Origin of the sequence: Rothia sp. ND6WE1A (assembly GCF_001683935.1) — a bacterium.
Classification (GTDB): Bacteria; Actinomycetota; Actinomycetes; order Actinomycetales; family Micrococcaceae; genus Rothia; species Rothia amarae.
In genome coordinates this window covers 57672-115342 of sequence record NZ_LXTU01000002.1, presented here as the reverse complement: position 1 = coordinate 115342, position 57671 = coordinate 57672, and the positions used below count along the sequence as shown (strand labels likewise).

Genomic DNA, 57671 nt, shown 5'->3' with positions numbered 1-57671 from the left:
TCACCGGATGCTGTAACATCTGACTCCAGCTGAATTCCAATCAGTAAACCCGCACCGCTGGTGCTTGCTACCCCTACTACTTTCTCAATGTGCGCTCGCACGCTGTTACCCAGATGCTGAGCTGATGCCAGTAGATTCTCTTCTTCAATCACAGAGAGAGTCGCCAATGCTGCAGCGCATGCCAGCGGGTTACCGCCAAAGGTAGTTCCGTGCATCCCTGCTTGCAAAATCGAAAGATTTTCTGCACCGTTCACTAGCAAAGCGCCGATAGGGAACCCGCCCCCAAGGCCCTTAGCCAGGGTGATCGCATCGGGCATAGACTGCGCGTCAAGTTCGCGGGTACATTCCAACCAACGGCCAGTGCGGCCCATCCCCGTTTGTACCTCGTCCACAATGAGGAACGCGTTCTTCTGACGGGTAAGTTCGCGCGCTTTCTACAGGTAGCCACCGGGAAGCGGCAACACTCCGGCTTCTCCTTGAATAGGCTCTACAAATAATGCTGCAACATCATCCGTGAGGTTTTCTTCTAAAGCCGCAATCGTTGCAGGAATATGTTTGATTCCTCCGGGCAACGGTTCAAAAGGCTCCCGATAAGCAGGCTTCCACGTCAGCGACAACGCACCGACCGTTCGTCCATGGAATCCATGGTCGAGTGCAAGAATAGTCTTTTTTCCGTGCTGGTTGGCAAAACGACGGGCGAGTTTATAGGCGGCTTCGTTCGCTTCAGTTCCCGAGTTGCAGAAAAAAGCTTGAACGGGTTCAGCGGAATTAAAAAGCTCAGAGAGCTTGCTACCCAGAGCAATCTGCTGAGGCGTGGTAAAGAGATTAGAAATATGAGCTAGTCGCTTGCCTGTTCGTTGACGGCTTTCACCCACCTAGGGTGGGCATACCCCAAGGCGTTGACGGCAATTCCCGCCAGCAAATCAAGATAGCGTTTGCCGTTGACATCCTCAAGAAGACAACCTTTTCTTTTTCAACCACCAACCCCGGATCACCAAAGACCCCCAGCAGATCTTGGGGGTACTGATCCATTAATGATTTTTCCATATCAGTCATAGCGATATTCCTCGAATCGACGCAGATTCAATCCCAGGTGTATGCCGGTGCATTCCACCTACCCCATAGGGACTCATAGATCCCATGGATTCGGAACCCAACAAATGAGGTTTCAAGCTCTTGCCCGCGCCGCTTACTCCTGATGCGGCTACGATAAAGACGTCGTCCGCCTCCAGTAGCTACCCCTGAAACCCCGGCAGCAACGCAAGAATACTTGCGGTGGGATAGCAACCTGGCACTGCAATGCGCTTCGTGTTTTCTAGATTTTCCCGTTGCTTCTGACCGCTAGGAAAGGTGAACTCAGGCAACCCGTAGGGCCATGATCCTGCGTATTCAGTGCCGTAGTACTGCTTCCAGTCAACAGCATTGATGAGTCGGTGGTCGGCCCCTGCATCGATGACCAGGGTATCTTCACTGAGTTCTGCGGCTAGTTCTCCCGATGCACCGTGCGGTAGGGCGAGAAAGACGACGTCGTGCCCCCGTAAAGCGTCCGCAGTAGTTTCCTGCAACACCATCGTCGAATACTTTCGCAGGTGCGGTGCTATTTCTCCCAGTCGTTGACCTGCTTGGCTGTTGGCGCACATGGTTTTTACGTCCACCTCGGGGTGGGAGGTGAGCAAACGAAGAACTTCGCCGCCTGCGTCCCCGGTGGCATCTGAGACTGCAACTGAATGTGTCATGGAGCCGCCATAACGCGTATTTATACGAATATAAACATATTTATTCATATAATTTGGAATTTATAGCAATGTTTCTTTTTCTTTCGTGCATACTCAAACTCCCAGGGGGCTGGAGTAGTCTAGAACACATGCATACTCCACAGACTCAAAACGTTGCCCTTGTCCAAGAAACTGGAGACCCGAGCGTCCTGCGCCCATCGCAAGCTCCTGTGCCCCCTCCTGGCGCCCACGAACTGTTAGTCAAAACGCGCGCTACCGGGGTCAACTTTATAGAAACCTACCAACGAGCCGGCGTCTATTCAGTAAAGCTCCCTTTCATACCTGGCGGAGAGGCATGCGGAATCGTAGAAGCGGTGGGTGATCAAGTGAGCGAATTTTCTGTAGGCGATCGAATCACCACCGCTTCAGCTACCCAAACCTACGGGGAATTCTTTACCGTACCCGAAGAATTTGCCGCTGCCGTTCCAGACGAGATTTCAGATGAGATTGCTGCAGCGCTCCCCCTACAAGGCATGACTGCTCACTATCTCACCCGCTCAACCTTCGCCGTCAACCCCGAACACACCGTTCTCCTCCACGCAGGAGCAGGCGGGGTAGGAGGAATAGCGATTCAACTACTCAAGTCAATCGGCGCTACGGTTATTACTACCGTCTCCACCGAAGAAAAGAAACGTATCGCGCTCAACCACGGTGCAGATCATGTGCTCTTCTACGACAACTTTGCCGAAGAAACCCTAGAAATTACTCAGGGCAAAGGTGTGGACGTCGCCTACGACTCAGTAGGCAAAACAACATTTGACCAAACCCTCAAAACCCTCAAGACGCGTGGAACCGCCGTCCTCTTCGGGGGCGCATCCGGGCAGGTACCGCCCTTTGACCTCCAACAGCTAAATGCCTTAGGTTCGCTGTACGTTACCCGTCCCACCCTGGCTCACTACACGCTCAACCGCCCTGAATTCCTGTGGAGAATGAATGAGCTCTTTGACCGTATTCTGGCCAAAGAGCTCACTGTTACTATTGATCACATTTTTCCTCTGACTCAAGCAAGCCAAGCCCACGAATATCTTGAAGGGCGGCATACTCGTGGAAAAGTCTTGCTCATGCCTTAGATGAGACTAGTCAAGGTCTTCCTCAGCACGAGCGCGACGGTTGAGGAAGATCGCCGCAAAAACACCAGCTGCAAAAACAACGACGGCACCAATCAGCGACGCCCAGCCCATAATCTGCTGCTGAGAAACTAGAGAAGAAGTAACGGGTTTGAGGCTACCTTTTTCGCCTGTTCGCACAACTTCAACCTGGTGATCTCCGGTTTTAGCCAGAAGAGCATCGACGTCCTTGTCAAAATCGCCCTCAACCGAACTGTTTTGAGTTCCGCGGAACTGAACCGTCTCACCCGGCTGAATCTTCTTTGAATCATTCAGGTTAGAAACATAGGTAATTTCTTTGAGCTGGTCATCTGCAGGAACCGCGCCGCTATAGATAGCCACATTAGATTTGGTCTGCAGGTCAGGAGTCAAATCAACATACGTGCCGCTCATGACCCAGCTCTTGTCCTCATATCCCTTGTTCTGATTAGCTTCGGAAAGCTGGCGGATTCCCAAAACGCAGAGGAAAATTGCCACAATGGTTGCCAAAAGCACCATTGCCACAGTCAACCAGCGTCCGCGATTATCTACCTCGTTTTCATAGACATCATCTTCTGCCATCTCAAAGAAAGAATCGTTGTCTATTTCCTGAGGTTCGTGAACCATAAAAATACTCCAAAATTTAAGGTGCTTGGGGGGCTAACACTACAGTCTACAAGGGATAACTGAAAAAAGGCGGTGTTCTTCGGTTGAAGAACACCGCCCTATCCTCCTTCAAAGAAGAGAATCCAAGGATTTTTAGCCGCGCAAAACTGCTCCAAAACGTTCGGCAGCAACTGCAATAGCAGCTTCACGAGATGCCGAGGCTTCTTCGGCGGTGAGCGTGCGATCGTCGGCACGGAAACGTAGCGCAAATGCTACAGATTTCTTGCCCTCTTCGATTCCCACCCCCCGATAATCGTCAAAGACCCGAATATCTTCCAGCAAATCTCCTGCGCCTTCAGCGAGAGCAGCTGAGATTTCTGCAGCGGGAACGGTAGCGTCAACTATTAACGCTACGTCCTGGTTAGTTGCGGGGTAACCGAAGATACCGTATGCCTCCACCCGGTCGGATTTGTCGTTGAGCATACGAGTGAAATCAACTTCGAAGGCACACGTGCGCTCCGGCAAATCGTTATCCTTGAGTAGCTTGGGGTGAAGTTCCCCCGCGAATCCTAAGGTTTCACCCTCGGAGTTGCGCAATTCTGCCGTTCTACCTGGATGAAACGCCTGGTGCGTTCCCTGAACCACACTGATTTCTGTCCCTGTTGCATCTGCAATCAGCTGAACTGCATCCAATGCATCGCGCCAATCGTAGGCACGAGCCGTTGTTCCCGGCATTTCAGCGTGCTCATTTCCTGCAAACAAACCGGCAACGTAGCGCGGCTGAAAGGGAATACCAGCGTTGAGATCGGCCAAGACGTCGTCACCAGGTTTGACGCCGAGCCCTGGGATATGTGTTGAACCGGTCTGAGAACCGGGAATAAATACATGCCCTGATTCAAAAATCGCCAAGTTCTTGAAGCCACGAGAAAGGTTGCGTTTGAATACCTCTACTAAACCGGGCATCAGAGAACGGCGCATCCATGCCTGGGTCTCAGCAATGGGGTTTGCCAGCTTAATAGACTCAAGCTTCTGACCCGCTTCGGGAGCCGCCCAAAGGTTATTAGCAGTCTGTGCAACGAATGGGTATGCCTGAACTTCGGTCATACCTGCCGCGGCAAGCGCATCGAGCACCCGACGTCGTGCGACTTGCTCGTCGGTGTAACCGCGACCGGGAGGAGCAACGGGAAGGGTAGAAGGAATCTTGTCATAACCTACCAGGCGAGCGATTTCCTCGGTGAGATCTTCCTTATCGGCAATATCTGGTCGCCACGAAGGAGCTGTTACCTTGAAATTTTCCCCGGAGGATACTACTTCGGCACCGATTTCAGTGAGAGCATCAACAATTTGAGCTTCCGAGTACTCTACGCCAACTCGCGCAGAGGTGTAACCGGTAGGCAGCTCGATGGGTTCGTTCTCCACCGTGTTATTGAAATCGGTGACACCTTCTTCCACCGTTGCCCCTGCAAGTTCAACCAAAAGGTCAACCGCTCGCTGAGCTGCTGCTGCTTGCAGCTTGAAGTCCACTCCGCGTTCAAAACGCTTTGAAGCATCGGATGAAAGCTTGTGGCGGCGAGAGGTACGAGCGATGGACACCTCATCGAAACGAGCAGCTTCAATAATGATGGTGGTGGTGTCCGACGAAGTTTCCGTGGTCGCCCCGCCCATCACGCCAGCAAGACCAATAGGGCCTGACTGATCGCAGATGAGCAAATCTTCAGTGTTCAGTTCCCGAGTCTTATCGTCAAGTGTCGTGAGCTTCTCACCGGTGCGCGCCCGGCGAACGACGATTCCGCCGTCCAGTTTGTCTGCATCGTAAAAGTGCAGAGGCTGTCCAGTCTCCAGCATCACGTAGTTTGAGATATCAACGGGAAGCGAAATGGAGCGGACACCAGCCAAGCGGAGTCGGGACGACATCCAGGTGGGGGTCGGTGCAGCGGAATTTACTCCGGAAACCTGTCGCGCTACAAAGCGTGTGCAACCAACGTTCCCGTGGATGGGTGCCTCATCGGAGATTTCAACGGGCAATCCCGAGTTATTTGCAGCCGGTGCACGCTCTGCCAGGTCCAATACAAAATCTTCAAACTCAGTGTGAGTGGCGTGGCAGTATTCCCGGGCGATTCCTCGGATAGAGAAGGCGTAACCGCGATCCGGTGTCACGTTAACTTCAGCGGCCTGATCGTAGAGCCCCAAAAGTTCCATAGCATCCGTACCGATTTCTGGATCTAACCCGATATCTGAAAGTACGAGGATACCGTTGTGGTCATCGCCAATGCCCAGTTCGCGTACCGAAGCAATCATGCCGGCGGACTTATGCCCGTAGGTCTTACGAGCGGTAATCGCGAATCCGCCGGGTAGAACAGCACCAGGAAGAGTAACAACGACCTTGTCCCCTACCTTGAAATTATGAGCGCCACAGATAATGCCCTGAACGCCTGATTCTTCGATTCCTTTTCCAGTGAGAGTCTGAGGCTGCCCTTCAGGAACAACCCGAACCTGGCACCAGTTCACTGTCTTACCGTTGGAGTGAGTTTCCGGTTCCATCGAAAGAACCTGACCCACCACAATCGGGCCGGAAAGTTCATCGGTGGGGCGGTGAACAGCTTCTTCTTCAAAGCCGACAGTCACTAGAGTTTCCATGACGTCTTCGGCAGTTGCATCTGCAGGGACCGGTGCGTATTCACGCAACCAAGAAAGTGGGATACGCATTATTAAATCTCCATTCCGAACTGCTGGCTGAAGCGAATGTCGCCTTCGATGATGTCGTGCATGTCGGGAACATCGTTACGGAACATCAGAGTTCTCTCGATACCCATGCCAAATGCGAAGCCTGAATAGACTTCAGAATCAATACCCGCGGCGCGCAATACATTGGGGTGCACCATGCCGCAGCCGCCCCATTCAATCCACTGGGGTCCGCCCTTAGCGCCGGGATGCCAGAGGTCCAGCTCAGCAGATGGTTCGGTAAAAGGGAAGTAGTTAGGACGCAGGCGAATTTTCGCTTCGGGGCCAAACATTTCTTTCACCATGTGGTTCAACGTGCCTTTGAGATGGGCCATAGTCAGTCCCTTGTCAACAGCCAGACCTTCAATCTGGTGGAAGACCGGGGTGTGGGTAGCGTCTAGTTCATCGGTGCGGTACACGCGACCGGGGCAGACGACGTAGACGGGCAACTCGCGGGTCAACAACGAGCGCATCTGAACCGGAGACGTATGAGTACGAAGGAGCAGGTGTGCTTCTGCAGGTTCGATGAAGAAAGTATCTTGTAGTTCGCGCGCGGGGTGATCCGGCTTGAAGTTCAAGGAATCGAAGTTGAACCATTCGGATTCGATTTCTGGGCCGTCTGCAACTTCCCAGCCCATCGCCACGAAAGTATCGGTGAGGCGTTCCTGGAGAATACCCAAGGGGTGGCGTCCGCCTAGGGGGCGGCGAGGTGATGCTGCGGTGACGTCGACCGCTTCTTCCACAAGAATGCGAGCGTCGCGTTCTTCTTCTAGTTCGTGAGTGCGAGCATCAATTGCTTTGGTGAGGCGGCCGCGGGCTTGACCCATGAGCTTGCCAACCTCAGCTTTGTGTTCTTTGCTCAATTCGCGCATCTGCTTGTTGGCAAGGGTAAATGAACCCTTATCCCCCAAGAATGCCAAACGTGTTTCTTTCAGCTCGTCGAAAGAAGCTGAATGTTCTTTGATTGCTGTGTTGGCTCGTTCAAATTCGTCGGTAAATGCCTGACGAACGGTGTCGAGCCCGTTCTCAGAACTTTCCAGAACATCTTTGATATTCGCCAGAATCCGATATGATTCGGGCGTATTTGCGTTCTGGGGCAAAGATTCGCTCATGAATTACTCATCTCTTAACGCGGTGGCTGGGTGCTGAGCCCAGTTTCATTCGTTCCCTAGTTTAGTAGGTGGGCGCAAGTCTTGCGATTCGCGCCCACCTACTGGTTCAAAAGATGAGCTAACTCAAACTTTATTTACGCAGTCCACGATGGAGCTTGGGCTGGTTAGTCTGATAGAGCCAGATGCAGTTGAAGAGTACGACGCCCGAGCAAAGTACTGCCGCAATTACACCGAGAATGTTTCCGCTGAAAAAACCGAAGACTGCCCAAATAATCCCCATCACGATTCCGATGAGAGAAAAAGCAATGCCAATCATACGCCCGTTATTTTCGCGGCGGTTCATGAGATAGGCAACGAGCCCGTAAAGGAAGAGGGCAGTAATCACCTGGCAGACTCCGGCAGCAATGGCTGCGCCGGAGGATAGGTTACCAATTCTTGCAGCAATTTGAGCATTTTGCGTAAATCCCAAGATGATGGCACCTACGAAACAAAGAGCAGACCCCAACAAAACCCACTGAGATTTCTGGATAGCGGGGTTCGGAGTACGTGGCGAGGGGCTAAAGGCGTACCCTGCGTTGGTTGCAAACGGATTGATTGCCTGGTCTTGCTGCTTGGAGAAACCTTGGTCTTGGTAGGTGTTGTAGTCCCCGTACGTCGAACTAGTTCCATAACCGCTTTCGTGCAGTAATTCAGTTTTAGACGGTGCCATTGTATTTTCCCAACGCTTGAAGTACGTAGTTTTGTCCTTTAAGGGTATCGACCGAAACCCATTGTTGCATCATTGATTCCAAATATTTTGAGCATATTTTTCGTGCTTAAATACTTCATCCCCGCTGGGGCGGGGATGAAGTGGTGAGGAGGCCCTCGTAGGTCACGCGGGGTTTGGTTAGACCAAGTTAGCTTTCGTATCAGAGTGGAATGCACGCATCAGCCAGAAAATATTGACGATAAAAAATGCCAGATACACGATGGTGGAAAGCAGCCCCCACGGCATCTCGATAAAGAGCAAACCAAAGATACCGAAGAAAGCACCGATAGTGCCCAAGATACAAAACACGATGCCGGTGATTCGACCAGATTTTTTACCCTTCTTGATTAGGCTGTACACCAGGGCGTAGAGCGCAAGGCCAATGACCAGACCCAAGATACCGCTAAGGAGGGGATCCGTCTGAAAAGCTCCGGAGTCGCTACTGGCGCTCAGCGTAATCCCCGACTCTTGAACAGGAGTAAAAATACCCAAAATCTGAGTGAGGGCGAAGACCGTAGCGGACCCTAGAGTAAGAGACAGTAAGGACTTCACACGAGGATGCTGTCCGGGGGGATAGATTGCACCCGTGGCGGGATAGTTATTTTCGATGGATATAGCCTGAGTATCACTCGGTGCGTGGCTATAACCGGGGTTTTGGTTCTGAGGTGGAGGAATAGACACAGTGAACTCCTGATATCGGCGTTGTGCTTCATTGCACAAACTGAATAAGTATGTGATTTATAAAATACCTTAAGTACGCCGTGACCAGGAGTTTTCGCCGTTTCGTTACGCCGTCGTCTCAATCAATAGCGATTTTCGCCGCTTTGAATAAACCTGATGCAATGAAATCATTCTCGTCTTTGCAGCCCGGTGGGATAGCAAACAACGCATTTGAAGTATGACGTAAGTATTCGCTCAGTGCATCAGAACGCATCATCGTGCGCAATAGCGGAACAAAATGAGTGCGAGGATCCCGCACATAGGCTATGAAAAACAGCCCCGCATCAAGGTGGCCCAAACCATCGGTGCCATCCGTATAGTTGAATCCGCGACGAAGCATCTGCACTCCCCCATTCATCTGCGGGTGCATCAGTCGAACGTGAGAATCAACCGGAATAATCGGCCCCTTTTTGCCCTGCATGTCGAACTGGGGAGCATCAAATTCGCCTCCGCCAGAAAGCGGCGCGCCACTGACTTTAGTGCGGCCCACGATATCTTCCTGCTCCTGAAGAGGCGCCCTATCCCAGGTTTCAATCATCATGCGGATTCGACGCACGGCACAATATGAGCCGCTTGCCATCCACTGGGCAGGTTCCTTCTCATCCTGGGTATCCACCCACACGTGTTCTTGAAGAAGCTCCGGCTCTTCAGTTTTAAGATTGGCAGTACCGTCCTTAAACCCAAACAAATTTCGCGGAGTTGCCTGTTGGGTACTGGTGGAGGACGTGCGCCCAAACCCTAGCTGACTCCACTTGACGACCGCGCGTCCTGAAGCAATACGCACCAAGTTACGAATAGCGTGCACGGCAACCTGAGGATCATCGGCACACGCTTGAATGCACAAATCACCACCGCTACGAGCCTCTTCCAACATGTCCCCGCTCATATGGGGCACGTCAATGAGGCCCTCGGGCATGTGGTCTTTAAGACCGAACCGATCGTTACCTTGCTCATCAACAAATAGAGATCGACCTAGCCCAAAGGTGATACTCAGGTGCGAAGCAGAAAGGTCTAGCGCTTCACCGGTGTCATCCGGCGGCGCTTTATAGGAGGTTTCCTCCCCCACCGGTTGCCCCGACATCAACCGCGCGCTCGCCTCAGACCAGTCTTTAAAGAGCTTAACCAGCTGCTCCACTTTCTCGGTCTTGACCGTCAACCCCACAAAATGAAGGCGGTCTTGCACAGGGGTATCTATTCCAGGCTGGTGTTCGCCCCAAAACTCGTAGGAGTCGGAAACAGTTTCCTCGGATGAGTTCTGGTGGTTTCCCCAGGCATAGCCGCCCGCCACCGCGCCGGTGAGCGCAGCTGCTCCAGCCACACCCCCGAAGACAGCTCGACGACTGACGCCTGAAGTTTTTTCGTCAGACGATGAAACAGGCTGGTGAATGGGATTCGGTTCAGTATTCATGGGATTCTTCTAGGAGACAACGACGCCGGTGAGCTTACTCAAAGGCTCGCTGAGGGCATCAATAGAGTCGGATAGTTCACGCACTTGGTCTTCACTAAGCTCGGTGTAAGACACGAATCCTTCGCCCTCCCGATGCTGGTCGAGGAGAGTTTGCACGTCTTTGAATTTTTCGTCGATGTTGGACGCTAATTCAGAGTCTTTTTTCTCCACGATAGGGCGAAGATCTTCGAAAGCTACCCGAGCGCCGTCAACGTTTCCTTGAAAGTCCGAAAGATCTGTATGCGACCAGATTTCTTCTTCACCGGTGACTTTAGATGCGGTAACTTCATCAAGGAGACCCTTGGCGCCGTTAGCAATCTGATCCACCGTCAAATCGACATCGCGGGTCTTCTCGTAGAGGGAATTGGTGTCGGTGACCAGTTGTTCGGCAACTCTAGCGCGTTCAGCATCGGTGAGGGCAGTGTAGGTTTTGCCATCGTTTTCAGCAGGTTTAGGCTGCCAGAGATCTTTTTCTATCTTGTGCCATCCGGTCCATTCCTGGCCTTCTTCAACGTCGGCTTCGCGGGCGTCTAGCTTGGGATCAAGATCGCCAAATGACTCAGCAACAGGTTCTATACGTTCGAAATGCAATCGCGCCTGGGGGTAGAGTACACGCGCCTTCTCGAAGTCACCAGACTGATATGCTTCGGCGAAGTCACCAGTAGCGGTCTTGAGCTGCTCTACCTGGTCCTTGACATAGGAGGTGTACTGGGAAATGGCGGTATCGCGCAGAGCCTGCTCATCAGCAGAAACAGCGGTGGCATCGGGGTTCGATGTAACCGTTAGATCTCCCACGATGCCGTCGCCCACCATGCCCGGCTTACAGGAAGTCTTGTACTTACCTTCGGCAAGTTCCACCGTGAGATCACGGCTAATACTCGGGCCAATATTCTCTACTTCGGAGAGAATACGCAATCCATCTTCTGCCAGAACGTAGAATTCGGTTACTTCGTTACCGTCGTTCTTCACGGAGAAGGTAGTCTTTCCTGCCTTTACCTCGGTGGTAGAGAGCTTGCATTCGGAGGCGGTGGAAGTAACAGATACGGTGCCGTCTGAATCGCTGGCACCCTTATTATTCGGAGTGCACCCGGTCAGCGCCATTGCTAGCAGGGAGACAGACACACCTGAAATAAGTAGAGGTTTTTTCACGGTTTTTCCTTGAAATTCAATGGGGTGATAGAGATGTGAGAAAGAAAAATTAAGAAGCGACGCTCGCAACGGCAGTCTTAGGTGAGACTTTGGGAGCACGGTAGGAGCGGACAAAGAAGGTCAGCACAATAGCTACATAAAGTACCCAGACGATGGCTTCCAGCCAGGTGGTTGCCGGAGAAAAATTGAAAATTCCCTTGAGGAGTGTGCCTGCGACCGACGTTGGCGGAATAGTATCCGATACATCGAAAGCAAGGTGGTGCAGTCCGGGCAGAATACCGGCTTCTTGAAGATCATGCACACCGTAGGCAAGAACCCCTGCTGCTACAAAAATAAGAAACGCGCCTGTCCACTTGAAAAATTTTGAGAGGTTCAGTTTAAGGACACCGCGCATCAAAAGCCAGGCAAGAAGTACCGCGAGGAGGATACCAAGAAGGGCACCGACGAGCGCCAATGAGCCCGAACCTGCTGATTGCGATGCTGCCCAGAGAAACAGCGCCGTTTCGAGTCCTTCTCGACCTACTGAAAGAGCCGCCAGAAGAATGACTCCCCAGGTGCTAGTTTCCACCGCATCGATACGCTGTCCCAGTTGTTTGGAGAGATTGCGTGAGTTCTCTGCCATCCAGAAAATCATCCACGTCACAAACCCCACGGCGATGATAGACAGCGCACCGCCAATTGCTTCCTGTGCTTCGAAAGTGAGACCGTTGGGTCCGAAAGTCAGGAAAGCTCCAAATCCTAGCGATATCAGAATCGCCAGCGAAACACCCATCCAAATTTTAGGTAGCAAAAATGCGCGGTTTGTTTTGCGAACGTAAGCAATCAAAATTCCTACGATGAGGGCTGCTTCCAGTCCTTCTCGCAGACCGATGAGGAAATTTTGAAACACGATGAGGTGCTTTCTCTAGGATTACCTGAGCTTTTACTTAGGCATACCTAATGATACGACCCTCACATCTTTATCTCCAAATATTTAGGTATATTTTCATGCGCTAATTCTAGTAACTGGAGGTAATCTGCTTACCGCCTTGATCGCGGCGCCATAACTGCGCTAAATTCTCGGTTGCTCGCGCTAAAAGTGCCACATCCGCACCAATGTTAATAAAGTCCGCTCCCGCGAGGAGATACTCTTGCGCCTGCTCCTGATCAAAGGCATTCACACCCACGATTTTGCCGCGCTCATTCGCTTTCTTGATGACCTCCAAAACAGCAGAAACAACTTCTTCATGATTCTGCTGCCCTAAATACCCCATCGATGCTGCTAGGTCTGAAGGACCAATGAAAAGCGCATCAACACCCTCCACCGCCAAAATCTCATCGACGTTTTTGACTCCCTCAGCAGATTCGATTTGAACCACCAAAGAGATCGATGCGCGGGCATTCGCTAGATACTGAGGCACACGGTTCCACCTGGCCGAACGGGCAAGCGCCGACCCCACTCCTCGGACGCCGGAGCCGGGGTATTCCACCGCAGCGGCCGCTGCCCGCGCGTCGTCGGCAGTATCGACCATAGGTACAAGCAAGGATTGAGCACCCAAATCTAGATACTGCTTAATGGTGACTTCATGATTGGAGGGCACGCGCACCAGAGCCAGCGTTGGGTAAGCAGCTACAGTACGGAGTTGATTCTGGATGTTTTGCAACGACAGCGGCGCATGCTCACCATCAATCAGAAGGTAGTCAAAACCCGCTCCGGCACAAATCTCTGCGACTCCTGCATCACCAGAGCAGACAAAAAGTCCAGTGACCGGTGCGTCAGAATTTTGCTGGGCAGTAGGGCTGAAGAGATCTTTGAAGCTGGGAGGCAAACCGGGGGCGGAGAGGTTTGCCTCATCCGCCAGCATCTTTTTTACTCGAAGCGACATGAAATTGACCCCAAATCACCATAGTCAGCATGCACTGTGTCTCCGGGGTAAACCCACATTGGCTTGGTGAAAGACCCAGCCAATATTATTTCTCCCGCTTTCAACGAATCACCGTGCTGAGCAAGTTTGTTAGCCAGCCACACCACGCCCATCGCAGGGTGGTTCAGCACCGCAGCCGCAACCCCAGTATCTTCAATCGTTTCGTTGCGATACAAGAGTGCCGAAATCCATCGCAAATCTACCGCATCAGGAGCTATGGGAGTTCCGCCATAAATCATGCCACCGAGTGCGGCATTATCGCTGATGGTATCGACGATGGTGCGGCCTTCCATCTCGATCCGTGAGCTCAAAATTTCTAGCGCGGGAACCACATAGTCAGTAGCTTTGAGCACATCAAAAATGGTGGTGTTTGGCCCCTTCACATCATCTTTGAGGACGAACGCTAGCTCCACCTCGATGCGTACGTTCGAGAATTGGGCGTGTTCAATCACTGATCCGTTCTCAAATATTTGATCGGCAAAAATTGCACCATAATCAGGTTCAGTAATGCCGGTGGCTTCCTGCATCACCTTGGAGGTGAGCCCAATTTTTCGCCCCGCCAGTCGGCGTCCTGCGGCCTCGCCCCGTGCTCGCCAGGTGTTTTGTACCGCATAGGAATCTTCTACTGTCATCTCTGGGTATTGAGCGGTGAGGCGGGGAATCATGGTCCGAGACTTCTCAGCCTCTGCCAGATTATCTGCAATCGTGGTGAGTTGTTCTTCGGTGAGCATGTTCTTCCTTGGAATGGACAACGGATGAAACGGAGGCTGCAGAGCAAACCACAGGGCTAATACTCTGATGTACCGGATGGGTAGAGATGCGCGGGGGCTCTGTCTGACCGAGGGGCCAGCGTGAGGGAGGGAGCATTTCCCCGCACACCTCTATCCAGTAGGTTTATAGGTATAACAGCCCTGTTAGAGCTGGTGCCCCAGTTTGTACTCGCCCTGCTTCCACTCGGGCATTGACTCTTCGCCCTCCTCCTTACGGGTGTAGGAGAAGCCATCTGCTCCGATGGTTTGTGCCATTTCGGAGTCGTCGGTGCGTTCGGTCAAGGGCATGAGGTTGCCGTCGAGGTCGAGTACACGGGAGGCATCGGTGTACCAGGAAGGTACGACGGGCGTACCCCACCAGTCGCGACGTTGGTTGTCGTGGACATCCCAGGTCACGCGGGGGTTGTCAGGGTCACCGGTGTAGTAATCCTGAGTGTAGATTTCTACGCGGTGACCGTCTGGGTCGCGCAGATAGAGGTAGTAGGCGTTGGAGACGCCGTGACGCCCGGGGCCGCGTTCAATGTGGTCGGAGAGGCGAAGAGCACCTAGTTTGTCGCAGATTGCGATGATGTTGTGCTTTTCGTGGGTTGCGAATGCTACGTGGTGCATGCGGGGACCATCGCCGCCGGTCATTGCGGTGTCGTGAACAGTGGGCTTACGGCGCATCCATGCGGCGTAGGAGGTACCCTCTGCATCCTGAATATCTTCAGTCACGCGGAATCCGAGGTCTTCCATGTAGGCAACTGCCTTGGGAACATCAGGGGTGACCTGGTTGAAGTGGTCCAGTCGGACCAAAGCGCCGGGGGTGTAAACATGGTAGTCCCAGCACAGACGCTTCACGTGTTCGACGTCGTAGAAGAATTCGTAGGGGAACCCTAGCGGATCTTGGACTCGTACTGAATCGCCCAGTCCTTTAACAAATCCCTCTTTGTTGCGGCGTACTTCGCAGCCGCGCGCAGCGTAAAATTTCTCTGCTTTATCGAGGTCTTCAGGAGTGCGAACGCGGTAGGAGAAGGCTGCTACCGCAGGTGTATCGCCTTTACGAAGAATCAGGTTGTGGTGGATAAATTCTTCGAGCGAGCGCAGGTAGATTGCATCGTCGTCTTCTTCGGTGACGACGAGGCCGAGCACATCTACGTAAAAATCTCGTGAGCGTTTCAAGTCGGTGACGACTAATTCCATGGATGCACAACGCAGCACATCGGGTGCATCTGCATCTGGGGTAACGACGTCGTAGCTGACAAATTCTGGTGCCATGATCTTACTTTCTTATCTAGTGTTCTGGCTCGGGGCTTCTTTGACCTCAACCAGAACGGTGTATTTGGCATAAGCGCCTTCGGTGGTTTAGTCGGCTTTGCCGAAAACAGGGTTGTGAACTTCACCCAGGTTGATGTGGACGGCTTGCTGGTCGGTATAGAAATCGATGGAGCGGTAGCCACCTTCGTGCCCGAGCCCGGATGCCTTCACTCCGCCAAAGGGGGTGCGCAAATCACGAACGTTGTTGGAGTTCAGCCATACCATGCCCGCTTCTACTGCCTGGGAGAAGTTGTGGGCACGCTGCAGATTAGAAGTCCAGATGTATGCTGCCAATCCGTATTTGGTGTTATTGGCAAGTTCGAGTGCTTCTTCTTCGGTATCGAAAGGAGTAATGGCTACTACAGGACCAAATATTTCTTCCTGGAAGATACGAGCGTCGGGAGCGACGTCGGCAAATACAGTGGGCTGCACAAAGTTGCCCTCGGGGAACTCTTCGGGGCGTCCGCCACCGGCAACCAGTCGGCCTTCTTCCTTGCCGAGTTCGACATAACTCATCACTTTTTCGAAGTGCTCGGGGTGCACCAGCGCCCCGACTTCGGTTTTCGGATCCGAGGGAAGACCTACCTTAACTCGTTTAGCCTGAGCCGCATAGCGCTCAACGAATTCATCGTAAATTCCACGCTGGACGATAATGCGTGAACCAGCGGTGCAACGCTCGCCGTTCAAAGAGAACACACCAAAGATGGTGGCGTTGACGGCGGTTTCCAGGTCGGCGTCGTCAAAGACTACAGCCGGTGACTTGCCGCCGAGCTCCATGGAAAGACCCTTGAGGAAGGGTGCTGAATTTCCAAAGATAATCTGGCCGGTCTTGGACTCACCGGTGAAGGAAATCAGAGGAACGTCAGGATGCTTCACCAGCGAATCGCCTGCGGTCTCGCCAAACCCGTTCACCAGGTTGAACACGCCTTGGGGCAAGCCTGCTTCTTCAAAAATGCCTGCCCACAGTGATGCCGAAAGCGGTGTGAATTCAGCAGGCTTGAGCACCACGGTGTTGCCGGTAGCCAACGCAGGGGCCAGTTTCCAGGATTCCAACATGAACGGCGTATTCCAGGGGGTAATCAAACCCGCAACGCCAATAGGCTTACGGTTGACATAGTTAATCTGCCGCCCCGGCACCTTGAAGGTGTCGTCTGACTGAGCCACAATCAAATCTGCAAAGAAGCGGAAATTCTCTGCGGCGCGTCGCGCCTGGCCCTTCGCCTGTGTAATAGGCAAACCAGAATCATAGGATTCCATTTCGGCAAGAACTTGCTCACGGGACTCCACGATGTCTGCGATTTTGGTCAGAATGCGAGCGCGTTCGCGAGGTAGCATCGTGGGCCAGGGGCCGTTTTTGAAGGCTTCTTTAGCTGCTTTAACAGCTGCTTCGATGTCTTCTTTTTTGCCGGAGGCTGCTTTGATATAGGGCTTATTGGTGACTGGGTCGAGTACATCGAAGGTATCACCGTCGATTGAATCGACAAATTGCCCGTTGATATAGTGCTGAATCTTCTCTGGCAAGTCAGCGGGCTGTGCAGCTTTGCGATCAGTGATGGTTTCGGTGGTCATCGTCAAACTCCTTCGTTTGTTCTGAATCTAGAGGGTTCGGTGGGTCTTCCAGTGGTTAGTAAGGTACGTTTCTAAGGTAGCGGTGCGGTGTGCTCGCACAGCTTCTTCAATGCCTCGCCCCGTAGAACTAGTCTCAATGAGATCGAGTAATTGATAGTGCTCTGCAACTGATTCTCTAGCCCTGTTTGGCACAAATGAAAACGATGAAGTTCTAATATTGTTCAACCGTTCCCACTCAGAATCTGCAAGCTCGCTGAGTCGGTGGTTGGGGCATTTGGAGTAGAGAATTTGGTGAAATTCTTGATTTTTCTGGGTGAAGGTTTTGGGGTCAAAATTTGCCAGTGATTGCTCCATTTCCCGATTGATGGATCGTGCTACTGCGAGATCCCGGTCGGTAAGGTAGGCGAAGGACAACGCGGTTGCCGCTCCTTCCAGCACGCCGAGGGTTTCCATAATCACTCGGTATTCTGATTCATCAACCATCGCAACGCTGGCTCCGACGTTGCGCTCAAAATTTACGATCCCTTCAGCTTCTAAACGGCGTACGGCTTCTCGTACCGGCACAACGGACATATCGAGGTTTGTGGCAATAGTGGAAAGAACCAGTCTGTAGCCAGGGGTGAACTCTCCGCTGGTAATTCGTTCTTTAATCCACAGATATGCCAGTTGTGCTTTGGAAAGCTCGGTACTTGTGGTCGTCAGGGGTGGCGTGCTCGTCATAGGGGAGAAAATCTTTCGGCTTTGTCTTCAGCTAGTGGACGGGATTTTCTTTGAGCCACTGCTGATATTTTTCTTTCCATTCTCCTACAGGGGGAAAGAGTCCATCGACGGGGTGGCCTTCGGCTACGCGCTCAGCTACCCAGGAATCTTGGTGTTCTTTGGCTTGGGCGTCGTGTGCGACTTCATCGACCAGTTCGAGGGGAATGACGATGACACCGTCGTCGTCACCTACGATGACGTCGCCAGGGAGCACGGTCGCGTTGCCGCATGCCACAGCTACATCAGACTCCCACGGTACGTGCTTACGCCCCAGAACCGCAGGGTGCGCACCCTGGGTAAAAATGGGTAGTCCAATCTCTTGAACTGCTGAGTAGTCTCGAACCCCGCCGTCGGTAACAACACCTGCGGCTCCGTTGTTTTTGGCACGCAGGGCGAGGATATCTCCGAGCGTTCCCGAACCGGATTCCCCACGCGCTTCAATCACAATGACTTCACCGTCTTTGACCGCATCGAAGCATTGTTTTTGGGCGTTAAATCCCCCGCCGTGCTTCTTGAAGAGGTCTTCGCGGTTGGGCACAAAACGCAGGGTTTTAGCTGTACCTACCATTTTGGTGCCGGGTGTCTGAGGGTAGACCCCTTCAATGACGACGTTGTTCAGACCGCGCTGGCGCAACTGGGCAGAGAGTCCGGCGGTGGGGATTGTTTCCAAAAGTGCGCGGGTCTCTGCGGTAAGGGATGGTTTAGGGAGTAATCCTGCTTCTTCACGAGAGCCCCAGGCTTCTTCAATCTGAGTTTCATGAGTAGAGGGTAAGGTTCCGATCGCGGAATCAAAGTTGCCTGCTCCTGCGACCACCTGTGTTTTTAGCTTGCCGCTGGTGAGGTTGCCGTTGGCTGCAGGGGCATCGACTTCAATTTCTACGGTATCGCCAGGGGCAATCACCGAAGATTTGGCAGGTGTGCCGGTGAGGATAATGTCGCCGGGTTCCAGAGTCATATGTTGAGAGAGGTCAGCGACGAACTGGGGAAGTGGAAAAATCATGTGCTCGTCTTCAGTGGTGTCTTCTTGGCGAAGTTCACCGTTAACCCAGGTGCGAATCCGCAGTTCATCGGGGCGGACTGCTGATGCCTCTATTAGTTCAGGGCCAATCGGGGTGTACCCATCGCGACCTTTGGAGCGGACATTCGATCCTTTATCCGCGGCGCGATAGTCATAGATACCTAAATCGTTCGCAGCGGTGACAAACCCTACGTGATTCCAGGCGTCTTCCAGCGAAACCCGGTGAGCTGACTTACCGATGATAAGAGCGATTTCCCCTTCAAAGGCGAGCAGTTCCGTTCCTTCGGGGCGCTCTACAGAAGACCCGGAAAACGAAAGTGAGCTCGTTGGTTTGAAAAAGTAGGAAGGTTGTTGAGGACGCCGACCGCGCTGTTGGGCACGGGATTCATATGCCACGTGCACCGCAATGATTTTGCCGGTTTCTTGTTGAAATTTTTGCTGATTAATCTCGACCATTTTGTGAGCCTTATCATGAAATCTCTTGGAATCTTATTTGAAATCGTATATTATCCAATCAAGGTTAGCAAGTAGTGTACGTCACAAATCATGAGTGCGCTTCAGCCCCACACACAAGGAGGTATCGTGGCCGCATACCATGATCCGACAACCACCACAGCCGCTTTACGGACTGTAGCTCAGCGCACAGAACAACGCCGTGTCGTGGCGAGAACTGTCATTGACACCAGCATCGAATGGTACGACTACTTTCTCTATGCCTCTGTTGCCGGCCTAGTTTTCAAAACCCTCTTTCTCGAACCCCTTGGTCCACAGGCTGCTACACTTCTTGCTTTCGCCACCGTGGGTTTGAGTTTTCTTTTTCGCCCCCTAGGCGCGTTTCTCGCTGGCCATTTTGGCGATAAGTTCGGCCGCAAAATAGTACTGATGCAATCAGTCTCATCTCAATTCTTCTTCTCAGAGATCGCTCGGGTATTCCCTTTGGTCTTGCGCACGAGCAGGTGCAGGCTCAATCACCTTTCATCTTTCACCAGAAGAACCATTCCAATCCGATCCTCAACCACTAACCGATTCACCAGCCCCTTCTAACTGAGCGATGTCACCGTCGCCACCGCTCAAAGACGATCCACTAAACAAAGGAGTAACCGTGCATTTTCACCACAACGGATACGTTTCAATAGACCCGCGCGTCGAATTTCCTGCAGGATATGGAGAGAACCGCTCCGAAGAACTCCCTGATGAAATGGATGTTCTGATTGTGGGCTCTGGCCCTGCGGGCATGATTGCAGCAGCACAGCTTTCTCAGTTTCCTGACGTCAATACCCGCCTGATTGAGCGACGGGACGGACGCCTACCCCTGGGCCAGGCAGACGGCATTCAGGCACGCTCCGTAGAAACTTTCCAGGCCTTTGAATTTGCCGAAGAACTCATCCGTGAGGCATACCATCTCACCGAAATGTGCTTCTGGAAACCGGATCCGCAAAACCCCCAGAACATTATTCGGACCGCCCGAACCCCCGATGATCCCAACAATATATCTGAGTTCCCCCACCTCATCGTGAACCAGGCACGAGTATTGGATTACTTTAGAGAGTTTGCCGAACGCTCTCCGGGGCGTATCACCCCCGACTATGGAATTGAGTTCCTCTCCTTAGACATTGACAAAGATGGCACCAACGAATACCCCGTCTCAGTGCATCTTCGGTACGTCGCCGGTGAACGAGCAGGCGAAGAACGCACCGTTTGCGCTAAATATGTAGTGGGTTGCGACGGCGCCCGCAGCGGCGTCCGTAAATCAATCGGACGAACGCTCACCGGCATGTCTGCTAACCACGCCTGGGGCGTCATGGACGTTCTAGCAAATACAGACTTTCCCGATATGCACACCAAATGTGCCATCAGCTCCAAGCACGGATCGATTCTCCATATTCCTCGTGAAGGCGGGCATCTGGTACGCATGTATATCGACCTCGGCGAAGTACCCGAAGACGATAACCACCGCGTCCGAGAAACCACCATCGAACAGATTATCGATCGGGCCAACGCGATTCTCACCCCCTACTCTTTGGACGTCAAGCAGGTTGCCTGGCATTCGGTGTACGAGGTGGGGCACCGCCTCACTGACCACTTTGATGACGTCAACCCGGACGACCGCGGGGCGGTGTGCCCGCGTGTCTTTATTACAGGAGATGCCTGCCATACCCACTCTGCCAAAGCTGGTCAGGGAATGAACGTTTCGATGCAAGACGGCTGGAATATCGCTTGGAAGTTGGGTCAGGTTCTTTCGGGGCGAGCTCCATCTTCTCTTCTCGATACCTATTCGGGCGAGCGCCAGGAAATCGCTAAGAACCTGATTGATTTCGATAAAGAGTGGTCCACTCTGATGGCAACTCCTGCCGATCAGTTACCCGATCCAGCGTATCTGGAAAATTTTTACGTCAAGACGGCGGAATTCCCCGCAGGCTTTATGACCGAATATCAACCGTCGATGATTACCTCGACCGCTGAGCATCAAAATCTTGCTACCGGCTTCCCTATCGGTAAGCGATTCCGGTCCGCGGAAGTCATGCGCCGGCTAGATGCCTATGTCCGCCATCTGGGACATGAACATAAAGCCGACGGTCGTTATCGGCTCTATGTCTTTGCTGATGATGCACCGGTGCAGGAAAAGTCCACGGTAGATACTCTTGCAGAGAAGCTACTTCATGATCCCCGCTCCCCCTTCGTGCAGTTCCGCAAAGAAGGCGATGATATTTCAACCCTGATAGAACCTAACGTTATCTATCAGAGCGAGTACACCACTTTCACTTGTCCAGAAGTACCAGAAATTTTCCGCCCTCCGGTAGGCGAGCTGGGTCTGGATTACTGGGAGAAAATTTACTCGGTTATTCCTGAAAATAATATTTTTGACGTTCGCGGCATTAGCAAGGACGGCGCCGTCGTGATTGTTCGCCCCGATCAATATGTTGCTGCCGTTCTACCGCTCAATGATTTCGAGGGGATTTGCGCTTACTTTGAGGGAGCATTAGCGCCCGTCAAGTAAATCCATTTTCGTAAAAGGTAAAGGCGGTTGGTTTCGAAAGGAACCAGCCGTCTTTTGCTATTCCACTTTATTGCCCGTCGAGGATTCGTTTACGAAATGCGGCGGGACTTTCCCCGAATTCCTGCTTAAACGCCTTGCTCACATACGCAGAATCATGGAGGCCATACCGCGCGCTAATGGTGTGAATTGGTTCGTGACCGAGCAGAGGGTTGCTGAGATCTTCCCGGATTGCATTCAGACGGCGCCGGCGAATATAAGAGGAAACCGTCAGCTGCCTCTCCGAGAAACGAGTATGCAACTGCCTCAGGGAAATAAAGAGTGCCTGGGCTACTGTGGTGGGGTTGAGATTTTCGTCGTCCAGGTGGGCATCTATATATGAGACGGCGCGGTGAAAAATGATCGTGCCGCCGGTGTCTCCTGCCGTTTCCCTTGATTCTGCGGAGAGGACGGTGACGAGGATATCGAGGGCGGATTTCACTAACGCGAGGGCGTGAGGACCCGACAGCATCTGCATATTTTGCGCGAGCTGTTCAAAAAGGGGTACAGCGACCCGCCCCAGCCCGCTGTTCCTGCTCACCGGTGTTGCTGTTATGAGGTTGATATGGTCCGGGCTCATTTGCATCATCCGTAAAGGGAAGATAATGACGAGACTTGCCTGCTCGGAAGGATAGATTAGCTCATAGGGTCGTTGGGTCACATAAATTCCCAAGTCACCGGGCACTAATGTACAACTTCGCCCGTCCTGAATAAGTTGGCACTCACCGCGTAACTGAAGGGACATTTTGCAGAAAGGTTCTTGGGTGTCGTCAATGAGCGAAGAATCTCGCAAGACCTGATGGGCGCTGGTTTCCATATCGTAGAGATGAACATTATCGAGCTGGACTTCAGTTATTTTCGCCTGAAATTCATCAGGACGGTCAGCAAATATATGGAGGGGGGCAAAAGATTTTGAAACTGACGCCCGCCATTCTTCGAGGTTCACATGCTCTCCTTTCCTGACCGAATGTTCATTCGAATATCTTACACTTCTTATCACCTCATGAGTGATTCAGCACACACTTGAAACCAAACGCTCTGCACGTTCAGACAACATCAACACTGGGTTTCTCCACGACAATCAGTCTAAGTAATAGATTCAAGGAGAAAACATGTCAGCACTTCCCACCACCTTTGAGGACCTCCTCGAAGCAATCGGCGCAAACGATTCAGCAGGAACACCCATTAGCAATCCATCCACCGACGAAACCGTAGGATACGTGAGCGTCAAAAACCTAGATGAGCTCAACTCCACCGTAGAGCGCGCGAAGACGGCACAGAAAGAGTGGGCGAAAGTCTCGCATTCCGATCGTCAGGATTACCTCAACAAAGCCGCAGACGCCATCGAAGCAGTAGCAGAGCCCCTCGCCCAGCTCCTCTCCCGCGAACAGGGCAAACCGCTCAACGGGCCCAACGCCCGCTTTGAAGTGGGTGCCTGTGTAGCCTGGCTTCGCACCACTGCAGCCCTAGAACTAGCCCCAGAAGTACTTGTGGACGACGGGCAAACATACGCCACCATGGAATACCGCCCCCTCGGCGTCGTCGGTGCAATCGGGCCGTGGAACTGGCCCATGATGATTACTATGTGGCAGATTGCACCTTCTCTTCGCATGGGTAACACTATCGTTGTGAAGCCATCGCCTTACACACCGCTCAGTGTTCTGGCGCTAACCTATGTCATGAATTCGGTGCTCCCAGAACATATCCTTCAGACTCTGCTCACTGATGATGAGGCCACCGTAGCCATCACCAAGCACCCCGATATTCGAAAAATTATGTTCACCGGCTCCACTGCTACCGGCAAGAAAATCATGGCTGCAGCTTCCGGCACGGTTAAGCGGGTCACGCTGGAACTCGGCGGCAACGACGCCGGTATCATCCTCGATGATTTTGATGTAAAAGAGCACGCTGAAACTCTCTTCTGGGGCGCGTTCTTGAATAATGGTCAGACCTGTGCAGCGCTCAAACGCCTGTACGTACCAGATGCTCTCTACGAAGAGGTCTGCCAGGCCCTTACCGACGTCGCACAGAAAATGCCGATGGGCGATGGTCTTGGTGAAAACAACGTACTGGGCCCCTTGCAGAACCAAATGCAGTTCAAGATTGTGGACGACCTCGTCAAGTCAGCATGCGACTCAGGAGCACGTGTTTTGATGGGAGCCAACCCGGACTACGATGCACCGGGTAACTTTTACCCCACCACCCTGATTGCAGATATTGACCCCGACCATCCGCTGGTGGTCGAAGAGCAATTTGGTCCTGTTCTACCAATTATTCGATACAGCGACCTCGACTGGGCGATCGAAGAAGCGAACAAACTTGAAGTAGGTTTGGGAAGCTCCGTGTGGTCTTCTGACCGGCAACGCGCTCGCGAAGTAGCAGCTCGATTGGAAGCAGGTTCAACCTGGATTAACAATCACGGAGCAATCGATCCGCGAGTGCCTTTCGGTGGTATTAAACAATCCGGATTCGGCGTTGAATTCGGGCTCGAAGGCTTGAAGCAACTGGGTGTCCCCCACATTATCAACGGCTAAATAAATAACTCAGAGAGTCAATTGAGCAAAGATGCTTGATTGGCTCTCTGTGCATTAAGGAGAAGTCATGAAATATCTAGTTATTGGTGCAGGCTCGGCAGGTAACGTACTGGCACGTAGGCTATTGGACGCCGGGCACGACGTCACTCTCGTTGAGGCAGGGAATTACGATGTCAATCCCAATATCGATCATCTGAACACCCTGGGGTTGCTATGGCACAGTGAAGACGACTGGGACTATTACACTGTTCCGCAGCCCGGGGCTAACGGACGCCGTCTTCACGTGCCGCGAGGCAAAGTCATGGGCGGTTCGCATGCGTTGAATGCATGTATTTGGGTGCGCGGAGCACGAGAAGACTACGACAACTGGAGTTACAACGGTTGCCCCGGGTGGAGCTGGGATGAAGTACTCCCATATTTCAAGAAGATTGAAAAATTTGACGGAGAACTCAACGAGACCCGTTCCGATGAAGGTCTGCTCGATGTCTGCTCCACCTACCCAAGGCACGATTTACAAGAATCGATGGTGCAGGCGGCGGTTGAGGCAGGATTCCCGCTGAATAAAGATTACAACAGCGGAAATCCAGAAGGTATCTCCCGTATGCAACTAAATATTCGAGATTTACATCGATTCAGTACGTTCCGCGCCTACATCCTGCCGGTCAAGAATCATAAGAATCTCACGATTCTCACCGGGCACCGAGTTACCCGCCTTCTCTTCGAAGGTACTCAGGTAACGGGTGCACAATTTTTGAAGCAGGACGGCACTGTTCAAGATATTTTTGCCGATGCCACGATTCTCTGCGCGGGAGCTCTAGGGTCTCCAGAAATACTCTTGCGCTCCGGCATCGGACCCGCAGATGAATTAGCAGAACTGGGAATTGAGGTAATTGCCGATGTGCCCGGCGTAGGAAAGAACCTGCACGATCACATGCTGGCCCCGGTTATTTTTACCACCACACAAGAAATCAGTGTGCCTGAGGCCGCACCCGCCCAAACTCATCTGTTTGCAAAGAGCACTGCTGATCAGCTCGTACCTGACACCCAGCCCATCTTCTTCAGCAACCCCATGTATTCACAAGGGTATCCAGGTGACATGACCGGTCCTGACCAGGCATTTACTCTGATGGCAGGTATTGTTCGGCCGCAAAGTCGAGGCGAGCTCACCCTCACAGGCGCTGATATTTCAGACCCTGTTTCCTTAGACTTGGCGGCACTCAAAGAACAAACCGATGCGGATGCTCTTGTTGCTTCCCTCAAGCATTGCCGCACTATTGGACGCCAGGCTGCTCTTGCTGAGGAATGGGGCGCTGAAGAAATTTGGCCGGGTCCTCAGGTAACTACAGACGAGGAGCTTGAAGAATACGCTCGAAATTCAGTAGTGACCTATCATCACCAGGTAGGAACCTGCGCTATGGGCCAGTCGGCTCAGTCCGTTACCAATCCCCGTACCCTAGAAGTTTATAAAGTCAGCGGTCTATATGTTGCGGATGCTTCGGTGATGCCCACGGTGCCCACCGGCAACACCAACGCTCCGAGCATCATGATTGCCGAGCGAGCAGCAGACTTCATCCTCAGTCCAAAGGAATCCTAGCTACAGCCGAAATTAAAAGAAGCGAGATGGAAAATATTCCATCTCGCTTCTTCTTAGAGAGTCTCTAAAAGCGCTTGAACTATTGGAAAATCTGCAGGAATCCAGTCCAATTCCAGCAGCGTTTCGTCGAGATTTACCCAACGTAACTCACTGTGGTCCTGTAAAGGTTGCGGATTCCCAGCAGAAATTTCTGATGTCCACACGCGCATCGCTGCCCGGTCGTTGAGCTGCCATCCTTGCATAAGCGGACCGGATATCTCCTGCCCCAGGATAGATTCAATCCCTAATTCCTCGGATAACTCTCGTTGCAAAGCCTGTTCACAGGTCTCCTCCGGCTCAACCTTTCCACCGGGGAATTCCCATAGCCCGGCTAACGCCTCGGGCGCACTTCGGCGGGCAACTAAAATTTGCCGGGGTCCATCCAAAGAATCAACGATGGCAGCTCCTACAACCTGGACCGCAAAATCACTCGATTCGGTGGGGTAATCACTCATGAGCCGATCCGCTGTTGATTGCCCGTGCTGAAGCATAGAGGCAAATAGCCGCTGCCGTACTCACGTTCAAAGACTCAGCAGAACCGTGAACAGGTACCGCAACCTTTGCCTGAGCGACTGCCTTCTCTTCGCGAGTCAGCCCCTGGGCTTCATTGCCAAAGAGCCACATAGTACGCTGCGCTAAATCGAATTTGGGCTTGCGTTCTAGCTCAATTCCTAGCCGTTGTGCCACAGCGGCATCGGCTAAATCGTCCAAGCTAACATTTCCGTAGCCGTCGGCAGCAAGTACGCCGATTCCCTGTGCTTTTGCGTCTTCTGCAAATTCTTCGAGATCGATTCCCTGCAAGATCGGCACATGGAAAATCGAGCCGACCGTAGAGCGGACGGTCTTCGGATTGTACAAGTCAACCGAGCCCTTAGTTGTCAGTACTAAATCGGCGCCGGCAGCATCTGCTACGCGCAAAATAGTACCGGCATTTCCCGGATCCTGAACACGAGTCAGAACAGCGATAAGGCGCGGGTTAATAGCGTCTGCGCCGAAAATATCGGCCTCAGTAATATCCAGTTTAAATGAAACAGCAATAATTCCTTGAGGAGTCACAGACTCCGCCATGGAGTCCAAAACCTCTTCGGTGACCATACGCATGAACACTTTTCGACCCTGTTCGGGGGTAGGAGTACCGTGAGCGACCTCCAGCAAATCTACAATATCTTCGTGGCGATCGAATGCAGCCTCGGTGATGTAGACGGCGTCAAGAATCGGACGCTCGTCCAGGTGAAACTTCAGAGCTTCACGAACAGCTTGCGGGCCTTCCACCAAGAACTGGTTCTTCTTGGCGCGGCCTCGACGGCTGGCGAGGTTGGCAATATCCTTCACACGATCAGCGTGAGGATTTTCCATAATGACGGGGGTGCATAAGCGTTCTCTAAATTCCACAATCTCCACTGTACCGGAGTTATGTTTATCGCGGTTGGCTTAGTGTTCTTGCATACTCCAGGTACGATAATCTAGCTCTCCCACCGCAAATCGATGGGCAGGTGATAAGTCCTGCGGGAGCAGATCAATTGCAGGCACGCTAAAAATGATTTTCTGCCCGCGGTATCTCGAATTCAGCGTTTGTTCTAATGCATCTGGCTCCATCTGATAGTTGAAGCCGCGATATTTAATCTTGCCGCAATCGGTGGTGTGAAAATATATCGTTGCTTGACGTTGCGAGGAATCACTTTCAGATTTAAACACAGAGGTTTCGCTAGCGGCAAGCAAAAAAGTGCCGCTCTCCCAGATGGGAAAGCGGCACTTTCAAAAGATATATCAGGCAAACAGCCTCAAATATCCAGCTCGGCTGAAATTATGCAGCCTTGGGAGCTGAAGTATCAGCAGGCAAGTTGTCCTTAGCAATCTTAACGAGAGCTGAGAATGCAGCAGGCTCGCTCACAGCAAGTTCAGCCAGCATACGGCGATCAACCTCAACCTCAGCAGCCTTCAGGCCCTGGATGAAACGGTTGTAGGTCAGACCTTCTGCGCGTGCAGCTGCGTTGATGCGCTGAATCCAAAGACGGCGGAAATCGCCCTTCTTCTTGCGGCGGTGATCGTAGCTGTATACGAGCGAGTGAATGACCTGCTCTTTAGCCTTACGGTACAAGCGTGAACGCTGTCCACGGTAGCCGGATGCTCGTTCGAGGATTACTCGACGCTTCTTGTGCGCGTTGACCGCGCGCTTCACACGTGCCACGTGTGTCTCCTTCGTCTTAATGTCCTGGCCGATCTCAAAATTATCGGCGAGGAGCGAGTTCTAAAAAGTTTTTTCAAGCCCGTCTATAGGGCACAGTCCTAGAAAAGGGTGAGCTTACTTGCCCAGCATCTTCTTGATGACCTTAGCCTGACCACCCTCAACAATCTGGTCAGATGCCAGACGGCGGGTAAGACGTGAGGACTTGTGCTCTAGGTAGTGACGACGGTTCGCCTGCTGGCGCTTTACCTTGCCAGTACCGGTGAGCTTGAAGCGCTTTTTAGCACCAGAGTGGGTCTTCTGCTTCGGCATAGCTGCCGTTCTCCTTACGTTCTGCTTCTCATCTTTCAATGAGAAGAACTCTGTGAGCGAATTGGATTCGCAATTGCGAGGTGGATTCACGCCCTATGGAAACATATGGGTCGTGCAACCAGAACCAACTGCCTCACTCTAGTGGAGCGAGGAGTTTGGTGTCCATTGAACCGCCTATTTCGTGCCCAGAATTACTCTGAGTCAGCCTGCTTAGCCATGTTCTTGAGCTCTTCAGGCATAGCACCTGCAACAGAGTTCGAGACCTCGGTAGCATTCTGAGTGTCAACGCGTTCGCGACCCTTGCGGCCACCGGAACGCTGCTTAGGCTGAGATTCCTTGCGAGCTTCCGCTTTGCCGCGGAGAGGAGCAAGAACCATCACCATATTGCGACCATCAACACGAGGGCTGGACTCTACGGTACCAACCTCTGCCAAGTCAGCCGCCATGCGTTCCAGTAAACGCACACCCATCTCGGGGCGCTGCTGTTCACGACCACGGAATTGGATCATAGCCTTGACTTTGTCACCACCGGTCAAGAAACGACGCGCGTGTCCGACCTTGGTTTCGTAGTCATGGGTATCAATCTTTAGACGGAAACGGATTTCCTTCAAAGAAGCGTTAACCTGCTTCTTACGGGATTCACGTGCTTTAACTGCGGCTTCGTATTTGTACTTACCGAAGTCCATGAGCTTGCATACCGGCGGTTTAGCCGAGGGGGCAACCTCAACCAGATCCAAATCAGATTCCTGCGCTAGTCGCAAAGCATCTTCAACTCGGACAATGCCAACCTGTTCGCCGCCGGGTCCAACAAGTCGAACTTCCGGCACACGAATACGTTCATTGATGCGTGGATCGCTAATGAGTAGCTCCTGTAGCTCAGTGGGTTTCCCCGTGAATAAAATCGTTAGCTCATCGGGGCATAAAGTATGCCTTCGATGCGCGCGCAAACGAAGGCATACCTCAAACAGGATTCACTGGAATCCGTGGGAATACCCGACAACCTGATCACTGGATGAATGCGGTTGATGCGGGTGGGAGATACCTCCGCTTGCAAACTTATATAGAGTTTACTCGGATATGCCCGGATTTTCAACGATTGTGACCAAGATTGGTCTCAGACTCTCGTCAGATTTCAAGCTTTTGCCCGATCCGATACCGCGTTCCGAATTAGAGTATGAGATTCTGAATACATGACTGAAAACAATTCTTTCCGATTCGCCGATGAATCCGGCGAGCCAGCACCTGACCATGAGATTTCCCAGGGACAGATTGACGCCGTCAACGCGCAAATGCGAGATATCGCAGATGTGCCTGCGGTAGAAATCATCACCACTGCAGCCGTGCACCTCATGAGCGCGGCAGCCGTTAAATGTGGTTTGGCAGCTGAAGAAAATGCAGCCGAACTCAAAGACCTAGATGAAGCACGTAAGCTCATTACCGCATTGGCTGGGTTCGTCACCGCGGCAGCACCGGAAATTGGCTCACAGCATGCTGGTCCCCTGCGTGATGGGCTCCGCACCCTGCAGCTCGCTTTCCGTGAAGCTTCCTTTGAACCCGATGCGCCCGGGCAGGGTCCCGGAGAGAAATTCACCGGTCCAGTTTTCTAGAGACCCGAGCCTCACACAAAATAGTTCAGGGAAAGCGTCTTATTTTGAGACGCTTTCCCTGAACTCTCGCTCAAGCAGGTTACTGGGCAGTCAACGAAAGTTGCACAGAATCTATTGCTTCGGACAGTTCCCTATGAGATGCCAGTCGTTGCTGAAAAACCTGGATTGCTGTGTTGAGTTGTTCTTGGTTCAGACCGGGTACTAACACCAAAGTGATGTTGAGTTCAGGCCCCGGGCCGCCACCGGCAAGCTGCTTTCCTTCTGCGGACAAACTTGCCACACCCTGGCCGGCAGTAATCCGAACATCAGTAACCTCTACTAAATCAGAGGTAATATCCTTCAGCTGCTTCAAAACTTTTAGACTCTTATAGGAGGGAACCCACGACTCCCCCTTAGCAATGGCCCACAGTGCCGGACGTCGAACAACAAACGTCATATCACTACCGGGGTTGATGACCAGCATCTGATTCTGATCCTCTACTGCAGATAACGCTGTCTTACGCATATCCGCAGCTACCGGTCGCGCTTTGTCATGCCAGGCTGTTAACGCATCTACGCTCGTGAAGATGGGTAGCGCCTTGCGCCCGTCGGGAGCTTCAATACTAATCAAAGCCATATCTGCTTCCTTATCGGAGATGAGGCCTTCATCAGTAATCACAGAATGCGAAACTTCAGCCACCACTGGAACAAAAACACGAGCTCCCCGTAGAGCATCTACCACGTTTTCTTCAACAATATCTCCCGCAACAAAAGCAACGAAAGCCTGCTGAACAGCAGACTCTGTGCGTCCTGTATCAGAAGGGTACTGATGCGTATGACTCGTTCCCTCTCCCAGATTGCGCCCGTCCCAGGGCTGACCGGCAGTATCGGTCGACCGACCCGCACTCGCTAACTGAGCCACAATGTGGGCGGGAAGTTCACGCGGTTGCTTCTGCGAATCGCCTGATGCGGACCCCGTAGTTTGAGGAAAAGACATAATGACCTTTGAGTAGAAAACGATATGTGCGGCGTGAGCAGAGGTAATTATCCGGCGACTTCGAGCGCTTGTTCCAGAGTAAATTTACCGGCATAGAGTGCTTTGCCCATGATGGCACCTTCAACTCCCGAACTAACAAGGCTTCGAAGGGCTCGAATATCGTCCAGGCTAGAGATTCCACCCGAGGCGACAACGGGCTTATCGGTACGCTCTGCAACCTGCTTCAGAAGTTCTAAGTTAGGTCCCTTCAAGGTGCCATCTTTGGTCACATCCGTTACCACATAGCGGACACAACCATCAGCTTCTAAACGATTCAGGACGTCCCAGAGATCCCCGCCGTCTTCTGTCCAGCCGCGAGCTGCCAGAGTAGTTCCCCGGACATCCAGGCCTACAGCTATTTTTTCCCCATACTGGCGAATGACGCGCGAAGTCCAGGCAGGATTTTCTAGGGCGGCTGTACCCAGATTTACTCGAGCCGGATTGAGCGAGAGTGCCCGTTCCAAGGATTCGTCATCCCGAATACCACCGGACATCTCTACCTTGAGATTAACTTTTTGAGCTACTTCGGTGAGAACCTCGATGTTGTTCCCTCTACCAAAGGCAGCGTCCAAGTCCACCAGATGAAGCCACTCTGCGCCTGCATTCTGCCAAGCTAAAGCTGCTTCCACAGGATCTCCATAACCCGTTTCAGAGCCTGCTTCACCTTGAACAAGCCGCACAGCCTGCCCATCTGCCACATCAACTGCGGGCAGCAATTCAAGCCGTTGGGTACTCATAGTCTTGCTCCCACTTTCATTAGTTATAGGTAAAAAGAATAAATCCACCATAGACTGTCAGCGCGATACCCACAATCGCCATAATGAGTTGCACGATGAGGGGAAGTTTTTGCGAACGGAAAGACCAAGCTCCGCCAATAAAGAATGCACCAAACGCCATGAGCAACAGTCCAGAAAGTGAAGTACTCATGCCTTAGAATCCTCCTGCGATAACCGGCCAGTAACTTTTAAAGTTGAAATCCAGTTTCGCAACAGAGCAATACCAGCTTCTGAAGACTTTTCGGGATGAAATTGAGTGGCGCACAACGGACCGTTTTCTACAGCCGCGATAAATCGCGTACCGTGTTCTGCCCAGGTGACTTGAGGCGGGTTCATGGTCTCAGAATTCTGTTCGAATTCCCAATTCTGCACTCCATAAGAATGCACAAAATAGAAGCGCTCATTTTCGATTCCCTGAAAGAGAGTCGAGCCTTCGGCCGGCTCTACGGTATTCCAGCCCATATGGGGGATTACGTCCGCCTTCAGTTTTTCGACGGTTCCAGGCCACTCCCCCATTCCCGCAGTTTCTATCCCGTGTTCTACCCCTTTATCAAAAAAAATTTGTAGTCCTACACATATACCTAAAACGGGACGACCCCCGGCAATTCTGCGACCAATCATACGAGGCGCCTGCACTTGTTGAAGTGCTTTCATCACAGCGTCAAACGCCCCCACGCCTGGAACTACCAGACCATCTGCTCCGAGCACGTCCGCTTCGTCTTTGGACAGGATGACATACGCTCCAGCTTCCTCTAGTGCTCGCACTGCAGAATGAACATTCCCTGCGCCATAATCAAGCACAACGACGGTAGGACGATTCAGCGGGGCTTTGGAGATGCTTTCTGTAGCTACCATCTAGAGTGCTCCCTTGGTCGATGGAATATCGTGATGACGCGGATCCGATTCGATCGCTTCGCGCAGAGCACGTGCCAGTGCTTTAAACTCTGCCTCCGCGATGTGGTGCGGATCGCGCCCGCCCAGAACGGTCATGTGCAGGCAAATACCAGCATGGCAAGCGATTGCTTCTAAGCAATGGCGAACCATAGAACCGGTGAAATGCCCGCCAATCAGATGAAACTCAAAGCCTGCAGGTTCACCCTGATGCACCAGATAAGGTCTTCCAGAAATATCGACAACGCACTGAGCAAGAGCTTCATCCAATGGAATAGTAGCCATTCCAAAACGGCGGATGCCGGCTTTATTTCCCAGTGCTTCACGCAGAACTTCTCCGAGCACGATGGCAGTGTCTTCCACCGTATGGTGAACATCGATATGGGTATCACCTGTGCATTTAATGGTCATATCGATGAGCGAGTGCTTGGATAGAGCCGTCAGCATATGGTCGTAAAAAGGCACGCTGGTGTCTATGTCAGCTTTTCCCGTTCCATCAAGATTGATAGAAACAGAGACGGACGATTCACTGGTGTGCCGCTCTTGTGAAGCAATGCGTGGACCCAAGCCGGTCGTTGATTCTGCCATTGTTCTCTTTTTCTGGAGAGTATAGGGATAGGACTAGGTTATCGCACCAGCATCTGAAGTGCTGTTCATCTCTGTACCTAGGAGAGTTCTCCGGTGTTACGAAGGTATGCTTCTAGGCTTTCCAGAAAGGCAGAAGTCTCGGATTCGGTGCCTGCGGTCACCCGTAGATGGTGGGCGATGCCGTTATCCCGAACTAGCACACCGTCTTTGAGCAGATACTGCCAGGCTGCTTTTTCATCTTTGAGTCCGCCAAAAAACACGAAGTTTGAATCGGAATCTGCTGGTTCTAATCCGAACTCCCTGAGTTTACGAACGATTCGATCACGTTGAGAGCGGATATCTTCTACATTTTCTAACAGCTGGGTACGATGGCGCAGTGCCGCGAGTGCAGTTGCTTGAGTAACTGCTGAGAGGTGATATGGAAGTCGAACCAGTCGAACGGCATCGCACATAGCCGAAGATGCTGCGAAGTACCCAATTCTTGCGCCTGCCAGGGCAAAGGCTTTACTCATTGTGCGAGAAACGACGAGAAGAGGTCGGTCTTCCAACAGCGTTAGGGCTGTCTGAGAGGGATCTTGGGCAAATTCGGCGTAGGCTTCGTCCACGATGGTGATACCATCATGCTCGCTCATAGCCTCATATACTGCCTCGATAGTCGACAAGTCTAACCCGGTCCCGGTGGGATTGTTAGGCGAACATAAGACCACGAGGTTGGGCTTATGATGTCGAATCTGCTCTACGGCAGATGCAGCAGTCAAGGTAAAATCATCCGCCCGGGAACCAGCAATAAAAGTGGTATTGGTGCCATCCGCAAGTAGAGGATACATAGAATAGGTGGGAACGAAACTCATGACGCTTCTACCGGGTCCACCAAATACCTGGAAAAGCTGCTGCAGAATTTCGTTGGAACCATTGGCAGCCCACAGCTGATTTTCTGTCAATCCGTGCCCTAGATAGGAAGCCAGCTCCTTCCTCAAGGTTGTGAATTCTCGATTTGGATAACGATTGAGTGTCTTCGCTGTTTCAGCCACTTCTCGAGTAATAGCTTCTACAACCTCAACCGGCATAGGGTGCGTATTCTCGTTGACATTCAGGGTGACCGGCACGTCCAACATAGGAGCACCATAGGGAGAACGCCCTCGCAGGTCTTCTCGGAGAGGTAAATTTTCAAGATTTTCCATAGCTTCAGTCACAGCTAAAGTCTAACGAGCTTGACCCATCGATGCTCTTATTTCTCAGCATATAGAGGAATTTCTAACCGTTGCCCCGCATCGATAGAACTCCCCTTCAAATCATTAATTTCGATGATCTGTTGTACGACGTCGCGAGTATCAGCAGAAGTTTCAACTTCTAACGCAATATCCCATAGAGTTTGCCCACCCTGGACGGTAATTTCCTCCGTAACCACGCTGGAAGCTCCCTCTTTCCCTGCATGAGCTTCTGAAGGGTTAATAAGTGCGATGGCTCCCAGCACTATAAGCGCAGCTAATGTGATCAACGGCAATCCCCTGAAGAGAAGCTTTCCTCGGCGCGTAAGTTTCCAGCGCGGTGAAGGCTTAGAAGAAACCTTTTGTTGCGGACGAATTGGGGTGGAGCGGCGGGTAGAAGTCAATCGTTTGGGTGCCGCATGAGGCGAAAGCGAATATGCGCTCATGTGAACTCTCCTTTTGAGTGATGTGTGAGGCCCTTCGAACATTTGATTCGAATATCTGTTCGAAGGTCGTATATATGTTCTATCAGATAATTCGAACATAGTCGAGATTTATTAGAACAAATGTTTGGTTTTCGATGGGATTTGCATTAAAGTTGAGGGAAAGCACACCCTCTTTCTCGAACATGCAAGTTCTCTACATATTCTGCTGAGGGGGTCTGACAAGATAAGCATCAAGGAGAAACACTGTGAGCGACATCAAGAACCACGCTGACCCGAGCGCAAGCCCCGCAGCGCGCCGTCCGCTCACTGCGCGTCAACAGAAAATCCTCACGGCTATCTCGGAGGAAATCGAAACGCGCGGATACCCTCCTTCTATGCGAGAAATCGGAGACATCGTCGGGCTGGCTTCGCTGTCCTCGGTGACGCACCAGCTCAACCGTCTGGAAGAGTTGGGGTACATCAGACGTGATCCCAAACGACCTCGCGCTCTTGAAATTCTTAACGAGGAAGCTACCGAAGGAAAAACTGCTCCCACTGAATCGTTCGCTCAGCTCATTCAATTACCTCAGTTTGACCAGTCATCTGCCGAGACAGCGACCGTTCCTTTGGTAGGTCGAATCGCCGCTGGTGGCCCCATCACTGCCGAGCAGTCCATTGAAGATGTCATGACTCTCCCCCGCCAAATTGTAGGTAATGGAGAACTCTTCATGTTGCGCGTCAAGGGAGATTCAATGGTAGATGCCGCGATCTGCGATGGTGACTGGGTAGTAGTCCGCACCCAAAATACCGCCAACAATGGCGACATCGTGGCTGCGCTCTTGGACGATGAGGCAACGGTAAAGACGTTTCGCCAGCGAGATGGGCATACCTGGTTGTTGCCACAGAACACTCAATATGAGCCCATTCTTGGAGATCAAGCAACAATCATGGGCAAGGTAGTTTCGGTTCTCAGAAGCCTCTAATATATTTTTCAACCGCACACAGCGGGGCGCGAATTGAGTATTCGCGCCCCGCTTTGAGGTTAAATCAACGGACTTCCCCGTTCATTCCAGAGACTATTCTTTATTCACCGATGCTGCTAATCGTTCCAAAGCACCGATGACAATTTCAGTACGTTGCGTCGTCCAAAACGGCGGTAGCGCTCGCACAATATACGAACCGTAGCGTTGGGTTGCTATGCGTGAATCCAGAACAGCGACGACGCCGCGGTCCCCCACCGAACGAATCAATCGTCCGGCCCCCTGAGCCATGCGGATAGCCGCATGATAAGCAGAAACAGCCATAAAACCGTTTCCGCCATTCTGTGCAACGGCACGGGTGCGTGCGGCAGACAGCGGATCGTCGGGCCGAGGAAACGGAATGCGATCCATCATCACTAGTCGACACGAATCACCGGGTACATCAACGCCTTGCCAGAGGCTCATGGTGCCAAAGAGACAGGAATTAACATCCTCTGAAAATTCTTTCACCAAAGCGCGCAGAGAGGACTCCCCCTGCACCAAAATATTCAAATCGGTATGTTCGCGCACGTACTCTGCAGCTAATTCGGCTGCTCGTTTGGACGAAAATAAACCGAGCGCGCCGCCGCGGGATGCTTCTACTAACTCCACTACTCGCTGGAGCTGTTCTTCGGAAATACCACGCCCAGGTTTGGGCAAGTCGGAGGCTAGATATAGAACTCCCTGTTTGGGGTAATCAAAGGGAGACCCCACATCGATACCTTCCCAGCGCGGTGCGCCCTGCCCCTGCAACCCGAGGGCGCCTGCAGCAGCATCGAATGACTCACCCACGGTGAGAGTTGCCGAGGTAAGAACCACAGTTCTACCGTCAAATAATCCTTCGCGTAAGCGCCCCGCTACTGAAAGCGGTGCTACATTCAAGGTCGCAGGATCAGAATCATCGGCAGCTATGTATCCCCGTCCTGGTTCCCAGGACCCCTGGCGGGATACCCATACCACCTCGTGTTCATCATTGACACCCAGCATTCGTTCGGCAAGTTCTAGCACCTCAGTGACTTTGGCGCGTGCCATCTGTCTGCCAGCGTCCGTATCTTTAGAATCTGACTTGGTGTCAGAAAGGGCCGCGCGAGCAGAATCTCGTACTGCCTGTAGTGCTGATGCAACTCGCGGCGGTAACCCCTTGGGCAGCAATTCGGCAGGCACACCATCGAGAGCCTGGTCCAATGCCCGTCCGGCTTGTTCAAGAGGTTCATGGCTAGCCTTGGTATGCTTGCGAATAGACCTCGCCGCTGAAGAAATCATCAGTGGAGAGAGTGCACCTGTCACCGCGCCGGTCACCCGATCAGCAAGCTCATGGGCCTCATCAATAATCACGACTTCGTGCTCGGGCAAAACGCCGATGCCTTCAAAAGCGTTAATGGCTAGTAAGGCATGATTGGTAATCACAATGTCGGATTCAGATGCCCGGGCACGAGCTAACTCGCTAAAGCATGACTCCACCAAAGGACACCGCTTACCTAAGCATTCTGCAGAAGAGACAGAAACCTGCCGCCATGCGCGATCCGATACACCGGGCATCAACTCGTCGCGGTCACCGGTATCTGTAGTGTCCACCCATTTCCGCAAACGTAAAATTTCTTCGCCGAGTTTTCCCGTAGAACCCGTGGAAGTATCCATGTCAAAAAGGGTTTCTCCCTCATCTTCGGGATATCCACCTTCTACCTTGTGCAAGCAGGCATAATTATTACGCCCCTTGAGAATAGCAACTTCTGTTTCGCTTTCCGGTTGCCCCTCCACTGACTCTAAGAGTCGAGGAATATCACGGTTAACAATTTGTGATTGCAGCGCGAGCGTTGCAGTTGCCACGATGATGGGTTTATCGCTCGTTTGCGCATAATGAAGCGCAGGCACCAAATATCCTAAGGATTTACCGGTGCCCGTTCCTGCTTGCACCAGCAAGTGCCGATCCATCTCTAAAGCCTGCGCAACATGGGCTGCCATAGTACGCTGTCCCGGGCGGTTTTGCCCGCCGCTGGATGCCACAGCACTATCCAAGAGTTCGAGCACAGGCTGCGCCCCGGGCAGAGTTTCTGGCTCTAACCCGGTGGGCGCGCGCACGTCGCCTTCTCTCTGGTTTGCCAAGGATTCAGATTCGCTCATGCGCGATGAGTCTCCACCACTCCAGCCTGCTGTGCTGCTTCAATCTCGGGTTGCAGAACCTCTAGAAGGTCTTCCTCTAGATTGTATTCCTGCAGTTCAGAGGCAACTTCCTCTCGCACGAGAGCACGGACGAACGTACCATCGGAGACGAAAGCAGTCTGAAGAATCTCAGCGTCCCATTCGTGCAAGCGGGAAACAATCTCACCGTGTGCATAGGGGATCAGCATATTGAGTTCGATAGAGGGACGCGGAATAGTATCTGCAATGAGCTGCTTAAGCTCTTCTATGCCCTCGCCAGTACGCGCCGAGACTACAACAGTGTTGGATTCTCGCTGGCGTACTCGTTCAATCACAAATGGATCAGCAGCATCAGCCTTATTGAGCGCGATGATTTCAGGAATATCCTGGGCATCGACCTCTGCCATAACCTCACGAACAGCTTTAATCTGCCCCTCAGGGTCAGGGTGAGATGCATCGACCACGTGAACAATGACGTCTGACTCCGCTACCTCTTCCAGAGTAGAGCGGAAAGCTTCCACCAATTGCGTAGGAAGAGAGCGAACGAAACCCACGGTATCGGAGAGCGTATAGCCCACTCCATCGGGGGTCTCTGCCTTGCGGACAGTAGGATCCAAAGTGGCAAACAAGGCGTTCTCAACCAGTACCCCGGCGTCCGTCAGGCGGTTCAAAAGGGAAGATTTACCGGCGTTGGTGTATCCAGCAATAGCAACTGAGGGCACACGGTTACGGCGCCGGTTAAGACGCTTGGTTTCACGGGCAGGTTCCATCGCGGCAATCTCACGGCGCAATTTTGCCATGCGAGCACGCAGACGACGGCGGTCCATTTCAATCTTTGTTTCACCGGGGCCACGGGAGCCGATACCTTCGCCACCTGCTGCACGACCGCCAGCCTGACGGGACAGAGAAGCACCCCAGCCGCGCAAGCGAGGCAGCATGTACTCTAGCTGAGCCAGCTCAACCTGGGCTTTACCTTCACGAGATTTAGCATGCTGAGCAAAAATATCTAAAATCAGCGCGGTACGGTCAATAACTTTGACCTTCACAATATCTTCTAGGGCACGACGCTGAGAGGGGGCAAGTTCTGAGTCAACGATGACTGTATCGGCACCGGTGCTCTGAACGATATCTCTCAACTCCAGTGCTTTGCCCGAGCCCAGGAATGTGCCCGGATCCGGTTTCATGCGCCGCTGAACGATGCCGTCAAGTACTTCCGAACCTGCAGTTTCAGCGAGCGCAGCGAGCTCACGCAGGGAGTTCTCGGCGTCGGTAACGGTACCTTCGGTCCAAAGCCCTGCCAGAACAACGCGTTCTAGACGAAGCTGACGGTACTCAACTTCGGTGACGTCTTCGAGTTCAGTAGATAGACCAGCTACTCGGCGAAGAGCCCGACGTTCTTCCAGTTCTTCCTGATCGCCATCGAACGAGGAATGTTCTTGCTGGTTGGAGGATAGTTCGCGTGCGCGTTCATCGAGCACCGAGCTTTCCTGAAAATTTTGTGGTGAGCGACCCAAAACGCGGTCAACGGTTTCACGCAGCAGTTCGTCACTGGGAACGTTGGTGGTTTTGGATAACGAATCGTGGTTGCTCATAGTTCCTTTCGTCAGGTGTTCTTTCCATTTTAGTCTCTAAGCGGTGGTTTTGGGTCGCGTGTTTTCTCACAGCGAGGGGACAAAGTTTCAGATGAGAAGATACTTTCCCGTAAAGTATTTTTTATGTCTGTTGAGCATTATTTTTCTTCTGATCCCCAGGGAGATTTCACGCCAAAACAGGTGAGTGTGGAGCTTGCCGGAGAGCGTGTTTCTGTGGTGACTGCCTCGGGGATTTTTAGCCCTGCGGGCATTGATAAAGGTACCGCCATTTTGTTGGCGGAAGCTCCTGAGCCTTCCGGTTCTACCGTCCTCGATATTGGTACCGGCTGGGGTCCTATTTCACTTACCTTGGCAAAGAAACTCCCTCTGGCGAGAGTCATCGGAGTTGAAGTCAACCAACGATCTGCTGAACTAACGAGAATGAATGCTGAGCGGCTAGGGTTGAGCAATATTGAGGTATTCGCGCCTTCAGACGTGCCTGGAGATCTTCAATTTGACACTATTTGGTCGAACCCACCCATCCGTGTGGGCAAAGATGTGCTCCACGATATTTTACGGACGTGGCTCCCCCGCCTTGCACCCCAGGGGTGTGCTTATCTGGTGGTACAGAAGAACTTGGGGGCAGACTCTCTGCAAAAATGGATTGCTAAGGAGCTAGATTCGGTGGACGCAGGCACGTTTGAGGTCTCCCGCTACGCTACTGCCAAAGGATTCCGCATCCTCGAAGTCGTAAGGAGCGCTTAGAGAGGAACAACGGGAAAGAGCTATTTTTTGGTGCTCTTCCCCGCTGAAAATTAGAGTGTTATTTTGCCGGTCATTTCTGCAGGACCAGCTAGCACCACATGCTCAAGTTCATCAGGACCGAGCACAAAAGTAATCGCCAATGTGCCGCCTGGGACATGAACCAACCACTCGTCGGGGGCGTCTTCTCCACCCCAGAACCGAGTCGCTGCAGCAGCAGCACACGCCCCGGTTCCGCAGGAAAGGGTTTCGCCCACTCCACGTTCGTGAACACGCATTCTAATGGCACCAACATTCGCCTGACCGGTTTCCGCTTCGGTGTCCTCAATTTCTTCGGGAACAACAAACTCGACGTTAGTGCCGTTAGGCGGAATCGGAGATACGGTGGGAGCAACGTCCAAGCCGAGGCCCTCAAGTTTGCCGTCAGAACCCAGCGCAACAACAGTATGAGGATTACCCATGCTGATGGAAACACCGGGACGGTTGGTTTTCAGTCCGCGCGCGCTCACCATGCAGTCGGCACCAGTATCACGAGCGGCGTCGCCGTCGATAAATCCCCAGGGACCCATGTCGATGGCGTAGCCCGAATCAGTTCGACCAACCGACTTGACACCGGCTCGGGTACCAATCTGGATTCGTTCACCGACTTCCAGGGAAATCAGGTTCTCCGTCCGCAGATACTCAACGAATGCTCGTACCCCGTTTCCACACATCTCAGAGATTGAACCATCCGAATTGCGATAGTCCATAAACCACTGCTCAGAAGGTGCATCGGCGTCAAAAGTTGTAGCCATCGTGGCGCGAATCAAACCATCGGCACCGATTCCGAAATGGCGATCGCATACCTGCGCCACCACATCCGCATCTATATTGAGAACGCCCTCAGGATCGGTAACAAAAATAAAATCGTTACCGGTACCGTGCCCCTTCGTCAGAGGTACGCTAGTGAGATCTCCCCACTTTTTCTGGTGTGTTCCCACGGATAGTCCTTTCGATAGCGCTGTCTTTTTTAGTATTCTACGGGGTTTCGTTCTTTCGCGCGTATGTCTGAGAACGGATGATTTCTAAGGCTTTAGACGTCTTTTGGCTGTCATTCCAGTCCAACCAATTCACTCTAGGATCTGCATTGAACCATGTAATTTGACGACGGGCGAACTGACGGGTTGCCACTGCCGTGTCTTCGATGGCGTCTTCCACCGTGTATATATCCTCTTGCGAGCGCTGGCTTTCAAGAACCCGTAAGAATTCGCGATAGCCTATTGCCCTAGAGGCAGTCTTTCCCTCGCGCAGACCCTGGGCTTCTAGCTTTTCGACCTCGTGAAGCAGCCCTTGCTGCGCCATCATCTCCACTCTGCGGTGAATACGCTGATGAAGCTCAGCCCGGTCACCGTTGAGACCGATTTGCACAGCCGGCTGAACGTACTGACGCTGGGGCATAAAGGAAGTGAAAGTCCGACCGGTCACCTCCCACACTTCCAAAGCACGAATGAGGCGGCGATCATCTTTTACCCGCGCCGCTGATTCCGGGTCAATCTCCTGCAGACGATCATGAAGTACACCCCTGCCTTTTTGCTCCAGTTCTTGCTCTAATGCTTTACGGACCGCAGGGTCTGTCTCGGGAAATTCTAAGTGATCCAGCGCAGCCCGCACATAGAGACCAGAGCCACCCACCAAAATCGGTAGCTTTCCCCGACCTTGAATATCTGCCATCAGTTCTCTGCACCGCTGTTGAAAAACCGCGACAGAAGCTTCTTCTCGCACGTCCAAAATATCCAGAAAATGATGGGGCACGCCCTTCATCTCCTCGGCAGATATTTTTGCGGTTCCAATATCCATGCCCCGGTAAAACTGCATGGAATCAGCATTAATACACTCCCCATCCAACTCCCGTGCGATTTCGACCGCCAAATCTGATTTACCGCTGGCCGTTGGGCCCACGATTGACACCACGGGAAATTGACTCGAAGAAAATTCGCTGGACATTATTGGCGGAAGGTGGGGAAGCCCAGGTTGACGGCGCCACCAGAAACCTGGGTGGTTCCGGTTCCACAGGAATCTGCTTGTGAACGATCCCAAGCATCACCAGCACGGGAACGGCGCACCGAATACTGTTCTGCGGTGGGATCAGAAATCAGGTGGAAGGAGCCTGCCTCAGTGACAGGCACGGTCACAAAGTCACCGGGTCGGGGAATCTCGGCGCCTTCAGGAACCGAAAAATGCACCAGACGCATATCTGGGGTGCGGCCTGCCAGACGGTGAGTTTCATCAGCCTTACGACCCTTCTCTGCGGTAACCATCAGTTCCACCGTCTTACCCAGCTGCTTCTTGTTCTCTTCACCCGCGATGCGATCCTGCAAAGCGGTCAGTCGTTCGTAGCGTTCTTGTACGACGTCCTTGGGAACCTGGTTTTCCATGGTAGCAGCGGGAGTGCCGGGGCGAATCGAATACTGGAAAGTGAACGCGGAAGAGAAACGGGATTCTTCCACCACGCGCATAGTTTCCTGGAAATCTTCTTCGGTTTCACCAGGGAACCCAACGATGATATCCGTGGTGATGGCAGCCTCTGGCATCTTGGCGCGTACTCGTTCCAAAATACCCAGGAACTTCTTGGACCGATAGGAGCGCTTCATATCTTTAAGCACCTTATCTGAGCCAGATTGAAGGGGCATATGAAGCACAGGCATCACGTTAGGGGTCTCTGCCATAGCGTCAATGACGTCATCGGTAAACATCGCCGGGTGGGGGGAGGTAAAACGAACTCGTTCAAGCCCCTCAATATTTCCGCAAGCCCGCAACAACTTAGAGAACGCCTGTCGGTCCCCGAACTCCACACCATAGGAATTCACGTTCTGACCAAGCAGCGTTACTTCCACCGCGCCGTCGTCCACCAAAGCCTGAACTTCAGCCAAAATATCGCCGGGGCGACGGTCTTTTTCTTTGCCTCGCAGCGAAGGAACGATACAGAAAGTGCAGGTGTTATTGCAACCTACAGAAATGGAAACCCAGCCCGAATAGACGTGATCACGCTTAGTCGGCAAAGTAGAGGGAAAGACTTCCAAAGACTCCAGCAATTCGGCCTGCGCCTCGTGATTATGGCGAGCGCGTTCCAGCAGAGTAGGTAGAGAGCCAATATTGTGGGTGCCAAACACGACGTCGACCCACGGCGCACGCTTGAGAATAGTGTCCTGGTCTTTCTGCGCTAGACAACCACCCACGGCAATCTGCATGTCCTCATTTTCACGCTTTGCAGGAGCAAGCATGCCAAGGTTGCCATACAGTTTGTTGTCGGCATTCTCACGTACGGCGCAGGTATTGAAAACCACCAGATCGGGAGTTTCCCCCTCTTGCACCGGCACATAGCCACTGGATTCGAGCAACCCACTCATGCGTTCGGAGTCGTGCACGTTCATCTGACAACCGAAAGTGCGCACCTCATAGGTACGGATTTTTTCGGCGGATTCAGGATTGGTTGATTCAGAAAGATTCAAAGTCACCGTTCAAGGTTACTAGATAGGCGATAATGGCTCTATGGTCCACGAGTCACTCACCGATGGTTTTTCCTCACTTTGCGAGAAATCCTGCGCACTCTATGAGCTTCAACCCGGTGATTCGCCGGTGACGACTCCTAAATTTCGTGCGCTTCTTCAAATGATGGTCACTTTGGGAGCTACGCGCTTGGAGGCAGGTGCATTAGAAAATATAGAGATTCTCTCCGCTGGAATGCGCTCCGTGGTGGTCAGGGGAGATTTCGAGAGGCAGTCTGCGATTCTCAAATATTTTCGGCGAAAAGACTCTGCTGTTAATTCCGGTGGTTTTGGGTATTTACGTGAAAAGCACGGCTTGATATGCCTCAATGACACGGTGCCAGGTTCTTTTTCGCGACTACTTTTTGCCGAGGACTCCCAGCGGGTCTTAGGTATTGAATATGTACCGGGGCGTTCCCTCGCTGACTACTTTCTCGATTCCGCTCAGGCTCAGGCAGCTCTTTCCTCCTGGATTGATTTTTGGACGCCGTTCGCTCAGCAAAATTCCTCGCAAACAAAAGGTGCCATATTTGATTTTGCCCATCGTCTCGCTCAAGCTGATCCGGCGGCGTCGACCCCCGGTATGATTGCATCCCCGCAGATGGCCTTGAAAGGGTTGATTAAGCTCGTCGAGCAGCGGAAAATCCCCGGCAGGGTCGGTGAATCTCTCACACCAATCGAGCTGGATCAGCTGCAACAGCAGTTAAAAAGCATAGTTTTTCCACCTCGTTCTGAGCTTACGATTCTATCGTCGGGAGATTTCTCACCGCATAACATTCTCATCACAGATTTAGAGAACCCCTCCGGCTCCAACATGGGTAGTCGGGGAATCGACGCCGAAGGTTCTGCTATCCACCACCGATATCTACCGCTGGCAGAAATGCTCTTAGGGTTTCCATCTGCCGACGATTCTGGCCGTTACTCGCGTTTTGTGTCGTCCACCTGGTGGCTTGATAGCGCTCGCACGTTGTATGAAAGAGCTTTTGGCTATCCTGGTTCTCAAATGCTCACCGACCCGCTTTTAGGGGCAACCATCCTCACCGTTCAGTGTGTCTTAGCTGAACAGGGGCAAAACATCTCGGTACCGCAAACAGTAACAGCTCTTACTACGCCGTTCGACCTATAACGGTTCCGTTTTTCACCGTAAAGTTCCAACTTATCCCGTTCATGGTGAGAACCTCGTGACGGATTTCAGATGCCATAGTAAAAGATTTGTCGCTATACCCCAGCAAATATTCGTCAAATGCGGGTAAATAAAAAGTTCTTTCTAGCGCCTGCTCTAGTTCTTCTGCAGTAATATTCAGCTGCCAGGAGGGCGCAAAATATTCGACATCCCCTATGACCATAGGGACGCAGTTCTCCGCTGACTTCAGGGCGGTGGTGGACTCCCGTTTGGTCAAGCCTGACCACCACGCCAAGTCGCTGACCGTCACGGGGCCGTGTCCATTGACATAACGCGTTCCCAGTTCTGCGAGAGCCTGTCCTGCAGGGAGATGTCGCTGATTAACGCGTAAACGATCGATGTGTTGAAAAGTCTCCCGGTACCCGGCGAGGCTCCCCTGCACCACATCGCCTAGTCCACCGAAGGCTCTGAGAAGATGAGGACCGCGCCCATCAGCGGTACTCACTCCGGCGTCTTCAAAAACTCGATAGGCGTCCCGGCGTTCTAATACTTCACCCGTCTTCAAATTCAGCAGATGCGCATAAAGCGCTTCACGAGCTCGTTCGAAATCTCCTTCAACAAATCCGAGACCATGCCGACGCTTAGCTGCTGCGGCTTCGATGCGCGGGGAACACAGGTGCATTAGCCAGCGAGCATCTTGGGCATCGAGAAAATGTAAAGTACCCCGCATGGGCCAAGCACGCACAATCTCATGATTTGCTACTGCTTCATGTACCAGAGCATCTGTAGCCTCGATATCCTGCCCTGACGCCTCACCGTTTTCAACGCGCAGTGCGATAGCGCGGATACCCGCTTTATATGTTTGCCCCTGAAGAGCCAGCAGGTGGCGAATTACGTACACAGGATTCTTCAACGCAGGTCTTGCATTCGAACCCGCCAGCCCTTGAGCAATCAGACGGCGCGCTTGCAGCTCATGTTCTGGCAAAAGAGTCATTGCAATGGTCCTTAGAAAAAATAATCATCTGTATCAGCTGATTCGATACCATTATCTTCGATGAAGCGGTCAATTTCTTCTTTGACTACGCTAAATGCCATAGAAGAGGGGTATCCCTTACGTGCCAACATGCTGACCAACCGGCGCATAATCTTGTCTTTTTCTTTACGGTCAGAAAAATCCATGGACGGGCGCATTTTCTTACGGACCAGCTCATGAGCGTCGGCTCGCTCGTCTTCCTCGGTTCGTTGTTCCAGAGCGACCTCAGCTAATTCACCGTTAACACCTTTTTCGCGGAGTTCCCGGCGAATTGCCGTCTTAGAAAGTTTCTTGACGTTCGCTCGCGTCCGCACATACATGTGAGCGAATTCTTCATCGTTAATCAGTTTGACAGCTTCAAAACGGTCTAAAACATCTTGAGCGGTGTCCTCGCTGATTTCTTTATCTCTAAGTTTCTTTTCCAGTTGCGCCCGCGATTTTGCTGACGCCGCTAGCTGATTAAGAACGATGTTTTTCGCCTGCGTAAATTCGGATTCGGGTTCTCTGCTGCGCCCCCGTCGTTGCCCCCTGCTGGTGTTTCCTTGAATTAGAGGGGATTCGGTTTCGGCTAGCCGGCTATCTGCACGAAATTGAACGCTTGATGAGGTGCGTTTCTTCTGTGGAATCTTCTCTGGAGGTTCCGCCCCAAATGCCGGAGCAAACGGCGATTTGGGATTAGTCTTCGGTTTCCTAAAACCTTTCTTATGCCCCTCCCTATACCTCTTGCGGGGTCGAGCTCCCGAGAGTTTCTGAGAAGCGGAATAAGCCGTTAGGAGTTTCTTCTGAGAGTTTTCTTTCTCTGAAGGCGCTGCAGATGGGGTTGCTTTCCCCGTATAGGGAGTTCCTACCGAGTCGCTCGGTGCTCCTGAGGTATTTCCTCGCCCCGGTAAATCTTCGTGTTCGCCGAGGGCGGCAGGGTGCCATGCAGGAAAGTCATTCGTTTCAGCCATACTTTCCTCCCCCACTTTCTTAAAATCCAGCGCATTCAAAACGGTGAGGCAGGGGCGCTCCCCTGCCTCACCGTTGAGAAGCTTTATTCAACTTATTCGGGCAAAACCATACCCTCAAGCGTTACTTTAGAAGTTCTCGCTCACTGCATCCAATGGATCAATATCCTCAGAGAACTCATCCGCGACGTCAGCGCTCTCTTCTTCTTCATCAGACTCAATAATGCCAAGCTTCACCAGAGTTTTGTACTTGATTTCCTCGGCAAGCTCAGGATTATCCTTCAAGAAACGACGGACATTTTCTTTACCTTGACCCAGCTGATCGCCTTCATAGGTAAACCAAGCACCGGACTTCTTGACGATGTTGTTTTCAACGCCCATGTCAATAATGCCGCCCTCAATGGAAATACCTTCGCCATAGAGAATATCGAATTCAGCCTGCTTGAAGGGCGGAGCCATCTTGTTCTTCACAATCTTGGCACGGGTGCGGTTACCGATGGGGTTAGCACCATCTTTCAAAGTTTCGATACGACGGATATCAATACGAACCGACGCGTAGAACTTCAAGGCTTTACCACCGGTAGTGGTTTCGGGAGAACCGAAGAAAACACCAATTTTTTCACGCAACTGGTTAATGAAGATGGCGGTGGTACCGGTCTGCGCCAAACGGCCGGTGATCTTACGCAAAGCCTGCGACATCAATCGTGCCTGGAGGCCCACGTGGGAATCGCCCATTTCGCCTTCAATTTCTGCGCGAGGAACCAAAGCTGCAACTGAGTCAACCACGATGATGTCAACAGAGCCTGAACCCACCAACATGTCCATGATTTCCAAAGCTTGCTCACCGGTATCAGGCTGAGACACCAACAATGCGTCTGTATCAACGCCCAACTTAGCAGCGTAAATAGGATCGAGCGCGTGCTCGGCGTCGATAAAGGCAGCAATACCGCCTTCTTTCTGAACGCTAGCAACGGCGTGCAAAGCTACAGTGGTCTTACCTGAAGATTCAGGACCATAAATTTCTACGACGCGACCACGAGGCAACCCCCCAATTCCCAATGCGGCATCCAGAGACAGTGCGCCAGTGGAGATAGTTTCAACTTTCACGGCTTCTTTATCGCCCAGACGCATGACTGCGCCCTTGCCATAATTCTTATCGATTTGAGCCATGACGGCTTCAAGAGCTTTTTCGCGCCCCTCTTCTGAAACTCGGCTGACCTGCTGGGTTGTGCGGGATTTAGCTGCCATTATGTATAACCTCACTTGGTTTCTGTGATGGAAGTTTTGCTTCTGACACCACAGTAAGCGCAACGACTGACAATTTAAGGCCTTTTTCGAAATCTGTGGATAAATCCGACCTAAAAATTGAACTTTTTTCTATCTGTGGAAAACTTTACCGGTTTTCGAACATATTTTCTAGTATTCGAACTTAATTAGAACAAAATAACCAATCTAAGACTTTGGGGGAATATCTGGACCCCACCTACGCTCCGGTGGTATCTCCTGCATGGTGCATACAGCAAGCCATACCGCCCGCACGTCTTCTCCGCGGTTAAGCGCTTCTTGAACAGTAACGTTATTGAATTCGGGAAGCACGAGGTCTCGTGCCAGTACTCTCGAATATGAGGGTGTAAATTCATAATCCATCAGAGACCAAAATTCACTGAGTTTCACAGCAACCCTTCCCTTTTAGGTACTTCTCAACCATGCTTTGTCATAAAAACTGCACGCCCATGATTCATGAACGTGCAGTCTAGAAGATTGAGGCGGCGAGAACCACCTTCAAACATCCCCATAATTATCGAGTGGGGCTCAAAGTAGGCTCGCCTGAAGGAATATCCTTGGAAGAAGTAGCGGAAACACCGTATTCACGCTTGAACTGTTCAGAGAACTCAGCGGGAACCGTATCGGGAACATTGAAGCCTTCTTCAACAGCCATACGCTCTGAAACCTCTGCAAGCATCTGAGAGAGAGGAATCTCCAGTGCCTGACAGATAGAAGCGAGCAGTTCAGAAGAAGCTTCTTTCTGACCGCGTTCCACTTCACTGAGATAGCCCAATGAGACTCGAGCCGAATGAGAGACTTCGCGCAACGTACGATTCTGACGCTGACGAACATCACGAAGCACTTCACCAATAGCGTGACGCAACAGGATTACCTTGGGCTCGCGCGAGGTGGGTGCAGTATTTGCGGACTGACCCACATCCTTCCAACGGACGACACCGTTTACGGATACGGGTTGCTTAGTCATTTTTATACCTAACTCCTGGTATTCATGCTCAGATGCCTGAGCGCTTCTAATAGCCTAACTGATTTCAGATAATAAGCAAGATTATTTTATTCTTCAGAAATCTTTTCTATTCACTGAAGCCTTGCATTTAATACAACAGCACGTACCTGTGTTTTCATTCCCCTAAATTCAAAAAATTCTCTGGGTATTTCCTGAGAGAAGGCCTTAGGGGGACGCTGGGCTGGAAGATATCAGTGCGCCCAGTAGTAGATGAAGAGCATCTTCTGCAGCTTGAAGTCGAATCTCTCGGCGATCACCCGAATATTGTTGCTCCACGCTTCGGGAACCTTCGGGAGTAAGAATACCTAAATAGACCCTGCCCACGGGTTTACCGTCATGCGGTGCTGGCCCAGCCACGCCCGTCGTCGAAATAGCAAATTCTGCACCGCATACTCTAGCGGCGCCCTGCGCCATCTGCTCCGCTACCAGAGGGTCCACCGAACCTTGTTCTGCAAGCAACTCTTCTTCAACACCAAGCACCGTTTGCTTGACCTCATTGGCATAAGAAATGACGCCGCCGTAATAAGTAGCGGAGGCACCAGGTACTGTACAGAGAAAATTACCCAGCATGCCCCCGGTCAAAGATTCAGCAGTGGCAAGGTGAACCCCTCTCGCAGTTGCAGCTTCAATAACCTCTCGAGCAAGCTCTTCCAATTCGGCCATCATATTAGGAGGGGTTCTTTGCTAGATAGTCACGGCGGAGTTCGATTGCTTTCTTCACGTAGTCGAGACCCGTCACCACGGTAATAACAACCACAGCCGCCATCACGATATAACCGGGAATGAGAGCCCAGGTACCCAGCTGCCCCAAAGGAGCAGCTAAGAGTACCAGCGCAACGGTCTGCAAAACGGTCTTAAGCTTGCCACCTTTGCCTGCAGCCATCACGCCATAGCGAATCACGAAGAAACGCATGATGGTAATCCCCCACTCGCGCACCAAAATCACGATGGTGACCCACCACCACAGCTCGCCAAGAATGGAAAGCATGACAAATGCTGCACCGGTAAGCAACTTATCGGCAATAGGGTCTGCGATTTTGCCAAAGCTGGTAATCAAGTTGCGCGAACGAGCGATGGAGCCATCCAGCCAGTCAGTAATCATCGCCAGAATAAACACCGCCAGTGCCCACCAGCGTGCGCTCAGCGAATCCTCCCCAAAGGTGCCGCCCCCCGCCATGAGCCACACAAATAGCGGAACCATAATGATGCGCAAAGTAGTTAGTACATTGGGCAGGTTCCAGTTGGAAGCCTGTTGGGTTTCGCTCATGACGATCTCTCTTTCTGGATTATCTGCCGGTGAGATTCCAGGCGTCTTCGTCGCCTGGTTCATCAGCTGAGTCAAAATAGTCGGGGGCTGGTTCGCCGAGGGAACTAGCCACGGCATCGGTTCCATAGTGCTCGCCCAAACCGCTCTCAGCGGGAACTGTAGCCGGTTCGGGCTCGGGTGGATCTTCGCCCCGTAGTTTCGCCAAAACTACCGGAAGATCATCGGGAGCTACCAGCACATCGCGTGCTTTCGACCCTTCTGACGGTCCAACGATTTCGCGTGATTCCAGCAAATCCATCAGACGGCCTGCTTTAGCGAAACCGACGCGTAGCTTGCGCTGCAACATGGAAGTTGAGCCAAATTGGGTAGTCACTACGAGTTCAGCTGCCTGCAAGAGAACATCGAGGTCATCTCCAATATCATCATCAATCTGCTTCTTCGGAGCTGCCTGGATGACATCGTCACGATAGCGTACCGGCATCTGGGTTTTGACGTGCTCCACGATGTCATGAATCTCAGATTCACCGACCCACGCACCCTGCACTCGAATAGGCTTAGATGCACCCATCGGCAAAAAGAGCGCGTCACCCTGTCCGATGAGCTTTTCTGCACCGGGTTGGTCGAGAACCACACGGGAATCGGTAACCGATGAAGTCGCAAAAGCCAGACGCGAAGGTACGTTCGCCTTAATCAAACCGGTGACGACGTCGACCGACGGGCGCTGGGTAGCCAGCACCAGGTGGATACCCGCAGCACGAGCCAGCTGGGTGATACGCACGATGGACTCTTCGACGTCGCGCGGGGCAACCAACATGAGGTCCGCAAGCTCGTCCACAATCACCAAAAGGTAGGGATATTCCTTGATGGTTCGCTGAGAGCCCGGCTCGGGTTGAATCTTGCCCGCCTTGACCGCTTTATTGAAATCATCAATGTGCTTATATCCGTAATGAGCCAGGTCGTCGTAGCGGGCATCCATTTCTCGTACTACCCATTGCAAAGCTTCAGCAGCCTTTTTCGGGCTGGTGATAATGGGAGTAATAAGGTGAGGGATACCTTCGTAAGCGGTCAGTTCCACGCGCTTCGGATCAACCATCACTAGGCGAACCTGATCGGGAGTAGAGCGCATCAGAATAGAGGTAATCATCGAGTTCACGAACGACGATTTACCTGCACCCGTTGCACCGGCAACCAGCATATGGGGCATCTTTGCCAAGTTGGCGAGAACAAATCCACCTTCGACATCTTTGCCCACGCCCATAATCATGGGATGGTGCACCTGATGAGCTTGTGGAGAGCGCAGGACGTCGCCCAACGCTACGGTCTCGCGGTCGGTATTTGGAATCTCAATACCAATAGCGGATTTACCGGGAATAGGCGAAAGGATGCGCACGTCAGCAGATGCCACAGCATATGCAATATTTTTAGAAAGCGCAGTAACTCGCTCAACTTTCGTGCCGGCACCCAACTCAATTTCGTAGCGGGTGACGGTGGGGCCACGGGAGAATCCGGTAACCTCGGCGTCCACGTTGAACTGCTGGAGCACGTTAGTTAATGACTCAACGACTTGCTCATTGACCTCGGATGACTCTTTGGCAGGTGGGCCAGCAATCAGCAAGGATTCCTCGGGAAGTTCATAGTTACCCGAAGAGGATTCGACTACCTGTGCCGGCCGTGGTGTCTCCACCGGTGCTGAGATCGTGTTGTTCTGTACCGATCGGCTAGCCGAAACAGGGGCAGCCTGTGGCGTATTTGAGGGCGCCGGGGCTGGACTCGATGCTGCCGGTCGCTGGGGAGCCATTGCACGGGACGTTGTTGCCTGAGACTGACCTGCTGCTACCGATGCCGAAGCGTTAGCTGAGCCAGAAGGCTCTTGATCTCGATTCGATTCTGTTTCTCTGGGACGAGAATCTTCTGGTTCGACCCGTCCGTGATTTACCGCTGCCTGCTGTGCCTGGGCAAGGCGCTGAGCTGGAGCATCTGAATCGGCATACTGGCTAACATCAAAAAGCTCGCTTTGTGCCTTAGCAGAAACAGGTTCTTCTTCCTGTGCCATGACATCAAACGCCTTCGTCTGGCGTTTCTGGGCACGCTTTGAAGAAACTGTCTTCTTCTGGGGCTGGGTGGGTGGATCAACATATTCGTAATCGTCAGAAAGCAGGGCGGTATCAAACGCTTCATCACCGTCATAGCGATCCAGACGCCGATCATTTTCATGCCCAGTTCCAAAGCCCAGCCATGCCAAGAGCCCCTTCCGAGGAGGGCTAGCAGGAGCGGGTTCGTGCTCGTAGAGATAGCTGCGGTCATGCTCTTTGGCGTCTAATTGGGTAGTAGCTGGTTCAGGACGCGCGGGCGCCTCCCCCAACATGACCCCCATCAAATGAACGATTTTGGGAACAACTTGGCGAAGAGGAGTTTTGGTAGCAATGAGCAGACCGATCAAGAAAACAAGCCCGATGAGAAGCCACTCAAAGAAACTAATACCGCCCACTAAACGCATGGCAGGGGCTGAGAGAATTAGTCCAATAATTCCGCCACCAGACCACACGCCTTCAAATCCTTGAGCGAGGGTGGGATAACCTGCCAGCTTGGCACCGAGCATGGAGGTGGCTATTACCATGAGCAACATGCCCAGGGCTATGCGGTTGTTAGCGTGAACCTCCACAGGATGGCGGAAGATTCTCCAGGCGAACACCATGCAGAAAATTGGAATGAGCAGAGTTCCAAAGCCAAAGAGACCGCCCACCATCACATGCCAAGCGTGAAGGGGCCATTCAATCCAAGAGTACGTATCGATGGTGCGCCATGCCCACCATTCCACTCCGGCAGTTATCAACCCGATGGTGAGAATCAGTAATGCTCCCCCATCGCGCCGCTCGTCAGGGTGCATATCAGTGCGCAGAGTTCCCATACGACGGACGGCGGCGCCGACCGTGTGTGCCAGGGAAGTCCACACTGCCAAGATGCTCCGTAGCAACCAGTTAGGTGACTCAGATGCAGACTGAGCACCAGAGCGAGCGCGGTTTGAGCCGCCCTTTGCTCGGGTGCTAGAGGAACGTGTCTTTTTCTTTCCAGCCTGGGAAGACCGACCAGATGAGGTTCTCGGTGCCATACGTCCTAAACATTAGTTAGCGAGAGCGGAAAGCCTTCAAGTTAACCTTGAAAGCTTTCCGCTTCAATCTTTAGAAAATAAGTTTCAACTTTACGTTTAACTTACAGGATTAATCCCGGTTTTTGGTAGGGGTATCAATCACTACCGGGATAATCATAGGCTTGCGGCGCAGTCGGCGTGCAACCCATGAACCAATCGTACGGCGAACAATTTGCTGTAGTTGATGATTGGTATGGGTCTTAGAGGGACCTTGATGCAGTGCATCCTCCAGCGCGGTCACAATCTTGGGAGCAATATCTTCAAAGACCGAGTCGTTTTCAGCAACGCCGCGGGCGTGAATATCGGGACCGGAGACAACGCGCTTCGTCTGACGATCCACTACAGTCACCACGGAGATGAAGCCTTCTTCGCTCAGAACCAGGCGGTCTTTCAAGTCGTCTTCAGAAACTTGGCCTACTGAGCGTCCGTCCACGTAAACGTAATCGCAACGTACCTGACCTACGATTTCTGCTTTGCCCTCGTACAGGTCAACGACCGTGCCACCGGTTCCCAAGATAATATTCTCTTCAGGAATGCCTGTTTCTTGAGCGAGCTCACCGTTGGCAATGAGGTGACGAACTTCGCCGTGCACGGGCATCACGTTCTTGGGCTTGAGGATGTTATAGCAGTACAGCAACTCGCCTGCAGCAGCGTGGCCGGAAACGTGCACCTTAGCGTTACCCTTGTGGATTACCTCTGCGCCCAAAGCAAGTAGACCGTTGATGACACGGAACACTGAGGTTTCGTTACCGGGAATCAGAGATGATGCCAGAACGATGGTATCGCCGGGTTCTACCTGCACCTTGTGGTCGCCATTAGCCATACGAGAAAGGGCGGCCATCGGCTCGCCCTGCGAACCGGTGCACATCAGAACCAGCTCTTCGGGGCGATAGTTGTCAATCTTTTTCAAATCAACCAGGGTGTTATCGGGGACGTTGAGGTAACCCAATTTTTCAGCGATGGTCATGTTTCGAACCATCGAACGACCGACGAGAACTACCTTGCGCCCGCGCTCGTGAGCGGCGTCCAATACCTGCTGCACACGGTGGACGTGCGAGGAGAACGACGCCACGATGATGCGCTGGTTTGCATCGCGGAAGACATTAGAAAGCACTTTGCCGATGTTCTTTTCGGTGGGTGTAAATCCGGGAACTTCAGCGTTGGTGGAGTCAGGCAGGAAGAGGTCCACGCCTTCTTCGCCTAGGCGTGCAAAGTGACGCAGGTCGGTGATACGACCGTCCAGGGGTAGCTGATCCATCTTGAAGTCACCGGTATGCAGTACGTTGCCTGCAGTGGTGCGGATAAATACAGCTAAGGCATCGGGAATCGAGTGGTTTACCGCTACAAATTCACATTCGAAGGGACCGAAGGACTCAACCATGCCCTCTTTCACGGTCAAGGTGAAAGGCTTAATCCGGTGCTCAGCAAGTTTTGCTTCAACCAAAGCCAAGGTGAGCTGGGAGCCTACCAAAGGGATATCGGGGCGGCGTTTGAGCAGATAGGGAACCGCACCAATGTGGTCTTCGTGTCCGTGGGTCAGAACAACTGCCACGATGTCTTGCAGGCGGTTCTCAATGTAGTGCAAATCGGGCAGAATCAAGTCCACACCGGGCTGGGATTCTTCGGGGAAGAGCACGCCGCAGTCAACCACCAGCAATTTGCCGTTGATTTCGTAAACGGTCATGTTACGACCCACTTCGCCCAAGCCGCCCAAGGGAACGACGCGCAGGGTACCGTTTTTCAGCTTCTTAGGCTGGCGTAATTCTGTATTAATAAATGGCAATATATATCCTTACTGTTTACGGTGAAAAACGAGCTCACGAACTTGAACGTCAAGTTCGTGAGCCCGCTTCACCATCGGTTAGTTCTCTAGCGAATAAGCGTGGAAGCTACCGACGATTTCTCTAAATCTGCTCGCATGAGCGCGATTTCTTCATCAGTGGGATCCACATGAGGCAGGCGCACGGTGGCTGAATCCAGCTTGCCCTGCCAGGAAAGAATCTGTTTGGCTGCTACGCAACCGGGAACGCGAGTCATCGTTGCCGAAACGATGGGTGCGATCTCAAGGTGAAGTTTCTGTGCGGTAGAAAGGTCCTGTGCCACTACCGCATCAATCAGTTGACGGAAGAGCGCCGGTGCAATGTGGGTGGTCACGCCCACTAGCCCAACTGCTCCCATCGCCATCCAGGGGAGGGTTAAACCATCGTCTCCAGAATAGTACTGAAGATCAGTTGCTGCCATGACCTCGGTCGCAGCAGCAAAGTCAGCTTTGGCATCTTTAACTGCAACAATATTCTCATGTGTTGCTAGCTTTTCAAAAGTAGCCGGAAGAATTGGGATACCTGCACGCCCGGGGATGTCGTAGAGCATCACAGGCGTTTTTACTGCATTTGCCACGGTGGTGAAGTGAGCCGCTACGCCTGCCTGAGTAGGTTTGTTGTAGTAGGGGGTGACAACCAAAAGACCATCTACCCCAATGCCTTCAGCCAACGATGCTAGGTGCAGAGTATGCGCTGTATCGTTTGAGCCTACGCCTGCAACAACCTTGCACTGCTCACCCACCGCTTCTTTGACGATGCGGAAAACTTTTTCATTTTCCTCATCGGTCATGGTGGAGTACTCACCAGTGGTGCCACATACAACCAAACCATCGTGACCGTCGTCCACCAGCGATTGAGCTAGTTCGGCGGTGCGAGATTCATCAACTGATCCGTCCTCCTTGAACGGAGTAACCATAGCGGTCAGCAACCGCCCAAAAATTGGCTCAGCGAATGTTCCTTGGGGTGGGGTTGTAGTCTCAGGCATAGTGCTAGATTACCTTCTTTTCGCGGTGTTTGGGATGTTTTGGCTCTTCAAGCGCGGTTCACTCAGCATTTCCTCAGGTTGAAGACCGAAAGAATGAGGCTGGTCAGCGCCTAGATGGATAGATTAACCGATGTTTTGCCCGATTTGAGTGCGATGGCGGTGCGCATTGCTTGACGGGCTCGCTTCCGGTCCCCTGCGGCTCCGTAGAGAGTCGATAGGTTAAACCAGTGTTTCCAGTTCATGGGGTCCTGCTCTACCGTCTGACTAAATTTTGCGAATTCTTGATCCGCTGCAGCTCGGTCAATTTTTCCTGAAGCAGTGCGGGGTAGCCGGTCTTCGGGCAGTTCCCCGTTCGCCATGAGTTCATCGGCCATGCGTTGGATGCGCGTTCCGAAGATGATTTCCCGAACCATTGCCCAGGCACCTATCAGAGGAAGGACCAGGAGCCCTATCCCCAACAACGTTGCCAAGAGGCTGCCCTCTTGAAGCAGAAGCACACCTCGTTGAAAGGTTACGAAGAGATAGAGAACCAACGCCGCTATGGTGATAGCAGCAAAAGTCTTACCTTTACCCGTCGAATCAACGAACACAAAAACCGCTGAAAATGCCAGTGCCACCAAGACAAACATTTTGCTGGCGGTGGGCAGAGGCAATATCAGAACGGTCAATAAACCGACCAGAACGGCGCAGGCAACAAATATTTTCAAAGACTTCATCAAAAGTGAGATCTAGCGAAGATTGAGGTAGCCGTCAAGACCGTGAGTGAGCCCGGGGTGCGCCGCTACTTCTCGCACTCCCAGCAGGACGCCGGGCATGAAAGATTTGCGGTCAAAGGAATCGTGGCGGATGACAAGTTGCTGACCTTCATCTCCCAGTAAGATTTCCTGGCTGGCGGTCAGCCCACGCAAGCGAACCGCATGTACTTTGACGCCGTCGATGTCGGCACCGCGCGAGCCACCCTCGTCTGTTTCGGTGGCATCCGGTGAAGGAGCTACCCCGGCAGCAGCGCGGGCATCGGCAATTTTCTGTGCCGTGTGTGCTGCGGTTCCTGAAGGCGCATCCACTTTCTGCGGATGATGCATTTCGATGACTTCTACGGATTCGAAGTACTGGGCTGCTTTTGCCGCAAATTCGGTGGCTAGAATCGCACCGATAG

54 protein-coding genes and 3 pseudogenes (2 of these 57 cut by a window edge) are annotated in these 57671 nt (G+C 52.4%); 9 read left to right on the top strand and 48 right to left on the bottom strand.

All coding sequences use genetic code 11. The annotated features are described in order from the left end of the window. The 3 genes and pseudogenes from A7E48_RS00715 to A7E48_RS00710 form a co-directional block, all read right to left on the bottom strand. Positions 1–922, bottom strand: a pseudogene (locus tag A7E48_RS00715) (aminotransferase class III-fold pyridoxal phosphate-dependent enzyme) (it extends 169 nt beyond the left edge of the window). Next, positions 868–1056 (bottom strand): hypothetical protein, encoded by a 189-nt coding sequence (locus tag A7E48_RS11525; RefSeq protein ID WP_369796744.1) that lies wholly within the window; start codon positions 1054–1056, stop codon positions 868–870. Before A7E48_RS11525 ends, A7E48_RS00715 begins: the two are co-directional and overlap by 55 nt. 26 nt (positions 1057–1082) lie before the next feature. Further along, positions 1083–1736 (bottom strand): annotated as a pseudogene (locus A7E48_RS00710) (NAD(P)-binding domain-containing protein); the annotation flags it as partial. Between the two features lie 128 nt (positions 1737–1864). Here A7E48_RS00710 and A7E48_RS00705 point away from each other — a divergent pair. Continuing rightward, a complete protein-coding gene (locus A7E48_RS00705) occupies positions 1865–2845 on the top strand; it encodes a quinone oxidoreductase (RefSeq protein ID WP_068168122.1) in 981 nt (326 codons plus the stop codon). Positions 2846–2851: 6 nt separating this feature from the next. On the opposite strand, the gene A7E48_RS00700 is transcribed toward A7E48_RS00705, so the two are convergent. The 14 genes from A7E48_RS00700 to A7E48_RS00635 all read right to left on the bottom strand — a co-directional run bounded on the left by A7E48_RS00700 (position 2852) and on the right by A7E48_RS00635 (position 19135). Next, positions 2852–3487: a hypothetical protein gene (locus A7E48_RS00700; RefSeq protein WP_068168119.1), complete on the bottom strand. Its 636-nt coding sequence runs from the start codon at positions 3485–3487 to the stop codon at positions 2852–2854. A gap of 132 nt (positions 3488–3619) precedes the next feature. Continuing rightward, positions 3620–6172: a phenylalanine--tRNA ligase subunit beta gene (gene pheT / locus A7E48_RS00695; protein WP_068168117.1), complete on the bottom strand. Its 2553-nt coding sequence runs from the start codon at positions 6170–6172 to the stop codon at positions 3620–3622. 2 nt (positions 6173–6174) lie between these two features. Beyond that, positions 6175–7299 carry a phenylalanine--tRNA ligase subunit alpha gene (gene pheS, locus A7E48_RS00690; RefSeq protein WP_068168114.1) on the bottom strand — a complete coding sequence of 375 codons (1125 nt, stop codon included), beginning with the start codon at positions 7297–7299 and terminating at the stop codon, positions 6175–6177. 130 nt (positions 7300–7429) lie between these two features. After that, the gene (locus A7E48_RS00685; protein ID WP_068168109.1) at positions 7430–8008 is read right to left on the bottom strand and encodes a hypothetical protein; all 579 of its coding nucleotides are present in this window, start codon (positions 8006–8008) and stop codon (positions 7430–7432) included. 177 nt (positions 8009–8185) lie between these two features. Beyond that, positions 8186–8728, bottom strand: a complete 543-nt coding sequence (locus A7E48_RS00680) for a hypothetical protein (RefSeq protein WP_068168106.1) — start codon at positions 8726–8728, stop codon at positions 8186–8188. 118 nt (positions 8729–8846) lie between these two features. After that, positions 8847–10175, bottom strand: coding sequence for an iron uptake transporter deferrochelatase/peroxidase subunit (gene efeB, locus A7E48_RS00675; protein ID WP_068168102.1), 1329 nt, complete (start codon positions 10173–10175; stop codon positions 8847–8849). Between the two features lie 9 nt (positions 10176–10184). Further along, a complete protein-coding gene (gene efeO, locus A7E48_RS00670; protein ID WP_068168099.1) occupies positions 10185–11363 on the bottom strand; it encodes an iron uptake system protein EfeO in 1179 nt (392 codons plus the stop codon). 49 nt (positions 11364–11412) lie between these two features. Then, positions 11413–12252, bottom strand: a complete 840-nt coding sequence (gene efeU, locus A7E48_RS00665) for an iron uptake transporter permease EfeU (protein WP_068168096.1) — start codon at positions 12250–12252, stop codon at positions 11413–11415. 109 nt (positions 12253–12361) lie between these two features. Continuing rightward, the gene (locus A7E48_RS00660; RefSeq protein ID WP_068168095.1) at positions 12362–13207 is read right to left on the bottom strand and encodes an HpcH/HpaI aldolase/citrate lyase family protein; all 846 of its coding nucleotides are present in this window, start codon (positions 13205–13207) and stop codon (positions 12362–12364) included. 5 nt (positions 13208–13212) lie between these two features. Further along, complete coding sequence (gene hpaH / locus A7E48_RS00655) at positions 13213–13998, bottom strand: 2-oxo-hept-4-ene-1,7-dioate hydratase (RefSeq protein WP_068168092.1); 786 nt, start codon at positions 13996–13998, stop codon at positions 13213–13215. 183 nt (positions 13999–14181) lie between these two features. Then, positions 14182–15294: a 3,4-dihydroxyphenylacetate 2,3-dioxygenase gene (gene hpaD, locus A7E48_RS00650; RefSeq protein WP_068168089.1), complete on the bottom strand. Its 1113-nt coding sequence runs from the start codon at positions 15292–15294 to the stop codon at positions 14182–14184. Positions 15295–15381: 87 nt separating this feature from the next. Beyond that, positions 15382–16902, bottom strand: coding sequence for a 5-carboxymethyl-2-hydroxymuconate semialdehyde dehydrogenase (gene hpaE / locus A7E48_RS00645; RefSeq protein WP_068168088.1), 1521 nt, complete (start codon positions 16900–16902; stop codon positions 15382–15384). Positions 16903–16929: 27 nt separating this feature from the next. Further along, the gene (locus A7E48_RS00640) at positions 16930–17622 is read right to left on the bottom strand and encodes a GntR family transcriptional regulator (RefSeq protein ID WP_068168085.1); all 693 of its coding nucleotides are present in this window, start codon (positions 17620–17622) and stop codon (positions 16930–16932) included. Positions 17623–17653: 31 nt separating this feature from the next. Then, a complete protein-coding gene (locus A7E48_RS00635) occupies positions 17654–19135 on the bottom strand; it encodes a fumarylacetoacetate hydrolase family protein (protein ID WP_068168083.1) in 1482 nt (493 codons plus the stop codon). 90 nt (positions 19136–19225) lie between these two features. On the opposite strand from A7E48_RS00635, the pseudogene A7E48_RS11195 reads away from it, so the two are divergent. Further along, a pseudogene (locus tag A7E48_RS11195) lies at positions 19226–19564 on the top strand (hypothetical protein); the annotation flags it as partial. 217 nt (positions 19565–19781) lie between these two features. Continuing rightward, positions 19782–21677: an FAD-binding monooxygenase gene (locus A7E48_RS00625; RefSeq protein ID WP_068168078.1), complete on the top strand. Its 1896-nt coding sequence runs from the start codon at positions 19782–19784 to the stop codon at positions 21675–21677. A gap of 67 nt (positions 21678–21744) precedes the next feature. On the opposite strand, the gene A7E48_RS00620 is transcribed toward A7E48_RS00625, so the two are convergent. Then, positions 21745–22659 (bottom strand): helix-turn-helix domain-containing protein, encoded by a 915-nt coding sequence (locus A7E48_RS00620; RefSeq protein WP_068168074.1) that lies wholly within the window; start codon positions 22657–22659, stop codon positions 21745–21747. A gap of 166 nt (positions 22660–22825) precedes the next feature. Between A7E48_RS00620 and A7E48_RS00615 the strand changes: the two genes are divergently transcribed. Together A7E48_RS00615 and A7E48_RS00610 are read left to right on the top strand one after the other, a co-directional pair. Next, positions 22826–24247, top strand: coding sequence for an aldehyde dehydrogenase family protein (locus tag A7E48_RS00615; RefSeq protein ID WP_068168072.1), 1422 nt, complete (start codon positions 22826–22828; stop codon positions 24245–24247). A 67-nt stretch (positions 24248–24314) separates the two neighbouring features. After that, the gene (locus tag A7E48_RS00610; protein WP_068168070.1) at positions 24315–25841 is read left to right on the top strand and encodes a GMC family oxidoreductase; all 1527 of its coding nucleotides are present in this window, start codon (positions 24315–24317) and stop codon (positions 25839–25841) included. 53 nt (positions 25842–25894) lie between these two features. Here A7E48_RS00610 and A7E48_RS00605 read toward each other — a convergent pair whose 3' ends face one another. The 6 genes from A7E48_RS00605 to infC form a co-directional block, all read right to left on the bottom strand. Beyond that, the gene (locus A7E48_RS00605) at positions 25895–26335 is read right to left on the bottom strand and encodes a (deoxy)nucleoside triphosphate pyrophosphohydrolase (RefSeq protein WP_068168068.1); all 441 of its coding nucleotides are present in this window, start codon (positions 26333–26335) and stop codon (positions 25895–25897) included. Continuing rightward, a complete protein-coding gene (locus tag A7E48_RS00600) occupies positions 26328–27236 on the bottom strand; it encodes an RNA methyltransferase (RefSeq protein WP_083147082.1) in 909 nt (302 codons plus the stop codon). Before A7E48_RS00600 ends, A7E48_RS00605 begins: the two co-directional genes overlap by 8 nt. Before the next feature lie 75 nt (positions 27237–27311). Next, complete coding sequence (locus A7E48_RS00595; protein ID WP_141669314.1) at positions 27312–27575, bottom strand: hypothetical protein; 264 nt, start codon at positions 27573–27575, stop codon at positions 27312–27314. 109 nt (positions 27576–27684) lie between these two features. Beyond that, positions 27685–28068, bottom strand: coding sequence for a 50S ribosomal protein L20 (gene rplT, locus A7E48_RS00590; RefSeq protein ID WP_068168058.1), 384 nt, complete (start codon positions 28066–28068; stop codon positions 27685–27687). Between the two features lie 114 nt (positions 28069–28182). Then, positions 28183–28377, bottom strand: coding sequence for a 50S ribosomal protein L35 (gene rpmI, locus A7E48_RS00585; protein ID WP_068168056.1), 195 nt, complete (start codon positions 28375–28377; stop codon positions 28183–28185). Positions 28378–28568: 191 nt separating this feature from the next. Then, positions 28569–29324: a translation initiation factor IF-3 gene (infC, locus tag A7E48_RS00580; protein ID WP_369796742.1), complete on the bottom strand. Its 756-nt coding sequence runs from the start codon at positions 29322–29324 to the stop codon at positions 28569–28571. A gap of 243 nt (positions 29325–29567) precedes the next feature. Between infC and A7E48_RS00575 the strand changes: the two genes are divergently transcribed. After that, positions 29568–29984 (top strand): DUF1844 domain-containing protein, encoded by a 417-nt coding sequence (locus tag A7E48_RS00575; RefSeq protein WP_068168047.1) that lies wholly within the window; start codon positions 29568–29570, stop codon positions 29982–29984. Positions 29985–30063: 79 nt separating this feature from the next. On the opposite strand, the gene A7E48_RS00570 is transcribed toward A7E48_RS00575, so the two are convergent. The 7 genes from A7E48_RS00570 to A7E48_RS00545 form a co-directional block, all read right to left on the bottom strand. Next, positions 30064–30960: an SseB family protein gene (locus tag A7E48_RS00570; protein WP_068168044.1), complete on the bottom strand. Its 897-nt coding sequence runs from the start codon at positions 30958–30960 to the stop codon at positions 30064–30066. 47 nt (positions 30961–31007) lie between these two features. Next, the gene (priA, locus tag A7E48_RS00565; RefSeq protein WP_068168041.1) at positions 31008–31736 is read right to left on the bottom strand and encodes a bifunctional 1-(5-phosphoribosyl)-5-((5-phosphoribosylamino)methylideneamino)imidazole-4-carboxamide isomerase/phosphoribosylanthranilate isomerase PriA; all 729 of its coding nucleotides are present in this window, start codon (positions 31734–31736) and stop codon (positions 31008–31010) included. A gap of 19 nt (positions 31737–31755) precedes the next feature. Then, positions 31756–31926, bottom strand: a complete 171-nt coding sequence (locus A7E48_RS11190) for a hypothetical protein (RefSeq protein WP_186303174.1) — start codon at positions 31924–31926, stop codon at positions 31756–31758. Continuing rightward, positions 31923–32630 carry an imidazole glycerol phosphate synthase subunit HisH gene (hisH, locus tag A7E48_RS00560; protein ID WP_068168038.1) on the bottom strand — a complete coding sequence of 236 codons (708 nt, stop codon included), beginning with the start codon at positions 32628–32630 and terminating at the stop codon, positions 31923–31925. The genes A7E48_RS11190 and hisH overlap by 4 nt, the downstream gene beginning before the upstream one ends. Continuing rightward, positions 32631–33254, bottom strand: coding sequence for an imidazoleglycerol-phosphate dehydratase HisB (gene hisB, locus A7E48_RS00555; protein ID WP_068168034.1), 624 nt, complete (start codon positions 33252–33254; stop codon positions 32631–32633). It lies immediately after the preceding gene. A 77-nt stretch (positions 33255–33331) separates the two neighbouring features. After that, on the bottom strand, positions 33332–34447 hold the full coding sequence (locus tag A7E48_RS00550) for a histidinol-phosphate transaminase (RefSeq protein WP_068168029.1): 1116 nt from the start codon (positions 34445–34447) through the stop codon (positions 33332–33334). Positions 34448–34482: 35 nt separating this feature from the next. Next, entirely contained in the window at positions 34483–34908 is a 426-nt protein-coding gene (locus tag A7E48_RS00545; protein WP_158004376.1) for a LysM peptidoglycan-binding domain-containing protein, read from the bottom strand. Positions 34909–35153: 245 nt separating this feature from the next. On the opposite strand from A7E48_RS00545, the gene lexA reads away from it, so the two are divergent. Further along, positions 35154–35870: a transcriptional repressor LexA gene (gene lexA, locus A7E48_RS00540; protein WP_068168024.1), complete on the top strand. Its 717-nt coding sequence runs from the start codon at positions 35154–35156 to the stop codon at positions 35868–35870. Between the two features lie 93 nt (positions 35871–35963). Here the strand turns inward: lexA and A7E48_RS00535 are convergent, their stop codons facing one another. Together A7E48_RS00535 and hflX are read right to left on the bottom strand one after the other, a co-directional pair. Further along, a complete protein-coding gene (locus A7E48_RS00535) occupies positions 35964–38027 on the bottom strand; it encodes an ATP-dependent DNA helicase (protein ID WP_068168019.1) in 2064 nt (687 codons plus the stop codon). Next, positions 38024–39637 carry a GTPase HflX gene (hflX, locus tag A7E48_RS00530; RefSeq protein WP_068168016.1) on the bottom strand — a complete coding sequence of 538 codons (1614 nt, stop codon included), beginning with the start codon at positions 39635–39637 and terminating at the stop codon, positions 38024–38026. The genes A7E48_RS00535 and hflX overlap by 4 nt, the downstream gene beginning before the upstream one ends. A gap of 123 nt (positions 39638–39760) precedes the next feature. Here hflX and A7E48_RS00525 point away from each other — a divergent pair, with 123 nt between their 5' ends. Further along, entirely contained in the window at positions 39761–40381 is a 621-nt protein-coding gene (locus A7E48_RS00525) for a class I SAM-dependent methyltransferase (protein WP_068168013.1), read from the top strand. A gap of 50 nt (positions 40382–40431) precedes the next feature. On the opposite strand, the gene dapF is transcribed toward A7E48_RS00525, so the two are convergent. From dapF to miaB, 3 genes are read right to left on the bottom strand one after another with little or no spacing between them, the layout of a single operon-like run. Next, positions 40432–41358 carry a diaminopimelate epimerase gene (gene dapF / locus A7E48_RS00520; protein ID WP_068168009.1) on the bottom strand — a complete coding sequence of 309 codons (927 nt, stop codon included), beginning with the start codon at positions 41356–41358 and terminating at the stop codon, positions 40432–40434. Positions 41359–41395: 37 nt separating this feature from the next. Continuing rightward, entirely contained in the window at positions 41396–42361 is a 966-nt protein-coding gene (miaA, locus tag A7E48_RS00515; RefSeq protein ID WP_068168006.1) for a tRNA (adenosine(37)-N6)-dimethylallyltransferase MiaA, read from the bottom strand. Further along, positions 42361–43872 (bottom strand): tRNA (N6-isopentenyl adenosine(37)-C2)-methylthiotransferase MiaB, encoded by a 1512-nt coding sequence (gene miaB / locus A7E48_RS00510; protein ID WP_068168003.1) that lies wholly within the window; start codon positions 43870–43872, stop codon positions 42361–42363. Before miaB ends, miaA begins: the two co-directional genes overlap by 1 nt. Positions 43873–43906: 34 nt before the next feature. Here miaB and A7E48_RS00505 point away from each other — a divergent pair, with 34 nt between their 5' ends. After that, positions 43907–45028, top strand: coding sequence for a phosphotransferase (locus tag A7E48_RS00505; RefSeq protein WP_068167998.1), 1122 nt, complete (start codon positions 43907–43909; stop codon positions 45026–45028). On the opposite strand, the gene A7E48_RS00500 is transcribed toward A7E48_RS00505, so the two are convergent. The 12 genes from A7E48_RS00500 to dapB all read right to left on the bottom strand — a co-directional run. Beyond that, on the bottom strand, positions 45009–46019 hold the full coding sequence (locus A7E48_RS00500) for a winged helix DNA-binding domain-containing protein (protein ID WP_068167995.1): 1011 nt from the start codon (positions 46017–46019) through the stop codon (positions 45009–45011). The genes A7E48_RS00505 and A7E48_RS00500 overlap by 20 nt on opposite strands. Positions 46020–46030: 11 nt before the next feature. After that, positions 46031–47008: a regulatory protein RecX gene (locus A7E48_RS10655; RefSeq protein WP_083147080.1), complete on the bottom strand. Its 978-nt coding sequence runs from the start codon at positions 47006–47008 to the stop codon at positions 46031–46033. A gap of 126 nt (positions 47009–47134) precedes the next feature. Continuing rightward, complete coding sequence (gene recA, locus A7E48_RS00490; RefSeq protein ID WP_068167991.1) at positions 47135–48253, bottom strand: recombinase RecA; 1119 nt, start codon at positions 48251–48253, stop codon at positions 47135–47137. 204 nt (positions 48254–48457) lie between these two features. Then, complete coding sequence (locus A7E48_RS10650; protein ID WP_083147079.1) at positions 48458–48679, bottom strand: DUF3046 domain-containing protein; 222 nt, start codon at positions 48677–48679, stop codon at positions 48458–48460. 124 nt (positions 48680–48803) lie between these two features. After that, positions 48804–49256 (bottom strand): helix-turn-helix domain-containing protein, encoded by a 453-nt coding sequence (locus tag A7E48_RS00485; protein ID WP_068167989.1) that lies wholly within the window; start codon positions 49254–49256, stop codon positions 48804–48806. Positions 49257–49460: 204 nt separating this feature from the next. Beyond that, positions 49461–49961: a CinA family protein gene (locus A7E48_RS00480; RefSeq protein ID WP_141669313.1), complete on the bottom strand. Its 501-nt coding sequence runs from the start codon at positions 49959–49961 to the stop codon at positions 49461–49463. Between the two features lies 1 nt (position 49962). After that, entirely contained in the window at positions 49963–50562 is a 600-nt protein-coding gene (pgsA, locus tag A7E48_RS00475; RefSeq protein ID WP_068167985.1) for a CDP-diacylglycerol--glycerol-3-phosphate 3-phosphatidyltransferase, read from the bottom strand. A 19-nt stretch (positions 50563–50581) separates the two neighbouring features. Continuing rightward, a complete protein-coding gene (locus A7E48_RS00470) occupies positions 50582–53671 on the bottom strand; it encodes a DNA translocase FtsK (RefSeq protein ID WP_068167982.1) in 3090 nt (1029 codons plus the stop codon). 109 nt (positions 53672–53780) lie between these two features. After that, positions 53781–55493, bottom strand: a complete 1713-nt coding sequence (locus tag A7E48_RS00465) for a ribonuclease J (RefSeq protein WP_068167979.1) — start codon at positions 55491–55493, stop codon at positions 53781–53783. A gap of 86 nt (positions 55494–55579) precedes the next feature. Continuing rightward, positions 55580–56515 (bottom strand): 4-hydroxy-tetrahydrodipicolinate synthase, encoded by a 936-nt coding sequence (gene dapA, locus A7E48_RS00460; RefSeq protein ID WP_068167977.1) that lies wholly within the window; start codon positions 56513–56515, stop codon positions 55580–55582. A gap of 110 nt (positions 56516–56625) precedes the next feature. After that, positions 56626–57231 (bottom strand): tetratricopeptide repeat protein, encoded by a 606-nt coding sequence (locus A7E48_RS00455; protein WP_068167974.1) that lies wholly within the window; start codon positions 57229–57231, stop codon positions 56626–56628. A 12-nt stretch (positions 57232–57243) separates the two neighbouring features. Next, on the bottom strand, positions 57244–57671 hold the 3' portion of the coding sequence (gene dapB, locus A7E48_RS00450) for a 4-hydroxy-tetrahydrodipicolinate reductase (RefSeq protein WP_068167973.1). Its footprint extends 328 nt past the window's final position; only the last 428 of its 756 coding nucleotides appear in the window; its start codon lies off the right edge, out of view; the stop codon is at positions 57244–57246.

Excerpts from the sequence above, each read along its gene's own strand:
- A7E48_RS11525 (WP_369796744.1), bottom strand. The coding sequence starts at position 1,056 with ATGACTGATATGGAAAAATCATTAATGGATCAGTACCCCCAAGATCTG.
- A7E48_RS00705 (WP_068168122.1), top strand. The coding sequence starts at position 1,865 with ATGCATACTCCACAGACTCAAAACGTTGCCCTTGTCCAAGAAACTGGA.
- A7E48_RS00700 (WP_068168119.1), bottom strand. The coding sequence starts at position 3,487 with ATGGTTCACGAACCTCAGGAAATAGACAACGATTCTTTCTTTGAGATG.
- pheT (WP_068168117.1), bottom strand. The coding sequence starts at position 6,172 with ATGCGTATCCCACTTTCTTGGTTGCGTGAATACGCACCGGTCCCTGCA.
- pheS (WP_068168114.1), bottom strand. The coding sequence starts at position 7,299 with ATGAGCGAATCTTTGCCCCAGAACGCAAATACGCCCGAATCATATCGG.
- A7E48_RS00685 (WP_068168109.1), bottom strand. The coding sequence starts at position 8,008 with ATGGCACCGTCTAAAACTGAATTACTGCACGAAAGCGGTTATGGAACT.
- efeB (WP_068168102.1), bottom strand. The coding sequence starts at position 10,175 with ATGAATACTGAACCGAATCCCATTCACCAGCCTGTTTCATCGTCTGAC.
- A7E48_RS00660 (WP_068168095.1), bottom strand. The coding sequence starts at position 13,207 with ATGCTGGCGGATGAGGCAAACCTCTCCGCCCCCGGTTTGCCTCCCAGC.
- hpaH (WP_068168092.1), bottom strand. The coding sequence starts at position 13,998 with ATGCTCACCGAAGAACAACTCACCACGATTGCAGATAATCTGGCAGAG.
- hpaD (WP_068168089.1), bottom strand. The coding sequence starts at position 15,294 with ATGGCACCAGAATTTGTCAGCTACGACGTCGTTACCCCAGATGCAGAT.
- hpaE (WP_068168088.1), bottom strand. The coding sequence starts at position 16,902 with ATGACCACCGAAACCATCACTGATCGCAAAGCTGCACAGCCCGCTGAC.
- A7E48_RS00640 (WP_068168085.1), bottom strand. The coding sequence starts at position 17,622 with ATGACGAGCACGCCACCCCTGACGACCACAAGTACCGAGCTTTCCAAA.
- A7E48_RS00635 (WP_068168083.1), bottom strand. The coding sequence starts at position 19,135 with ATGGTCGAGATTAATCAGCAAAAATTTCAACAAGAAACCGGCAAAATC.
- A7E48_RS00615 (WP_068168072.1), top strand. The coding sequence starts at position 22,826 with ATGTCAGCACTTCCCACCACCTTTGAGGACCTCCTCGAAGCAATCGGC.
- A7E48_RS00610 (WP_068168070.1), top strand. The coding sequence starts at position 24,315 with ATGAAATATCTAGTTATTGGTGCAGGCTCGGCAGGTAACGTACTGGCA.
- A7E48_RS00605 (WP_068168068.1), bottom strand. The coding sequence starts at position 26,335 with ATGAGTGATTACCCCACCGAATCGAGTGATTTTGCGGTCCAGGTTGTA.
- A7E48_RS00600 (WP_083147082.1), bottom strand. The coding sequence starts at position 27,236 with ATGGAAAATCCTCACGCTGATCGTGTGAAGGATATTGCCAACCTCGCC.
- rpmI (WP_068168056.1), bottom strand. The coding sequence starts at position 28,377 with ATGCCGAAGCAGAAGACCCACTCTGGTGCTAAAAAGCGCTTCAAGCTC.
- A7E48_RS00575 (WP_068168047.1), top strand. The coding sequence starts at position 29,568 with ATGACTGAAAACAATTCTTTCCGATTCGCCGATGAATCCGGCGAGCCA.
- A7E48_RS00570 (WP_068168044.1), bottom strand. The coding sequence starts at position 30,960 with ATGTCTTTTCCTCAAACTACGGGGTCCGCATCAGGCGATTCGCAGAAG.
- priA (WP_068168041.1), bottom strand. The coding sequence starts at position 31,736 with ATGAGTACCCAACGGCTTGAATTGCTGCCCGCAGTTGATGTGGCAGAT.
- A7E48_RS11190 (WP_186303174.1), bottom strand. The coding sequence starts at position 31,926 with ATGAGTACTTCACTTTCTGGACTGTTGCTCATGGCGTTTGGTGCATTC.
- hisH (WP_068168038.1), bottom strand. The coding sequence starts at position 32,630 with ATGGTAGCTACAGAAAGCATCTCCAAAGCCCCGCTGAATCGTCCTACC.
- hisB (WP_068168034.1), bottom strand. The coding sequence starts at position 33,254 with ATGGCAGAATCAACGACCGGCTTGGGTCCACGCATTGCTTCACAAGAG.
- A7E48_RS00545 (WP_158004376.1), bottom strand. The coding sequence starts at position 34,908 with ATGAGCGCATATTCGCTTTCGCCTCATGCGGCACCCAAACGATTGACT.
- A7E48_RS00535 (WP_068168019.1), bottom strand. The coding sequence starts at position 38,027 with ATGAGCGAATCTGAATCCTTGGCAAACCAGAGAGAAGGCGACGTGCGC.
- hflX (WP_068168016.1), bottom strand. The coding sequence starts at position 39,637 with ATGAGCAACCACGATTCGTTATCCAAAACCACCAACGTTCCCAGTGAC.
- A7E48_RS00525 (WP_068168013.1), top strand. The coding sequence starts at position 39,761 with ATGTCTGTTGAGCATTATTTTTCTTCTGATCCCCAGGGAGATTTCACG.
- miaA (WP_068168006.1), bottom strand. The coding sequence starts at position 42,361 with ATGTCCAGCGAATTTTCTTCGAGTCAATTTCCCGTGGTGTCAATCGTG.
- A7E48_RS00505 (WP_068167998.1), top strand. The coding sequence starts at position 43,907 with ATGGTCCACGAGTCACTCACCGATGGTTTTTCCTCACTTTGCGAGAAA.
- A7E48_RS00500 (WP_068167995.1), bottom strand. The coding sequence starts at position 46,019 with ATGACTCTTTTGCCAGAACATGAGCTGCAAGCGCGCCGTCTGATTGCT.
- A7E48_RS10655 (WP_083147080.1), bottom strand. The coding sequence starts at position 47,008 with ATGGCTGAAACGAATGACTTTCCTGCATGGCACCCTGCCGCCCTCGGC.
- recA (WP_068167991.1), bottom strand. The coding sequence starts at position 48,253 with ATGGCAGCTAAATCCCGCACAACCCAGCAGGTCAGCCGAGTTTCAGAA.
- A7E48_RS00485 (WP_068167989.1), bottom strand. The coding sequence starts at position 49,256 with ATGACTAAGCAACCCGTATCCGTAAACGGTGTCGTCCGTTGGAAGGAT.
- A7E48_RS00480 (WP_141669313.1), bottom strand. The coding sequence starts at position 49,961 with ATGATGGCCGAATTGGAAGAGCTTGCTCGAGAGGTTATTGAAGCTGCA.
- pgsA (WP_068167985.1), bottom strand. The coding sequence starts at position 50,562 with ATGAGCGAAACCCAACAGGCTTCCAACTGGAACCTGCCCAATGTACTA.
- A7E48_RS00470 (WP_068167982.1), bottom strand. The coding sequence starts at position 53,671 with ATGGCACCGAGAACCTCATCTGGTCGGTCTTCCCAGGCTGGAAAGAAA.
- dapA (WP_068167977.1), bottom strand. The coding sequence starts at position 56,515 with ATGCCTGAGACTACAACCCCACCCCAAGGAACATTCGCTGAGCCAATT.
- A7E48_RS00455 (WP_068167974.1), bottom strand. The coding sequence starts at position 57,231 with ATGAAGTCTTTGAAAATATTTGTTGCCTGCGCCGTTCTGGTCGGTTTA.